The following is a 44609-nucleotide window of genomic DNA, read 5'->3' on the forward strand; positions in this document are numbered from 1 at the left end:
CGCGTGGCCGGCGTGGTCGGCCACCTGAATTCGGGCACCACGGTGCCGGCCTCGAAGATCTACCACGACGCGGGCATTCCGCAAATATCTCCGGCCGCCACCACGCCGCTCTACACCAGCCAGGGCTTCAACACCGCCTTCCGGGTCGTCGCCAGCGACCGGCTGGTCGGGCGCACGATGGCGAATTATGCGATCAACACCCTGAAGGCGAAAAAGATCGCCGTGATCGACGACCGCACCGCCTTCGGCCAGGGTTTGGCCGACGAATTCAACCGCGGCGTGCGCCGCCTCGGCACGGCGAAGATCGTCAGCCGCCAGTTCACCAACGACAAGGCCAGCGATTTCACCGCGATCCTGACCCAGATCCGCAGCCAGGACCCGGACGTGGTCTTCTATGGCGGCATGGACGCCGTGGCCGGTCCCATGCTCAAGCAGATGAAGGCGCTCGGCATGCGCGCGAAACTGGTGTCGGGCGACGGCATCTGTTCCGAGAAGCTGCCGCAGCTGGCCGGCGACGCGCTGGGCGAGGACAAGGTGTTCTGCGTGGTGGCCGGCGGCGTGACCGGCGCCGAGGAAGCGCGCTATGCGGCCTTCGTCGAGCGCTACCGCCAGCGCTACAAGATTCCGCTGCAGACCTACGCGCCGTACGCCTACGACGCGACGATGGTGCTGGCCGGCGCGATGCAGCAGGCCGGTTCCGCGGAACCGGCCAAGGTCCTGCCGCTATTGGCGAAGATCCGCCACCAGGGCGTGACCGGCACCATCGCCTTCGATGCGAAAGGCGACCTGCGCGACGCGGCGCTGACCCTGTACACCTACCGCCAGGGGAAGAAGGTCAAGCTGCAGGTGATGCGCTAGCGGCGGCAAGCGCCGGCCGCGCCGCGCCGGAGACCGTCTTGCGCCACGCAGCAACCCGTACTGCAGGACGCGAATGCGGAAACGCTGACCCGCGCCATCGTCGCCATGGACCAGGCTCCTTTATTCATTTGCCAAGACTGCTTTGGAGTAACATATCCCGCGCGCAAGCTTGGCCGAGGCATTCCCTTGCGCACTCGCATTCCCGGTACGGGCTTCCGAACCGCTGGATTGTTCAACGCAGGCTGACAGGCGGCGCCTGTCCGTGAAGGAAGATAAGGGGAGCAAATGACGCAACAAACCGTGGTCCGGAAACCGGGCGGATTGAACCGTGTCCTGAACGCCATCGAGAAGGTCGGCAACAAGTTGCCCGACCCGGCGATCCTGTTCGCACTGCTGCTGGCGCTGGTCTGGGTCCTGTCCTGGGCCATGTCGGGCATGGTCTTCACCGAAATCGACCCGCGTTCGGGCCAGGCCATCCAGGTCAGGAACCTGCTGGCGCCGACTGCCCTGACCGAGTTCATGGCGAAAATGGTGAACACCTTCGTCAGTTTCCCGCCGCTGGGCGTGGTGCTGGTGGCGATGCTGGGCCTGGGCGTGGCGGAATACACGGGCTTCATCAATGCCGGGCTGCGCAAGATCCTGTCGGTGACGCCGACCTTCCTGCTGACGCCGGTGCTGGTCGCCGTCGGCGTGCTCAGCCACATCGCCGTCGACGCCGGGTATGTGCTGGTGATCCCGCTGGGCGCCGTCATTTTCTATGCCGCCGGGCGCCATCCGCTGGCCGGCATCGCGGCGGCCTTTGCCGGCGTGTCCGGCGGCTTTTCCGCCACCTTCTTCCTGCCGTCGAGCCTGGATCCGCTGCTGTCCGGCCTGACCCAGGTGGCGGCGCGGCTTTCGGCCGATCCGGCGGCGGCCTCGATCGTCATCAACCCGCTGAATAATTTCTACTTTACGACGGCCTCGACCTTCCTGGTCGTGCTCATCGGCTGGTTCCTGACCGACAAGGTCATCGAGCCGCGCCTGAAGAAGACCGCCATCGATGGCGATCCGGCCGGCCTGCCGAAGATGGACGCCTTGCAGCCCAACGAACGCAAAGGGCTGCGCTGGGCGACGATCGCGATGCTGGCCAGCCTGGCGCTGCTGGTGCTGTCGGTGCTGCCGGAGGGCTCCGCCTGGCGCGCACCGGACACGCGCCAGTTGACGCACTCGGCGGCGCCGCTGATGCAGTCGATCGTCGCGCTGATCTTCATCTTTTTCCTGATCCCGGGCGTGGTCTACGGCTACGTCGCCGGCACGGCGAAGAACCACCGCGACATCGTCAAGGGCATGAGCCACGCCATGAGCGGCATGGGCTACTACATCGTCATGGCCTTCTTCTGCGCCCAGTTCATCTTCGCCTTCGGCCAGTCCAACCTCGGCGCGCTGCTCGCGATCAAGGGTGCGTTCTGGCTCAAGGAGATGGCTTTCCCGATGGGCGTGACGCTGGCCGGCATCGTCGTGCTGACCGCCACCGTCAACCTGTTCGTCGGCTCGGCATCCGCCAAGTGGGCGCTGATCGGCTCGGTCATGGTGCCGATGCTGATGGAGCTGGGCGTGTCGCCCGACCTGACCCAGGCCGCCTACCGCGTCGGCGACTCCTCGACCAACATCATCACGCCGCTGCTGCCTTACTTCCCCTTGATCATCGTCTTCTGCCGCAAGTACGTGCAATCGACGGGCATCGGCACGCTGATCGCGCTGATGCTGCCGTACTCGATCGCCATGCTGGTGCTCTGGACGTCCTTCCTGCTGGGATTCTGGGCGCTCGACATTCCACTGGGCGTGGGCGCGACCTACACCTACCCGGCCGCGCCCTGATGCCAGAAGCGGCCCACTCACATCCTGGAACCCGATGAAATCCATCCTTTCCCTTTTGGCCGCCGGCCTGCTTGCCGGCTGTGCCGCCCCGCCGGCGCCGGTCGACACGCGCGACCAGTTCATGGCCACGCTGCAGGGCATGTGCGGCCAGCGCTTCGAAGGCGCGCTGGCCTATGCGATCGATCCGAACAGCGAATTCGCCGGCAAGAAGATTGCGACCCAGGTCGTCTGTAGCGCCGGGGACGTGCGCATGCCGGTGCAGGTGGGGGAGGACCGTTCCCGCACCTGGATCTTCACTCGGCCGGCGGCCGGGCTGGAACTGCGGCACGATCACCGCCACCCGGACGGCAGGCCGCATGCGGTGACCATGTACGGCGGCATGGCGCAGGACGGCGGCACGGCACGCTCCCAGTCCTTCCTTGCCGATGCGCATACCGCGCGCATGGTCCCGGGCGCCGAGACCAATCTCTGGACCGTCAGCCTCAGCGAAGACGGCAAGGTGTTGATTTATCGCCTGGACAGGCACGCCAAACCACGCGCGCAGTTCGTGCTCGAACGCGTGCCCGGTCCAGCTTAGACCACGCCCTGGGCCAGCATGGCGTCGGCTACCTTCACGAAGCCGGCGATGTTCGCCCCGTCCACGTAGCTGACGCTGCCGTCGGCGCGCGCGCCGTACTTCAGGCAGGCCGCGTGGATGCCCTGCATGATCTGCAGCAGGCGGGCATCGACCTCTTCGCCCGGCCAGCTGATGCGCTCGGCGTTCTGGCTCATCTCCAGGCCAGAGGTGGCGACGCCGCCGGCGTTGCTGGCCTTGCCCGGCGCGTACAGCACGCCGGCCGCCTCGAAGGCCTTGGCCGCTTCGATCGTGGACGGCATGTTGGCGCCTTCGGCCACGCACAGCACGCCATTCTTGACCAGGGCGGCCGCATCGTTCGCATCCAGCTCGTTCTGCGTGGCGCAGGGCAGGGCGACGTCCACCGGAACATGCCAGGGCCGCACGCCCGCCTCGAAGCGGCTGCCGGTGCGCTCGGCGTAGTCGCCGACGCGGCCGTACAGGTGGTTCTTCACCTCCATCAGGATCGCCAGCTTCTCGGGCGTGAAGCCGTCCTCGTCGATCACCGTACCGCTCGAATCCGATACCGTGACGACCCGGGCGCCCAGCGCCATGGCCTTTTCCACCGCGTATTGGGCGACGTTGCCCGAGCCCGAGACGCTCACGCGCAAACCGTCGAAGGAGCGGCCGCGCGTCTTCAGCATTTCCTGGGCGAAGTAGACCGTGCCATAGCCGGTAGCCTCGGGACGCATCAACGAACCACCAAAGCTCAGGCCCTTGCCGGTGAACACGCAGTCGGCGCGGTTGCTGAGCTTTTTCATCATGCCGGTCATGTAGCCGACCTCGCGCCCGCCGACGCCGATGTCGCCGGCCGGCACGTCCGTGTCCGATCCGACGTGGCGGAACAGTTCGCTGACAAACGCCTGGCAGAAACGCATGACTTCACCCGGGCTCTTGCCCTTGGGGTCGAAGTCCGAGCCGCCCTTGCCGCCGCCCATCGGCAGCGTGGTCAGGGCGTTCTTGAAGGTCTGCTCGAAGGCCAGGAATTTCAGCACCGACAGGTTGACGGAGGGGTGGAAGCGCAGCCCGCCTTTGTACGGGCCGATCGCCATGCTGTGCTGGATGCGGTAGCCGCGGTTGACCTGCACCTGGCCGTGGTCGTCGACCCAGGAGACACGGAACATGACCACGCGCTCGGGTTCGACCAGGCGCTCCAGCAAGCCATGCTCGCTGTACCGGGGATGCTGTTCGATGAAGGGCCAGAGGCTCTCCATGACTTCGGTCACGGCCTGCAGGAATTCGGGCTGTCCAGGATTGCGGTCGGCTACGTGTTGCAGAAATTGATGCAGGGAAGCGTATTTCATTCGGGTCCTTGAAGCGAAAGACGTCGCGGGAACGCGACGCGATAATGGCGCTGGTCGAGGCAAGGAAGGCACGGCTGGGGTTGGATGTCGTGCGGTTGCCTTGCAGGAGCATCGCAGCAAGGGGTGTCTCGCTGTGATGTCCGTCATGCGGCGAACCCGATATGTTCCACGCACGAGGCGCCGTCCGGAAACGGCGAAGCCAGCGGACGATGGCGTCATGATAGCAGTACAAGGACCGCAGGCCCCGCGAGAAACCGGGGCGGCGCATCCGGCGCGAGTTGAAGCAACCGCCGCCGGTGTAGCGTCGATGGTGGAAGTAGGGCTTGCAGGAGGATGGCCTTGGGGAGGGCCGTCGTCGATGCAGAAGGTGCTGGTCTTGTCGGCGCTGACATAGGAGTGGCCTTAGGTCACTGCTCTAAAAGCAACAGCCCTATTTTCAAATTGACAACGCGAAGGCGCAGTCGTAGAGTCGATGACGAGCGCTACTCATGGCTGCCCGCACTTTCTCACACATTGTCGAGGAATCAAATGGTCAGCGGTGAAGTCCTGCAGGTGGTTGGAAAAGCTGCTGGCATCGGGGGCTTGGCGCTCGGTGTTTTCCTTCTCATTTTTCGCGACATCATCCGCCGGAATATCTTTCCGAAACTGAGTCCAACCCACGCTTACCGTCTCATTACGCTGTGAATCGCCCCGGCTTTCGTGGAGGCCGGTTAGTGTGAGTCAGGCCGGAATGGCTTGACTGCTCAGTTGCTTGTAATAGTTTGCCTCAGCTTCGGCTGGCGGTATATAGCCGAGCGGTGCGAGTAGGCGGTGGTGATTGAACCAGGACACCCATTCGAGCGTGGCCAGTTCGACGGCCTCGCGCGTTTTCCAGGGAGCGCGGCGGTGGATCAGCTCAGCCTTGTAGAGCCCGTTGATCGTCTCAGCCAGGGCATTGTCGTAACTGTCACCCTTGCTGCCCACAGACGGCTCAATGCCGGCTTCCGCCAGACGCTCGCTGTACTTTATCGACACGTATTGCGAGCCCCTGTCGCTATGGTGCACGAGCTCGTTTCGTTCCGGCTGACGCGCATACAGCGCCTGTTCCAGTGCGTCGAGCACGAAGTCGGTCCGCATCGAACTGCTGACTCGCCAGCCGACGATTCGCCGGGCGAAGACGTCGATGACGAAGGCGACGTAGACAAAACCCTGCCAAGTCGAGACGTACGTGAAGTCCGAGACCCACAGCTGGTTCGGTCGCTGCGCCTTGAACTGGCGGTTGACGCGGTCGAGCGGGCATGGCGCCTTCGCATCGGCCACAGTCGTACGCACGACCTTCCCTTGCATGACTCCACGCAGCCCGGCCTTGCGCATCAGGCGCTCCACGGTGCAGCGGGCCACGTCAGTTCCTTCACGCCGCAGTTGGCGCCAAACCTTGTCGGCCCCGTAGACTTGCAGGTTCGCCTGCCAGACACGCTCGATGTCGACGCTCAGCACGTCGTCGCGCTGGACACGGGCACAGCGCAGTGACGGGTTGCGTTGCTGCGCAGCGTGGCGCCAGTAGCCCGACGGCGCGACCTGCATCACCTTGCAGATCGGCTCGACACCGTAGGCATGGCGGTACCGGTCGATGAAAGCCCTCACGGCTTGAAGTGGCGGCCGAGCTCCGCCTGGGCGAAAAACGCACTCGCCAAGCGCAGGATCTCATTTGCCTTGCGTAGCTCGCGCACTTCTCGCTCGAGCGCCTTGACGCGCTCATCTTCGGCGGTAGTGGGTCCGGGACGCTGGCCGGTATCACGCTCCTGCTGGCGTACCCAACGGCGCAGTGTCTCCGGTGTGCAGCCAATCTTGGCAGCGATCGACGTGATTGCGGCCCACTGCGACTCGTACTGGCTGCCGGCTTCGCTGACCATGCGCACGGCGCGCTCGATGACTTCAGGGGAATACTTGGGTTGCTTTTTCATAGCTCCATTCTCTCAAACAATGGAGCCTCTACAAAACCCGGGGCGATTCACTTCAGGTAAAAGCGTTTCCAGCCCCGGCGGAAAAACGAATTGAAGCCGATATCATTGTATTTTTCGGACGCCTGGATGCGGCTCGCTTCATGCAGCGCCAGCGCCTCATCGCGAAATGTGGGCCATTCCTTTCGCAATTCCGCCAGCTCGGGAAAATACGAGGAAGAAATGTAAGGCGTGGTCTGCACTGCAGAAAACAGATAGGAAAAACAGTTCAGGGGCGCGGTGAACGTCGAATGGTCGGAAAGCTGCCTGAAAAACCAATGACGTACCCGGCCGCGCCTGTGCACGTACATCGTACAGGCCACGAAGAGGAGCAGAATCAGCCATCGCATCGATCCCTCCCAGTAACGCACGCAACGGAAACACGGCTGCGAGCCAGTACTCACATTGCAGCAGAAGGCAGCTTGCGGCACTAGGCGCGGTGCCCAGCAGGCCTGATCTTGATCAAACGGATTGCAGAGGTGGAATGAATTTGCTCCAGCGAAATCGAAGCCGGGTAGCGCAGGGACTTCGGGCCGATCGATCCGGCAGCCTGCACGCCGAGGCTGACTCGGAATCGATCTGACGGCCAGCTGAAAATTACATCGTCCACTTCGCCATCAGGGTGGGCGAGTTGCGCGAATAGTCCTGTCCGTCGATCTTGTAGCGATGGATTTCGTAGCGCAGGCCGGCCTGGAAGCTGCCCTTGGCGTCGATAGCCCACAGCAGTTCCGGACGCAGGAATACTTCGGTGCCATTCACACCCGTTCCATTGACCAGCGATAGCAGGTTGAAACGAAGCCGTTCGCCCGCGAACGGTTTCGACATCAGGACCGAGCGCCACAGCGTCTCGCCCTTGTAGAAATTGGTATTGCGGCGCAGGATGCCCGACTCGAAGTAAGCGAAGCCCGGCACATTGAAGTTGAAGGAGATGCCGTGGTTGTAGGAGCGGAAGTCGGCGTAGCTGGCGCGCTCATAGCGCGCGATCAGCGATACGTCGGCAATCGGGCCGAAGGCCAGGTTGCGGCCGCTGATCTTCCCCAGGCTCAGGCGTGGATTGAAGACCAGCAGGCTCTGGTTGGGGCTGTTGCCGCCGAACGAGCCGGCGCCGGCGCCGCCAACGTTCTCGCCGTTGAACAGCTCGGCATCGACGTACACATCGCCGTACTTGAACCCTGCGAAATATTCGAACTGGTACGTTTTCAGCTTCTCGTCGTCGGTCCCGGTGCCGAGCACCGGATCGGTCCTGGAACGGGTTGTATACAGGGCGTTCAGGTTAGCCACCTGGAACTCGGCCGCCAGCACGGTGCCGGTTGCGGCCAGTGCAGCAATCGCTACCGTACTGCGTATCACATATTTATTCAGACGCATTGAATCTCCATTTTCGACAAGTCGCTTCCCGTGCTGCAGCGACACGGAGCCGGGACGCTGTCGGTATTCGCCGGGTAGGGATACGCCCGCAGCAGGACCGCTGCGGGCGCTGGACAAGCACCGGACTGCGGTCAAGCCGGTACGGCTTCCTGCACGCCCCTGTCGAGCACCGGGTTGTCGCTCGCCGGAACATGAATTGCCGCTGCGCGCGGACTGGTGTCCTGCAAGCCTTTGTGGATCACACCGTCCTGCATCACCATCGCAATCCTGGCGGGCTCCGTCATGATGCGCAGGTCCTGCAGCGGGTCGCCGTCGACCAGCACCAGGTCGGCGAGGAAACCGGGGCGAATCTGGCCCAGTTCATCCGGCCGCATCATGATGTCGCCGCCCAGGCGGGTCGCCGAGACCAGCGCTTCCGTCGGGGTCATGCCGATGTAGTCCACGAAATACTGGAGGTCGTTGGCATTGGTCCCATGCGGCATCCACGCAAAGCCGTAGTCGCCGCCCGGCAGGATGCGGATGCCGCGCTTGTGCATCTGGCGCAGCGACGCTGCCGCCGCTTCCAGTTCTTGCGGGTATCCCATTTGCTCGGCGATTTCAGGCGTGATGCCATATTCCGACGCGTTGAAGCTGGTACGCACCAGCCAGCCGATGGCGGGCGCCACGAAGTGCCGCGCCTTGTTCGCCTCCAGCATGTCCAGCGTTTCTTCGTTCGCAAAACTGGCGTGGAAGATGATGTCGATCCCGTGGCGGAGGCACTGCCGCACCGACTCGTCGGAGCGCGCGTGCGCCGCCACCCGCTTGCCGTTGCGCTTCGCCTCGCTCGTCAGCATGGCGACTTCTTCGTCCGAGAACGGCGACAGCTCGGCCGGCAGGCCGGCAATGTATTCGCCCGACAGGTTGATCTTCAGGTGGTCCACGCCGTATTTGATGAACATGCGCGCGGCCTTGCGCACTTCCTCGGGGCCGCTCACGATTTGGCCGAAACTCAGTTCCTGGAACGGCAGGTGGGGCAGGGTGTTGTCGCCGAGACCGCCCAGGGTGGCGATCTCCTGGCTGCCGGCCAGGTAGCGCGGCCCGACGCACTGGCCGGCGGTGATGGCATTGCGCAGGACGATATCGAGACGCGGCTTGGCGGCGGCCGCGCCGATGGCCGAGGTCCAGCCCATGTCGAGGTAGCGCTTGGCGACGTCGACGCACCACAGGATGTGTTCTTCCGGCGGCATGAACTGAATGGCCGACAGCGTCGGCTGGTCGTTCCACGAAAAGTGGGTGTGGGCTTCGGTCATTCCCGGCATCAGGAACTTGCCGCCGCCGTCGATCACCTGGTCCGCGGTGCCCGCCACCTTGTTCGGGAAATGCGCTACGTCGACGATCCGGTTGCCTTCTACGAGGACTTCACCTTTGAATACGTCGTCGCCACTGCCATCGAAAATCGTGACATTGGTGATTGCAATCTTCTTCATGTCTGTCTCCTCTGGCCCCCAGGGCCTGGTTATTTCGAAGAACTCAAGAATTTCGCCAGCTGTTGCATGCATTCCTGCGGACGCTCGAAGGTGGTCCAGTGGCCGCAGCCTTCCAGCACCACCATGTCGCTGCCCTTGATACGTTCCGCCATGGCCGCCACGTTGGCCGCAGGCGCGACGCCGTCCTGGTCCCCCGTGACCAGCAAGGTCGGCACCGCAATGTCTTCGATTGACGCCGCCTGCGCCGTCGCCAGCGCCCTGCAGCTTTGCCCGTAGCCTTCGGGCGTCTGGCGCATCACGCTCTCGCGCACCAGGGCCAGCACGGCCGGCTGCTGTGCCTTGGTTTCCTTCGACGTCGCGGCGCCCACGATGGCATCGGCGATGTCCTGCATCGCGGCGGCGCCGCCCGTGGCTGCCTTGTCGGCGCGCGCCAGGATGCCGGCGCGTCCCGCATCCGGTGGGCACACGAGCGGGCCGAACAGCGCGAGGCCAGCGACCAGCGCCGGGCGCTGCGTCGCGATGTGCTGGCAGACGATCGTGCCCATCGAGTGGCCCAGGAAGGTGGCCCTGGTAATGTCGAGCTCGCGGCACACGGCCTGGACCGCATCGGCCATGCTGGCGATGTTGAGTTCGCCGGGATCGGCTGAGGAGCGGGCCGGCGAGCGGCCGCTGCCCGGCAGGTCGATGCGCACGATGCGGTGGCCTTGCAGCGCGGCCATCACCGGGGTCCAGGTATTGCTCGAGCCGCCCAGGCCGTGGACGCACACGATGGCGGCGCCTTCGCCTTCGACTTCAACGGTCAGTCCTGCAACGATGTGGGTCGTCATGTCATTTTTCCTTTTAAACGAATTGGTTTTCGATGGCACCGATGCCGTCGATCTCGACCCGCACCACGTCGCCAGCGGCCAGGAAGCGCGGCGGCTTCATGCCCAGCCCGACGCCCGCAGGGGTGCCGGTGGCGATGACGTCACCCGGGTACAAGGTGATGCCGCGCGAAATCGTCTCGATCAGGGTCGGGATGTCGAAGATCAGGTTTTCGGTCGGTCCATCCTGGCGCAGCTCGCCGTTGACCCAGCAACGCACGCGGGTCCGGGTGCCGTCGAGCTGGTCGGCAGTGACGATCCACGGCCCCATCGGGCAGAACGTGTCGAACGACTTGCCCATGTCCCACTGCTGGTGGCGCATCTGGACGTCGCGCGCGGTGACGTCGTTGACCACCGTGTAGCCGAACACGTGCCCCATGGCGTCGGCGCGGGCGATGTTCTTGCCGCCTTTGCCGATGACGACCGCCAGTTCGGCCTCGTAATCGATTTGCCCGGAGATCGCGGCGCCCGGCAGCATGACCTTGTCGAACGGGCCGACGACGCATTCGGGCACCTTGGTAAACACGATCGGCCAGGCGTCGGGATTGGCGTCGTTGTCCTTGAATACCGAGGTTTGCAGTTCCTTGGCATGGGCGTGATAGTTGCGGCCCACGCACCAGACGTTGCGGCGTGGTACCGGGATCGGCGCCAGCAGCTGGACCGAGGCGAGCGCCACTGCCGGCCCGGCGGTTGCGGGAAGCGGGCCGCCGTCGGCGAGCAGCTTGATGATCGCCAGGGCGCCTTCGGTCGCCGCGTTCCCGGGAAGCTCGAATGGCGTGACCTGCTCTCGGTCGTCGGAAACAAGTCCGACGAAACGGCGTCCATCGAGTTGATATGTTGCGATTTGCATGTATTCCTCCAGGTATCCGGCCGGGACCGATTGACGTTCGGACCGCTGACCGTGGGAGGAGTCTAGGAACAAAGGGGCACATGCGCTTATCAACCCATGGCTGGGCTTATCGGCGGGTCCAACTGCTTATCAATGCGTCTGATATCTTTTTGAATGACGGATATCGCCTCGCTGCCCGGACTACAATTTACATATAAATATGACCGGCAATGCCGGCAAGGGAGACAAGATGGCAGAGTCGTATGCGTTCTACGAAGGAACGTTTGGACAGGCGATCGTGCTGGAAACGTGTACCGACCTGGTCGCGCACGCGCACTCCGAGTCGCAGATCGTGTTCTGGCTGGGCGGTGCGCGGGCCCAGGCCAACGTTGGCCCCGAGGTGGTCGGGTACGACGAAAACGTGGGCCTCGCGACCAATGCGTATCAGTCGCACGACATGACGCGGCTGGATGGAACGGGACCGGCGGTGTTCCTGGTGTTTATGATTTCGCGAAAGTGGCTGAATGAACTGCGGCAGGCGACCGGCCGTCCCTTCGTTTTTCCGTCATCGCGCATTCCGATCGATGCCGACTTGCGCCAGGCCTGCTGGCGGGTGCTGGACCTGATCCTGTCGGCGCGCGAACCCGGGGACGGGTTGAATGGCCTGGTCGAGCAGTTGATCAGCGCCACCATCGATGCCACCACGCGCGGACCCGTGGTCGATCCCAGGCGCTTGCTCCCGCCCTTGCTCGACCACCGCCTGCGTAGCGCGATCACGCTGATGCGCAAGCATGTCCACGATAAGATCGGACTCGATGCGATCGCGCACCAGGTCGGTCTGTCGCGCGCGCATTTCTTTACGCTGTTCCGCGATCAGCTCAACACGAGTCCGCAGGTTTTCTGGAGCGCCGTTCGGGTGGAAGAGGCAATGCGCCGGCTGATCGTCCAGGGCGGATCGTTGACATCGGTCGCACTCGACCTTGGATTTTCCGCGCCCAGCAATTTCTCCCGTTTCTTCAAGGAGCACACCGGCGTGTCGCCCTCCACCTTCCGGCGTGCCGCGGTGGGGGCGATACCGGCGACAGTGACGGGCCTGGCAGCTTAAAACCCTTACGCCAGCGCCAGATCCCCCGGCGGTAAGCGAAGTATCGAGATCCGTCGAGCTTGGTCGACGGTGACGACTGATTGACGGTTTGCGCCAAGCTGCGAGGCATTGCGCAGGATGCTCGAAGAAAGCCCGGAAATGGGCCGGACATGAGAATTTCCAGTTCCGGAAACAAAAACGCCAACCTGCATGGGTTGGCGTTTCGTGAGGCATGTTCTTGGTAGCCCGGGGCGGAATCGAACCACCGACACAAGGATTTTCAATCTTCTGGCCGCCGGCTGAGCCTCGACTTCAATGATGGGGCCGTCGTATGCCAGTTTCCGTTAGCTGGCGCACTGCGCCAATGAGGTTCGCGCCGCACAGTAGTCCTCCTGGTTTGCGGCGCTTGACCGCAACCGACAACTTTTTGCGAGGAAAGGATTCTCATGAAAGCACTTGTCTATAACGGCCCCTGCGATGTCCAGATCAAGGAGGTTCCGGATGCAAGAATCGAAAAGCCGACCGACGTCCTGGTGCGCATTACCACCACCAATATCTGCGGCTCCGACCTGCACATGTACGAAGGCCGCACCAGTATGGAGAGCGGCCGCATCCTTGGTCACGAGAACATGGGCGAGGTGATCGAAGTAGGCAAGGCGGTCGACCGGGTGAAGGTCGGTGACATGGTATGCCTGCCATTCAATATCGGCTGCGGCTTTTGCGAGAACTGCGAGCGCGGCCTGTCCGGCTTTTGCCTGACGGCCAATCCGGGCACCGCCGGTGCCGCCTATGGCTTTGCCGGCATGGGACCGTACAGCGGTGGCCAGGCGGAATTGCTGCGCGTCCCCTACGGTGACTACAACTGCCTGGTATTGCCGGACGATGCGCGGGAGAAGGAAAATGATTATGTCATGCTGTCCGACATTTTCCCGACCGGTTATCACGCCACCGAGCTGGCCGGCATGCGGCCCGGCGACTCGGTCGTGGTGTATGGCGCCGGCCCGGTCGGCCTGATGGCGGTGATGTCGGCCTACCTGAAGGGCGCGAGCCGCGTGTTCGTGGTCGATACCCACAAGGACCGCCTGAAGCTGGCCGAAAACATGGGCGCGATCGCGATCGACGATACCGAGCAGGGCGGCGTGCAGCAAATTCTCGACCTCACCGATGGCAAGGGCGCCGATTGTGGCTGTGAATGTGTCGGTTACCAGTGCTGCGACAGGCACGGCAAGGAAGTGCCGAACCTCACCATGAACAATCTGGTGCAGTCGGTCAAGGCGACCGGCGGCATCGGTGTGGTAGGCGTCTTCCTGCCCGAGGATCCGGGCGCCAAGGACGAGCTTGCCAAGGAAGGCAAGCTGGCCTTCGACTTCGGCCAGCTCTGGTTCAAGGGGCAACGCATCGCCACTGGCCAAGCCAACGTCAAGGCCTACAATCGCCACCTTGCCAAGCTGATTCAGGCAGGGCGCGCCAAACCGTCGAAGATCATTTCACACGAACTCGCGCTGGATGAAGCGCCCAAGGGCTATGAAGAGTTCGACAAACGGGCGGAAGGATGGACCAAGGTGGTGCTCAAGCCCGGCAAATAAAGCGCTCTCCGGACGCTGAAACGACAACGCCGACCTGCGAAGGTCGGCGTTGTCGTTTGCACTTCTATTCTGAATTCTTGGTGGCCCGGGGCGGAATCGAACCACCGACACAAGGATTTTCAATCCTCTGCTCTACCAACTGAGCTACCAGGCCAAGGCGGCGCATTGTAGCACGAACCGTCGCGCTGTCCATAATTTCTTGCGTTAAATCTTCCTCATGCCGAAACGTGCTCGCGCCGCCAGCGTGCCGGCGAGGTGCCGACCTCGCGCTTGAAGGCGCGCGCAAAGGCGGCTTCCGACTCATAGCCGACCTCCAGCGCCACCGAGGCCACCGGGGCCCGGCTGTCGCGCAGCAGGCCGGCCGCGGCTTCCATGCGCCAGCGCGCCAGGTATTGCATCGGCGGCTGGCCGAGCAGGCGCAGGAAGCGGGCGCAGAACACCGAGCGCGACAGGGCGGCGGCGCGCGCCAGGTCGTCGATGGTCCAGGGCCGCGCCGGCGCGCGGTGGATCAGCGCCAGCGCCCGGCCCAGTTGCGGGTCGCGCAGCCCGGCCAGCCAGCCGGTGCTGCCGGCGGGCAGCTGCTCGAGGTAGCGCCGCAGGGCGTCGATGAACATGGTTTCGCTGGCGCGCTCCAGCAGGGCGGCGGCGCCCGGTTCGCCTCTTTCCATGCGTACGGCCAGCGCGTGCAGGTCGGTGCGCGCACTGGCGCCGCTGGCCGGCAGGTGCAGCAGGCGCGGCAGGGCGTCGAGCAGGGGATTGAATGGGTGGCGGTCGCAGCTGAGGAAGCCGCAGGTGAGCCGGTTCTCGGCGTTGTCCGGTGCTTCGTCCCAGGTGATTTCGTATTGCGAGTGGAACACGATCGGGATCGGCTTGGGGGCGTCGCGCGTGGCCGCGATCCAGGCCGGGTCGATCCGCGCCGGGCGCTGGGCCGGGTCGCTCGAGAGCACGTGGCCGTCGCCGTGCGGCAGGATGATGGTGTCGCCCGGCAGCAGCCGTACCGGCGCCAGGCCGGCGACCGAGGCCCAGCCGGCGCCGTGCGTGAGCACGTGGTATTCCATGACGTGCTCGGCGTCGGGAAACAGCAGCCCGCCCAGGTCGCGCAGGGGCGGCGCCTCCACCGACCAGTCGGCGGGCAGGCTGAGCTGGTAAAACACCGCGCCGCGCAGGCGCACCGAGCGCAGCACATCGGACAGGGTATCGGTCTGCATCGAATTTTAGGACGCGCGGGCAAACGGGGGCGACGATGGGACAAGCCGCAGGCCGCGCTGGCGCGCGATACTGGCCATCTTCAATCTCGAAGATGGGAGGATGCCACCATGGACAAATCAACGCAATCGCAGCCCGCAGCCCAGGTTCCGCCGCCGGTCCAGCCGGACTTTAATGCGATCAAGCAGCGCCAGCAGGCGACCTGGGCCAGCGGCGACTTCGCCGTCGTCGGCGTCACCCTGCAGATCGTCGGCGAGGACCTGGCCGAGGCAGCGGACATCCGCGCCGGCGAAACCGTGCTCGACGTGGCGGCCGGCAACGGCAACGCGACCCTGGCGGCGGCGCGCCGCTTCGCGCGCGTCACCTCGACCGACTACGTGCCGGCGCTGCTCGACAAGGGCCGCGCGCGCGCCGAGGCCGAAGGGTTGGACATCGATTTCCGCGTCGCCGACGCCGAGGACCTGCCGTTTGCCGACGGCGCCTTCGACGTGGCGCTGTCGACCTTCGGCGTGATGTTCGCGCCGGACCATGCCCGCACCGCCGCCGAGCTGCTGCGCGTGGTGCGCCCCGGCGGACGCATCGGCCTGGCGAGCTGGACGCCTGAGAGCATGATCGGCCAGCTGTTCAAGATCATCGGCCGCCTGGTGCCGCCGCCGGCCGGCGTGAAGTCGCCGTCCCTGTGGGGCACGCAGGCCTACCTGGAACAACTGTTCGGAAGCGATGCGGCCGAGCTGCGCCTCCAGCCGCGCCGCTTCATGATGCGCTACGCCTCGCCCGCCCACTGGCTGCAGGTGTTCCGCGACTTCTACGGACCGGTGCAGAAGGCCTTCAATGCCCTCGACGCCCAGGGCCAGGCCACGCTCGAGCAGGACATCCTGGCGTTGCTGGAGCGCCATAACATCGCCGGTAGCGCATCGCTGGTGGCACCGTCGGACTATCTGGAAGCCGTGATTATCAAGCGCAGCGTTTGAGTCTGGCCGACCCTAGCCGGCCTGCACGCCCAAGGCCCCCAGCCAGGGCCGCAGGCCGGCGATCGCTTCTTCCTTCGATTTCGCCTCGATCTCGATCCAGGGCGCCTGCGCGTACGACGAGGGCATGGTGGCGATCAGGTCCGAATGCTGGCGGTCGTTGAAACCCTCGCGTCCGTTCGAAATGTGCACCAGCTGGTGGGCAGGATTCGCCCAGGTGGCGCGCGCCTTGACCAGCATCCCGGCCACGCTCGGGTGCTCGTAGCTGTCGAGCTTGTCGTGGACGATGTGGTGGTGGGCGTCGAACACCATCGGCACGCCGGCGCGCAGGCAGATCGCGTGGATCTCCTCGGCGCCATAGGCATACTCGTCGTTTTCCAGGCCGAGGCGGCAGCGGATCGCGTCCGGCAGGCGGCCGATGCTGGCCACCAGGGCGTCGGCGCGGTTCGCCTTGCCGCCGTGGATTTCCAGCAGCGCCCAGGGCGAGCGCGGCTGCGCCAGCAAGTCCATGATGTCGGCGTGCATCTGCAGAATCTTGACGCTGTTCTCGACCACCGCCGGCGAATCCGAACTGAGCACCACGAACTGGTCGGGATGCATCACCAGGCGGATGCCGGCATGCGTGGCGCGCTGGCCGGAGCGGGCCAGCGCCGGCGCCAGCGTTTCCAGGATCTCGCGCCCGATCGGCTCGTCGGCGAAGGGAAAGATCGAGGAGGGCAGGCGGTACAGGGAAATGCCGGCCTGCTGGCAATAGCGCATGGCCGCGTCGAAAGTCTGGATGTTGTCGCGAAAGATGTCTTCCAGCAGCTTGCGCTGGGTGTCGAGCGACTGCTCCAGCAGGCGCTTGCGCGTGATGGTGCGGTAGCGGATCTCTTTCGAAGCGGTAATACAAACCAGGCCGAGGTGAGGGGGCATCGTGCGCTCGCGAAGTTGGCTCGAGGCCAGTATATGCCGCGCCCCCGAAGGCGGGAGCGCGTTAGCGCCGCGGGCGCCTGCCGCGCGTGCCGTCCTCCTGTCTTATGCGGCGCGGCGTTCGCCTTTGTGCTCGAGAACCGCGAGCACCTCCGCCAGCGGCAGCGGCCGCGCGAACAGGTAGCCCTGCATGTGCGGTGCGCCGTGCTCGGCCAGGAAGCGTGCCTGGATCTCGGTCTCGACGCCTTCGGCCACCACGCGCAGGCGCAGGTGGGCGGCCATCGACAGCATGGTGCGCACGATGGCGACGCCATCCGGATCGTCCGGGATGTCGCGCGTGAAGCTCTTGTCGATCTTGAGTTCGTAGAGCGGCATGCGCTTCAGGTAGGCCAGGTTCGAGTAGCCGGTGCCGAAGTCGTCGATCGAGAAGCGGATGCCGAGCGCGGCCAGCTCCTGCATGCGGGCGATGATGCCGTCGCGGTTGCCGACTTCCAGGCCTTCGGTCAGTTCGACAATCAGCTGTCCGGCCGGCACGCCGGTCTCGGCCAGCACGCGCCGCACGGCGCCGATGAAGTCGGCCTGGCGGAACTGCGAGGGGCTGACGTTGACCGACACCGGCATCGCGTGGCCGGCCGCATCCAGGGCTTGCCAGGCCAGGCAGGCCTGGCGCAGCGCCCAGTCGCCGAGCGGGACGATGAGGCCGGTGGCTTCGGCGACCGGAATGAAGACGTCCGGCGGCACCATGGCGCCATCCGCCCGGCGCCAGCGCATCAGCAGCTCGGCGCCGACCGCGCTGCCGCCGGCATCGAACTGCAGCTGCAGGTGCATCGCCAGTTCGCCGCGCTCGAGCGCCAGGCCGAGATCGCGTTCCAGCGTCAGGCGCTGCTCGACCTCGGCGCGCATGGTGGTCTCGAACAGCGCCACGCCGTTGCGCCCGCCTGACTTGGCGCGGTACATCGCGGTGTCGGCCTCGCGCAGCAGGTCTTCCACGCTTTGGTCCGGGCGCGGCAGCAGGGCCACGCCGATGCTGGCCGAGGAGTTGTAGTGGTGGCCGTCGATCTCGACGTCTTCGTCGAGCGCGGCGCGGATCTGCTGGGCGCGCGCCGTCGCCGCGGCGGCGACCGTGGCCTCGTCCGGTCCCAGGCCGGCCAGGAGCACGACGAATTCGTCGCCGCCGATGCGCGCGACCATGTCCTCGCCGCGCATCAGGCCGGACAGGCGCTGCGCCGCCTGCCGCAGCAGGGCGTCGCCGGTGGCGTGGCCGCGGGCGTCGTTGACGTACTTGAAGTGGTCGAGGTCGATGAACAGGAGGGCGCCGCCCTCGGCGCCGGCCCGGGCCTGCGCCAGTTGCGTCTCGAGGCGGTCCAGCAGCAGGCGGCGGTTCGGCAGGCCGGTGAGCACGTCGTAGAAGGCCAGGCGGTGGATGGCGCTGGCGGCCTTTTTGCGCTCGCCGATGTCGCGCCCGACCACCACCCAGTGCGTGTGCACGCCCTGCTCGTCCAGGAAGGGGCTGATCTCGAGTTCGATCCAGGACGGCTTGCCCGATTTCGCATACACCTGCAGTTCGGCCGACACGCCCTGGCGTCCTTCCATGGCGGCGGCGATGCGCGCGAGTTCCGCCTGGTCGGTGCCGGGACCGGCGAACATGAGCATGCTGCGCCCGATCAGCTGCTCGCGCGGGTAACCGGTATGGCGGACAAAGGCGTCGTTGGCGAAGATGATCGGCTGCGGCTCGGCCGGGCCGGGCGAGGCGCGCGCAATGATCACCTTGTCGTTGAGCTGGGCAACGGCGGCGGCGACCAGGCGCAGTTCCGCGTTCGCAGCCCGCAGCGCATGCTGGCCTTCCTCGAGCGAATCGGCAAAGCGGCGCAGCTCGCTCAGCGATCTGGCGAGCCGCTGCAGCAGGGTGGCGCAGGACATCGTGATGAGCGAGCCGACGAACAGGAAGTTCAGGGCGACCAGCAGGGCCGACAGCGGGTCGTTGGCCGGCAGGCCGGCGACGTCCGCTTTCACGATGCCGGCCAGGCCGAGCCCGGCGACGATGAGGGCGCTGAGGGCCAGCGCCGCCATGGCCGGGCGCATCCCCAGCAGCACCGCGGCGAAGACCGGCGGCGCGATCAGGTAGAGCTGGGCCACCTGGCCGATATTCACCATCATGCCGGTCGCGACGAAGAACACGATCGCCATGAAGTTCAGCACCCGCGTCCTGTACGGCAGGCTGCGCCGGCGCCAGACGGTGGCCAGCCAGGCGATCGCCGTCAGGTCGATGGCGATCAGCGCCCACAGGCCTTCGCGCGCGGCGATGACGATGCTGGGCACGGCCGTGGCGATGCCCAGCACCAGCACGATCGTGAGCAGGCGCGAAAAGATGTGAGTGCGCCAGTGCGCGATGTCGGTCAGGGGAGCCACGGGTTGCCTTCGGTATGCAAGAAGTGCCTCTTGACAAAAGGCAAAAATTTTTTCTATGGCGAAATAGTTTAGCCCGGCTTGCGGTGCCTGTCAGTTATTGTGCATAAGGGTGTTGCGAAACTGACGCGCCGTGTGTCGGGCGTCGTGCGCGATGTAACGGTCGGCGGGGCTGGCGGCGAGGAGAGGGCTGGGGTTTGCTATGCTTATACATTCGATACCGGCCAGGCCGGGAGTTAATGGATGGAGCGCCACACATGGCATCGTTGCAGGAACAATTTTTGAAGGCGGGCTTGGTCAACAAGGGCAAGGCCAAGCAGGTTCAGCAGGAAAAGAGCAAACAGCAGAAGATCGAGCGCCGCACCGGCACCCAGAGTGTCGACGAGGCGAAGCTGGCCGCGGCCGACATGCAGCGCAAGCAGGCCGAACGTGCGCGCGAGCTCAACGCCCAGCGCGACGCCGCCGCCACCCAGAAGGCGATCATGGCCCAGATCAATCAGATGGTGCAGCAGAACCGCCAGGAGAAGGGCAAGGGCAAGGACGAGATCGCCTACAACTTCACCTATAACGGCAAGATCGAGCGCATCCACGTCTCGCCCAAGGTGCAGGAACACCTGATGGCCGGCCGCCTGGTGATCGTGCGCCTGGGCGAAGCCACCGAACTGGTGCCGCGCGTGATCGCCGACAAGATCGCCGAGCGCGACGCCTCGCTGGTGGTGCAGGTCAGGAAGGCGGCCGAGGAGGATCCGGACGACCCTTACGCGGCCTACAAGATTCCCGACGACCTGATGTGGTAAGCCGGCGCCGGGCGCGGCGGCGAAGGATGCTCGCTCGTCCGGATTGACCGGTGGTAAGCTACCGTTATTCCTATACCAAACCTGAGGGATCGTCATGAAACCGCTGTTCTCCGCCGAAGAGGAAGCCAAGGCAACGTCGACGCCGCCGGCCCCTGCGTTTCCGCCCCTGCTCGATCCCGCCGCCGCACCGGGCGCGCTGCCCGCCTTGCAGCCGCAAGCGAGCGCGCCGGCGCCGGTGCGCGTCGATATCTCCGGCATCGACGACAAGGCGATCGAGGCCCTGGGCGGCTCCACCGGCGCGGGCGTGGCCAAGGTGTCGGCCAAGCTGCTGGGCACGGTGCGCGCCTCGGATGCCGACGTGTTCGGCGCCCAGCTGAACGAACTGATCGCCACCGCCAAGGGCCTCGATCCGGCCAAGCTGCGTTCCGGCGGCCTGGTCTCGCGCATCACCGGCATGTTCGGCTCGGTCAAGGAAAAGATGCTGTCGCAGTACCAGGTGGTCGAATCGCGCATGGACACCCTGGTGGCGGAGATGACGCGCCATGCGAACGTGCACCGCGGGCGCATCCAGGATTTCAACGCGATGTACAAGGGCCTGGAAGCGTATTACCAGGGCCTGGACGCCGACGTGAAGAAGGGCGAGGCCTGGGCCGAGCGGCTGCGGCTGGCGCTGGCGCAGCAGGCCGCGCCGACCAACGCCTTCGAGGCCCAGCAGGCGACCGAGCTGAAGCGTCGTCTGGAGCGCCTGGAAAAGCGCATCGACGACCTGAAGCGCGCGATGCTGATGGCCACGCAAATGGTGCCGCAGATCCGCCTGTCGCAGGACAATGCGCGCGCGCTGACCGATACCTTCACCGACATCGTGAACGTCTCGATCCCGGCCTGGCGCAACGTGTTCTCGCTCTACCTGCTGCAGCTGGAAGCCAAGCAGAGCGCGGCGGTCGCCAACGCCGCCTACGATGCGACCGACGCCGCCTTCCGCACCCAAGCCGACATGCTGCTGGAAAATACCGAGACCGTGGCGCGCGCCAAGCAGCGTTCCCTGGTCAGCCTGGAAACCGCGCAGCACGTGCAAACGCAGCTGATGACCGCCTTCGACAAGCTCGAGCAGATCTCGAACGAAGGCCAGCAGCGCCGCAAGGACGAGCTGCCGAAGCTGCAGGAACTGGAGCGCGAACTGATCGCGCGCTTCTCGGTGACCGGGGCGCCGGGGCCGATCTGAGCGGGTCATCGATCCGCGGATGGGCAATTCAGCCTTTCCATGACAACAACATTTTCACGATAGAAGGAAGATCCATGTCGACGATGCTCGAAACCGGCCACCGTATCAACCTCGAAAAATCGGCGCCCGGCCTGAAGCGCGTGCGTATCGGCCTCGGCTGGAAGGTGAATGCGGCCGATGGCCATGCCTTCGACCTCGACTCCTCGGTGTTCCTGTGCCGCAAGGACGCGGAAGACAATCCGGTCATGATCAGCAACGCCCACTTCGTCTACTACCACCACACCACCTCGCCGGACGGCGCGGTGGTGCACTCCGGCGACAACCGCACCGGCGACAGGGATGGCGACGACGAAGTCATCACCGTCGACCTGGCAAAAGTCGACCCGGCGGTGATGGAGATGCCGATCGTGGTCACCATCCACGACGCCGAGACGCGCAAGCAGAACTTCGGCCGCGTCAGCGGCGCCTACGTCAAGGTCTACAACGACGAGACCGGCGACGTGATCGCGCAATACGACCTGACCGAAGACTACTCGGACAAGACCGCGCTGCAGTTCGGCTCGCTGTACCGCAGGGATGGCGAATGGCGCTTCCATGCCGTCGGCGCCGGCTTCAAGCTGAACCTGGCGACCTTCATCCGCAAGCTCGGCGGCACCGTCTGAGCGGCCGTTTCCGCCTCCGACCGACGAGCGGTCATCCGGCGCCGGGCGCCGGATGACCGCACCTTATAACCGATGACACCGCAGACGCCCAAGGCATTCGATTTCGGCGAGGAACCTGACGCTCCCGCCGTTCCGGCCGAGCCGCCTGCCGTGCCGCGCGCGCTCGACTTCGGCGAAGAAGAGGGCGCATCCGCCGCGCCCGCCGCCGGTCCGCCCAGGGCGCTGGCCTTCGACGACCTGCCCGCGGCGGCGCCTGCCGTCCCCAGGGCCGCGGCCCGTGCGCTGTTCGACAGCGAGGACCATCCGGCGGTGCGCGATGCCTTGGTCACCGCCCAGGCTGATCATCCTGCATTGTTCGCCCAAGCGGAACAGCGCCTGGCCGTGCTGTTTCGCCGCATCCTGCCGGTGAAGCTGGCGCCCGTCACGCAGTGGGGAGAAGGCCCCTTGATGGAGCAGGCCGCACTGCTCCAGCCCGCGACCGAGCTGGTGCTGAAGTTGACCCAACTGGCGGTCCCCGCGCTGCTCGACGCCGCGCTCGAGAGCACGCGCGCGCCGGCGGGCGTGTTCGACAGGCTGTTCCGCCGCCAGGTGTCGCCCGCCCAGTACAAGCCGGCGTTGAGCGCCGCGCGCGAACAATTGCTGCAACTGATGGCGGACAGCGAGCTGGCCCTGCGCCAGCTGGAAGCGTCCGCGCAGGAGCTGAGCCTGCACGGCGCCGTGCTCGCGGTCGTGACGAAGCTGGCGGGCAGCACGCCGGACGCGGCCTTGCTGGACGCGCTCATCCAGCGCCGCACGCTGATCGGGCAGGCGGTGCGCCAGGCGGAATTGTCGATACTGCAGATGGGCCAGATGCGCCAGCAGGCTGCCGACCTGATCGGTCAGGTGTCGTCCTTCCTGACGGTGACCTTGCCGGCGCTGGAGATGGCGCAGGCGCAGGGCGGCCGTTGAAGCGTGCAGGCGGATGCGTTTCCTGCTCACCCGATGAGGGCAGCCGGGCATCGAGCCAGGCCGGGGCGCGGCGTTCAGCCGGCCGCTGCAGCCGGTCCAGCCCGGGCTGCCGGCGCGGCGCTGCGGCGGCAGCGTTCGGAACAATACTTGACCTGCTCCCAGTCGCGCTCCCATTTCTTGCGCCAGGTGAAAGGGCGCGCGCAGTGGGCGCAGATTTTCGAGGGCAGCTCGGACTTCTTGCGCTGGCGCATAGGGGGCAGCCGCGGGCAATGCGGACTTCTTATTGCCCCTGCGCGGTCAGCGTCAGCTTGGACAGGTCGAAGCCCTGGTAGGCCAGCCGTTCGAGCAGGGCGGCATAGGCTGCGGGCGGCACGGTCGCGGTACGCGACAGGATCCACAGGTATTCCCGCTTCGGCTCGCTGACCGCGGCCAGCTGGTAGTCCGGGGCGAGATCGACAACCCAGTAATTCCCCCAAACAAAAGGTAGGAAGGAAAGCCAGCGTGGCGCGAAGCGTACCTGGAGCCGGGGCGATGTGTCGTCCCCTAGCTGGCGTGCGCTGCCGACCGCTTCGTCGAGGCTGCCGTCGGCGCGGCGGCAACGGTTGATCACCTGCACGCCGCCACCGGGCTGCAAACTGTATTGCGCGCGCGTGTCGCCGGCGCAGTGCTTCTGGAAGCGGTTCGGGTACTTCGCGATTTCATACCAGGTGCCCATGTAGCGCGGCAGGTCGAGCGTGGCGATGGTGGCCAGCGGCGGCGCATCTTCGCGCCGGCCGGCCGGCGTGGCGGCGCAGGCGCCAAGGAGCGTGCCGCACAGCAGGGCCAGCAGGCTGGTGCGCAGGATGGTCGGGTTCGGCATGGGCTCGGGTGTCTTCTGTTGAACGAAATGAGGCGTTGATAAACGGAGCGCGGACGAATAAGCGCCGGGTCCGTGCGGACCCGGCGGGCGGGGAGGGCTCCCGCCTGATGCCTTACTTCGGCATCATGACCTTGTCGATCACGTGGATCACGCCATTGTCGGCCGCGACGTCGGTCTTGACGACGTTGGCGCCATCGACCATGACCTTGCCACCCTTGGTGTTGATATTGAGCATACCACCCTCGACCGTCTTGACCTCGCCCGGTTTCACGTCCGACGCCATGACCTTGCCGGGCACCACGTGGTAGGTCAGGACCTTGGCCAGCGCCGCCTTGTCCTTCAGTAGGGCATCGAGCTTGGCCTTCGGTACCTTGGCGAAGGCTGCGTCGCTTGGGGCGAACACCGTGAACGGGCCCGGGCCCTTGAGCGTCTCGGCCAGGCCGGCCGCCTCGACGGCCTTGACCAGGGTGTTGAACGAGCCCGCCGATTTGGCGGTGTCGACGATATCGGCGGCCTGGGCGGCGCCGAAGGCGAACAGGAATGCAGTTCCGAGCAAAAGTTTTTTCATCGCAAGTTCCTTGTCAAAGAATCCGAAAGGGGTGGGCATCGCCTCGCTCTCTGTTGCCGCTGGACGAGCGCCGATCCGCGGCAGCAGCCTTGCGGGACGATGCCCATGTGATGTGCGTTGCACTTCTGTCTTCAAATGTAGTGCGCTACACCTGGTTTGTCTATGATTTGAACAGGTATAATCAAAGACATTCGGTTCAATAGCGGGTCATATCATGAGCGATAAACTGGTTTCCGCATCACCCGAGGGCACTGCCCTGCTGTCCGACATCACCTACCGCAGCGGTGCGGCAGCCCGGCTCGCGGGCCTGCCGGTCGAGACGCTGCGCGTCTGGGAGCGCCGCTACGGCCTGTCCGACCCGCAGCGCTCCTCGCATGGGCAGCGCCTGTACTCGGCCGAGCAGGTGCAGCGCCTGCGCCTGCTGAAGCAACTGGTCGATTGGGGGCACCCGATCGGCCAGCTGGCCGGACATTCCATCGACCGGCTGCGTGAACTGGCAGGCATCGGCGCGGGCGGCCGTGCAGGCGCGGGAGGTCCGATCAGCGTGGTGGCCGTCGGCATCGGCCTGGCGCAGCGGCTGGCCGCGGGTGGGCGCGCGGCATTGCAGCTCGGCGTCCTGGCCAGCCATGCACGGCTGGAGCAGGTCGCGCCGCTGCCGGACGGCGCCGGGGCCGACGTGCTGCTGGTCGAGTTGTCCGAGCTGGACGAAAGCGCGCTGCCCCGGATCGCCGCGGCGCGCGACACGGTGCGCGCCAGGGCGGTGACGGTGCTGTACCGGTTTTGTGCGAGCGCGACCATTCGCACCCTGCGCGGGCAGGGATGGCTGGTGGCGCGCGTGCCGGCCGAAGCGGGCGAGCTGCTGTCGCTGTGCCGCACCGCACTGGACGGACAACGCCTGCCGCTGCCGGCGCAACGCAGCGAACCGGCGCCGCCGCGTTTCGACGAGGAGGCGCTGGCCCGCCTGAGCGTGAACATTGGCAAGTTGGCCTGCGAATGCCCGCGCCACCTGACCGAACTGCTATTGATGGTCGGCAGCTTCGAGCGCTACAGCGCCCAGTGCGCCTCCCGCGACAGCGCGGACGCCGAGCTGCACCACGCGCTCCAGGACGCGGCGGCCCAGGCCCGCGTCGTCCTCGAAGATGCGATGGAACGGCTGGCGCGCGCCGAGGGACTGGCGCTGCCGCGCGCAGGTGAAGCGCGGTGACGGGGACAGCGGTGCTTGTGCGCTGCTGCTAGAATGGGCATCCGCTTTTCGTTACCCATTTGCCGGAGTATTCAAATCCTGCGTTTTCTCATCCTCGCGGCGATGCGCAAGCCAAGGCTGGCGATCGCCGTTGCACTGCTCCTGCTGGCAGCCCTTGCCGGCACCTTGACCTATACCGGTTTCCTGGTCGTCGGCGTGCTGGCCGACTATCTCGGCACGGGGCGCTTCGTGGCGGGGCTGCTGCTGGGCCTTCTGTTTGCGCGATTCCCCTCGATCAGCAAGGGCCGGCTGCGCATCGTCGGCCTGTTGCCGAAAGCCGTGCGCCGCCCGCTGATCGCCGGCCTGCTCGCACTGTGCATGCTGCATTTCCTGTCGGGAGCCGACTACGTGCCCGCGGCATTCACCGGTTTCGCCCTGGCTTTCCTCCTGGCGTATCCCTGGGCGCGACGGGCCGTTTTCGACCGCATGCTGTCGTCCGTCTTCAAATTCACCGGCCGCACCCCCGCCAGGAATAGCGACGACATGGTGATCGAGGGTGAATTCAGGGAAAAGAAGGATTGAGGGCAGGGCGCCCGCCAGGCCCGCGATGGAGAAGCGAAAACGAAAAAGCCACCTCGATGGGTGGCTTTCGCTTGTATCGCCGTGTTGTCGACGATGCTGAATTCTTGGTGGCCCGGGGCGGAATCGAACCACCGACACAAGGATTTTCAATCCTCTGCTCTACCAACTGAGCTACCAGGCCAAGAGAGGCATGATTATAGCCAGCGCTTTCCGGCTCTGCAAGTCCTACTTGCAACTTTCTTTCGGCGCCGGATGCCGGCACCGTACGCGGCATGCCGGGTATGAGGGTGACATGCCGCTATAATGGTTGACATGACGACACCTCATTTCTCCTCCGCACAGTCCCGCAGCCATGGCGCCCGCGGCGACGATTGCCGCAGCGATGTCTGCATCGTCGGCAACGGCGCCATCGCCAAGACCGCGGCCCTCGGCTTCGCCCAGGCCGGCCACAGCGTCACCCTGCTGGTGCCGGCGGCGCGCTCCGGGGGAGAGGAGCTGCAGGCCGCCATTTCGACGGCCGAGCGCCCCTGGGACGTGCGTGTCTACGCGCTGAACCACACCGCGCACAAGCTGCTGTCCTCGCTGAAGGTCTGGGGCGCGCTCGACATGGCGCGCGTGGCGCCGGTCGATGCGATGGCGGTCAATGGCGACGGCGAGAACGGCGGCGCGCTCGGCTTCGACGCCTTCGGCGCCCATGCCGGCACGCTGGCCTGGATCGTCGAGGACAGCAACCTGAACAACGCGCTCGACGCCGCCCTGAAATTCGCGCACAACGTGAACATCGTCAGCGGCTGCGCCTGCCGCCTGACCTGCGGCCCGGAGGGCGCGCAAGTGGAGCTGGAAGACGGCCGCAAACTCGACGCCAAACTGGTGGTCGGCGCCGACGGGCGCGATTCCTGGGTGCGCGGGCAGTGCGACATCGGCGTCGACTACCGCTCCTACCACCAGCGCGCGGTCGTCACCAATTTTGCCTGCGAAAAGCCGCACCACGGCGTGGCCCACCAGTGGTTCACCTGCGCCGACGGCATCATCGCGCTGCTGCCGCTGCCGGGCAACCGCGTCTCGCTGGTCTGGTCGGCGCCGGAAACCCTGGCCGCGACCCTGATGGACGAGTCGCTCGGCGAGCTGGCGATCCGCCTCGGCGAATACGCCGACGAGCCGCTCGGCGCGCTGAAACCGCTGCAGCCGGAATCCGTGAAAGCCGTGCCGCTGGCGCTGGTGCGTCCGCACGCGCTGGTCGCGCCGCACGTGGCCCTGGTCGGCGACGCCGCCCACGCCGTCCATCCGCTGGCCGGCCACGGCATGAACCTGGGCTTCGGCGACGTGGTCGACCTGCTGCGCGTGGTGGCCGAGCGCGAGGAACACCGGGCCATCGGCGACGAGCGCGTCCTGGCGCGCTACGCCCGTGCGCGCAAGGAGGAAGTGCTCCTGATGCAACTGGCCACCGACGGCCTGGAGCGTTTGTTCGGCGCCAACCTCGAACCCGTGCGCGTGGTGCGCAATTTGGGATTAAACTTGCTCGACAAGTTGCCCTTCGTAAAGCGGCGCCTGATGGCGCATGCCATCGGTAAGTAAATCTTCTTAAGGAAAACCAGAGTGTTGTTAAAAACCAAGGTCGCCGTGTTGATGGCGACGGGCCTGATCGCGGGTTGTGTCGACGCCCAGAACACGGTCGAGACCAACATCCGCAAGAACATCGAGCCGCGCCTGGGCGGCGCCAAGATCGAATCCATCAAGGAAACGCCGTACGGCGGCATGTACGAGCTGCGCGTCGGCAGCGACATCCTGTACACCGACAAGAAAGGCGAATACCTGTTCATCGGCCAGGTGTACGAGGCCAAGACCACGCGCAACCTGACGCGCGAGCGCATGGACGAGCTGAACAAGATCAAGTTCGCCGACCTGCCGCTGAACATGGCATTGAAGCAGGTGAAGGGCGACGGCAAGCGCGTGATCGCCGTGTTCGAAGATCCGAACTGCGGCTACTGCAAGCGCCTGCGCCAGACCACGCTGCATGAGCTGGACAACGTCACGATCTACACCTTCATGTACAACATCCTGTCGCCGGATTCCTTCGAGAAGTCGAAGAACATCTGGTGCGCGCCGAACCGCGTAAAGGCCTGGGATGACTGGATGATCAACGGCAAGGTGCCGCCGGCCGCCCCGGCCAGTTGCGAGACCCCGAACGACAAGGTCGTGGAGCTCGGCCACAAGCTCAACATCCAGGGCACGCCCGCCATCTTCTTCACCGACGGCACCCGCATCCCGGGCGCGGTCGACCTGAAGACGCTGGAAGCGAAGCTGCAGTCGATCAAATAAACAATTGTTTTATCGTTCAAACATAAGTTTGAAGGTTTGTAAAGCGCATGGTTCAACTTAACATCAACGGGCGCGATACCGAGGTCGATGCCGATCCGGCCACACCCATCCTCTGGGCCCTGCGCGACAACCTGGACATGACCGGCACCAAGTTCGGTTGCGGGGCCGCCCTGTGCGGCGCCTGCACCGTGCACCTGAACGGCGAGCCGATCCGCTCCTGCGTCACGCCGATCGCTGCCGCCGTCGGGCAAAAGATCACCACCATCGAGGCGATGTCCCAGGACCCGGTCGGCAAGGCCGTGCAAACCGCCTGGATCGCCCACGACGTGCCGCAGTGCGGCTACTGCCAGAGCGGACAGGTGATGAGCGCCACCGCGCTGCTGCGCACCAACAAGGCGCCGAGCGACGCCGACATCGACAACGCCATGAGCGGCAACATCTGCCGCTGCGGCACCTACCAGCGGATCCGCGCGGCCATCAAGGACGCCGCGAAGTCGCTGGCCTGACGCCTGATCGCATGCACCCTGTCGGCATCCTGCTGGCCGCGGGCAGGGGCAGGCGCTTCGATCCCTCCGGCGAGCGCAACAAGCTGCTGCAAACGCTGCCCGGCGGCGAACCGGTGGTGGCCGCCAGCGCGCGTTCGCTGCTGGCCGTCCTTCCGCGCGTGATCGCGGTGGTGCCGCCGCACGATGGCGGCGTGGCCGACGCCTTGCGCGCGCTCGGCGCCGAGGTCACCACCTGTCCCGACGCCGACAGCGGCATGGCTGCCTCCCTGGTTCACGCGATCCGCCATTCGCTGTCTGGCGGCGAGGCCGACGCCTGGCTGGTGGCGCTGGGCGACATGCCCTTCGTGGCGCCGCCAACGCTGCGCGCACTGTGCGATGCGCTGGCTGCCGGCGCCGGCATTGCCGCGCCGGTGCACGGCGGGCGGCGCGGCAATCCGGTGGCCTTCGGCGCCGTCCACCTGCCGGCGCTGCTGGCGCTGGAAGGGGAGCACGGCGCGCGCGGGCTGCTGAAGTCGGCGCAGGTCACGCAGGTCGAGGTCGAGGACCCCGGCATCCTGCGCGACATCGACACCCCGGCCGACCTCTAGGGCAGCAGCACCCGCATTTCGCAGGAATCCCACGGCCTGCCTGTCCGGCTGCGCCGGGCGGCCGCCATCCCGATTTGGCGGTGGCCGATGCGAATCGTTTACACTACGGCGATCGGCAAGACTTCCTTTCGTCCTCATGAAAAAACCAGCCCAGAGAAAGCAGCACGTCAAGCAGCCCGCCATCGCCTACACCATCGTTCCCAAGGACCTGGCGGGCCACATCTTCAACGTCACCGTCACGGTGCCGGCGCCCGCCGCCGAAGGCCAGGTGTTCGCACTGCCGGCCTGGATCCCGGGCAGCTACATGATCCGCGAGTTTGCGCGCAACATCGTGCGCATCCGCGCCGAATCGAACGGCGCCGCGGTCGCCCTGGCCAAGCTCGACAAGCACTCCTGGCAGGCGGCGCCCGTCGACGGCCCGCTGACCCTGCACTACGAGGTCTATGCCTGGGACCTGTCGGTGCGCGCCGCCCACCTGGACCAGACCCACGGCTTCTTCAACGGCACCAGCGTGTTCCTGCGCGTGGCCGGCCAGGAAGCGGCGACGCACCAGGTCGACATCCAGCGCCCAGGCGACCCGGCTGCCGGGACCTGGCGCGTCGCCACGTCGATGAAGGAACTGGGCGCCAAGCGCTACGGCTTCGGCACCTACGTGGCGGGCGACTACGACGAGCTGATCGACCACCCGGTCGAGATGGGCGACTTCGCGCTGGCGACCTTCAAGGCCCACGGCGTCCCGCACGACATCGTGATCACCGGCCGCGTGCCGAACCTGGACATGGCGCGCCTGCAGGCGGACCTGAAGGCCATCTGCGAAACCCAGATCGCCTTCTTCGAACCGGAGACGAAGAAAGCGCCGGTCGACCGCTATGTCTTCATGACGATGGCGGTGGGCGACGGTTACGGCGGCCTCGAGCACCGCGCATCGACCGCGCTGATCTGCGCGCGCGCCGACCTGCCGAGCATCGGCGGACCGAAAGTCGGGGAGCCGAACGAGGGCTACCTGAAATTCCTGGGCCTGTGCAGCCACGAGTACTTCCACACCTGGAACGTCAAGCGCATCAAGCCGGCGGTGTTCGCACCCTATGACCTGCAGGTCGAGAACTACACGCCGCTCCTGTGGCTGTTCGAAGGCTTCACCAGCTACTACGACGACCTGATGCTGGTGCGCGCCGGCATCATCGGCGAGCCGACCTACTTCAAGCTGCTCGGTAAAACCATCGCCAGCGTGCTGCGCGGCAGCGGCCGCACCAAGCAGAGCGTGGCCGATTCCAGCTTCGACGCCTGGAGCAAGTACTACCGCCAGGACGAGAACTCGCCGAACGCGATCATCAGCTACTACACCAAGGGTTCACTGATCGCGCTGGCCTTTGACCTGACGATCCGCGCCAAGACCGGCGGCGCCAAATCGCTGGACGACGTCATGCTGGCACTGTGGGAGCGCTATGGGCGCGACTTCTACGCGGGCGTCGGCCGCGGCGTCACCGAGGCGGAAGTCGAGTCGCTGTTCGACGAGGTCAGCGGTGTCAGGCTGCGCAATCTGTTCGACAAATATGTGCGCGGCACCGAGGACATCCCGCTGGCCAAGCTGTACGCGCCGCTGGGCGTCAAACTGGCCGACGAGCGCAAGAGCGGCAAGCCCTCGCTGGACGCCGGCATCGGCCGCGACCCGCTGGGCGCCAAGCTGACCCAGGTGCACGAGGGGGGCGCGGCGCACCAGGCCGGCCTGTCGGCGCTGGACGTCGTCATCGCCATCGACGGCCTGCGCGTGAACGGCAATCCGTCCAACGTCGAGGCGCTGCTGTCGCGCTACCGCGTCGGCGACAAGGTGACGATCCACGCCTTCCGCCGCGACGAGCTGATGCGCTTCGAGGTGACGCTGCAGGGGGATCGGGTGCCGGGCATCACGCTGTCGGCGGTGGCCGGCGTGCGCAAGGCCGGGACGATCGCGCGGCCGAGCGCGGTGTAATCACCGCGAACGGTAGGGTGGGCACTCCGTGCCCACGCGGAAGCGGGCACTGTGTTGACATCATTCTTCAGGAATTGTCCGCTCCACTGCGCTATCAGCAAAGATGTACCTGAATCGCATCCGCAGTCGTCATGCCATTTCGCGCGGCCGGTGGCAGATCCAGTCTTCGCAGATGAAGTAAAGCAGTCGTCACGCATGCGCTGCACCGCGTGGGCACGGGGTGCCTACGCCGGCCGCGCCCACCCTACAAAACCCTACTGCGGCCCAGCCAGGCTGCGCAACTGAAACCGATACTGGTGATCGAACAGGAAGGTCTCGGAAAACGTCAGCCGGCGCGTACTCCCCGCCAGCAGGTTCGCCGGCTTCGGCAGCTTTCCGCTGCGCCGCATCGAGGCCACGGCTACGCGCGACGCGTTGTCGTTGCGCGAGCGTTGGACTTCCACATCTTCGACTTCCCCATCGTCGCGCACGGTGATGTTCAGCACCACGATCGCCGGCAGCATCGGCGGCAGGCGGCCGCTGAAGGTCTGGTCGAGGTTCTGGCGCATGACGTGGTGCGCCACTTCCACCTTGTAGGCGTCGAGGGTGCGCGATGGCGGCGGCACCGGGGCTTCGGTGGAGGCAGGCGGGCTGGCGGAGATGATCGGGACGATGCGTTCGTCCGTGGAAGCGACGGGCGGGGCCGTGCCGCATCCGCCCAGGGCTGCCAGTAGTAGAAGAAGGAGAGCGGCCCTGATGCGGATGGAAGGTTTCATGTTAGTCGAATAATCGTCGCAGTTCGTCACCCGGGCTGGAAGCACGCATGAAGGCTTCGCCCACCAGGAAGGCATGCACGTTTGCCGCGCGCATGCGCTCCACGTCCTCGCGCACCGCGATGCCCGACTCGGTGACCACCAGGCGCTCCGCCGGGATGCGCGGCAAAAGGCCGATGGTCGTGTCGAGCGAGGTCGCAAAGGTGCGCAGGTTGCGGTTGTTGATGCCCACCAGGCGCGACTTCAAGCGCAGCGCCGCGGTCAACTCATCACCGTCATGTACTTCGACCAGCACGTCCATGCCGAGTTCCTGCGCACAGGCTTCCAGTTCGGCCATCAGGCCATGGTCGAGCGCCGAGACGATCAGGAGGATCGCGTCGGCGCCCATCGCGCGCGCTTCGTAGACCTGGTACATGTCGACGATGAAGTCCTTGCGGATCACCGGCAGCTCGCAGGCGGCGCGCGCCTGGCGCAGGTAGTCGGCATGGCCCTGGAAGAACTGCACGTCGGTCAGTACCGACAGGCAGGAGGCGCCGGCAGCGGCATAGCTTTCGGCGATGTCCGCGGGACGGAAGTCGGGCCGCAGCACGCCCTTCGAGGGCGAAGCCTTTTTCACTTCGGCGATCACGCCGGCGCGGCCCGCCGCGATGTTCTTGCGCAGGCTCGCTTCGAAGCCGCGGATATCCGCGCGCAGTGCGGCGTCGCTCTCGACGTCGCGGCGCAGGCTTGCCAGGTCGCGGTGTTTCCGTGCGGCGGCCACTTCGTCGGCCTTCACGGCCAGGATTTTATTCAGGATGTCGGACATGTCAGCGGGCGCCCAGCTGGCGCGTGATGGTGACGAACTGCTCGAGCTTGGCCAGGGCCGCGCCCGTGGCGATGGTGGCGCGCGCCTTGGCCAGGCCTTCCTCGATCGAGGCGACGACGCCGGCCGCGTACAGCGCGGTGCCGGCGTTCAGGGCCACGATGTCGTGCGCCGGACCCGGCTCGCCGCGCAGCGCTTCCATCACGCGAGTCTTGGACTCGGCGGTGTTCGCCACCTTCAGGTTGCGGCTCGAGATCATGGCCAGGCCGAAGTCCTCGGGATGGATCTCGTACTCGCGGATCTCGCCGTTGACCAGCTCGCCGACCAGGGTGCCGGCGCCGAGCGAGACCTCGTCCATGTTGTCGCGGCCCCAGACCACCAGCGCATGCTGGGCGCCCAGGCGCTGCAGCACGCGTACCTGGATGCCGACCAGGTCGGGGTGGAACACGCCCATCAGGATGTTCGGCGCGCCGGCCGGATTGGTCAGCGGCCCGAGGATGTTGAAGATGCTGCGCACGCCGAGTTCGCGGCGCACCGGCGCCACGTGCTTCATGGCGGCGTGGTGGTTCGGTGCGAACATGAAGCCGATGCCGGTCTGGGCGATCGACTGGGCGATCTGCTCGGGTTTGAGGTCGATCTCGGCGCCGAGCGATTCGATCAGGTCGGCGCTGCCCGAAGACGAGGAGACGCTGCGCCCGCCGTGCTTGGCCACGCGCGCGCCGGCCGCTGCCGCCACGAACATCGAGGCGCTCGAGATGTTGAAGGTGTTGGCGCCGTCGCCGCCGGTGCCGACGATGTCGAGCAAATTCGTGGTGTCGGCCATCGGCACCTTGGTCGAGAACTCGCGCATGACTTGCGCCGCGGCGGTGATCTCGCCGATGGTTTCCTTCTTCACGCGCAGGCCCATGGTCAGCGCCGCGACCATGGTCGGCGACATCTCGCCCGACATGATCTGGCGGAACAAATGCAGCATCTCGTCGTGGAAGATCTCGCGGTGTTCGATACAGCGCAGCAGCGCCTCTTGTGGTGTGATCGGCATGGGCGTTCCTAAGATGTGTGGGCGCCGCGCCGGGAGGCGCGGCACGGGAAGAAGCGAATCAGCGCTCGAGGAAGTTCTTCAGCAGCGCGTGGCCGTGCTCGGACAGGATCGACTCGGGGTGGAACTGCACGCCCTCGATGTCGTATTCCTTGTGGCGCACGCCCATGATCTCGCCGTCGTCGGTCCAGGCCGTCACTTCCAGGCAGTCGGGCAAGGAGGCGCGCTCGATCGCCAGCGAGTGGTAGCGGATCACGGTGAAGGGACTCGGAATACCCTTGAACACGCCGACGCCGGTGTGGGCGACGAGCGAGGTCTTGCCGTGCATGACCTGCTTGGCGCGCACGATCTTGCCGCCGAACGCTTCGCCGATGGCCTGGTGGCCCAGGCAGATGCCGAGGATCGGCAGCTTGCCCTTGAACTGCTTGATCACGTCGACCGAGACGCCGGCGTCAACCGGGGCCTTCGGGCCCGGCGAGATGCAGATGCGGTCGGGCCGCATCGCGGCGATCTCGTCGATCGTGACTTCGTCGTTGCGCACGGTGCGCACTTCTTCACCCAGCTCGCCGAAATACTGGACGATGTTGTAGGTGAAGGAATCGTAGTTATCGATCATCAAGAGCATGTCAGAACTCCCCATCCAGTCCGTCCTGGACCTGTTCGGCCGCGCGCAGCACGGCGCGCGCCTTGTTTTCGGTTTCCTGCCATTCCATCTCGGGGATCGAATCGGCCACGATGCCGGCCGCGGCCTGCACGTACAGGTTGCCGTCCTTGATCACGCCGGTGCGGATGGCGATCGCCACGTCCATCTCGCCGCCGAAGGAGAGGTAACCGCAGGCGCCGCCGTAGATGCCGCGCTTGACCGGCTCCAGTTCGTCGATGATCTCCATCGCACGCACTTTCGGCGCACCGGTGAGGGTGCCGGCCGGGAAGGTGGCGCGCAGCACGTCGAGGTTCGACATGCCTTCCTTGAGCCTGCCTTCGACGTTCGAGACGATGTGCTGCACGTGCGAGTATTTTTCGATGACCATGCGGTCCGTCACCTTCACGCTGCCGGTCTCGGCGATGCGGCCGATGTCGTTGCGCGCCAGGTCGATCAGCATCACGTGTTCGGCGATCTCCTTCGGGTCGCCAAGCAGTTCGACCGCCAGTTCGGCGTCGCGTTCCGGCGTCGCGCCGCGCGGGCGGGTGCCGGCGATCGGGCGCAGCGTGACCTTGCGTTCGCCTGCCGGAGACGTCTCGTTCCTGACCAGGATCTCCGGCGAGGCGCCCACGATCTGCATGTCGCCGAAGTTGTAGTAGTACATGTAGGGCGACGGGTTCAGCGAGCGCAGCGAACGGTACAACGACAGCGGCGAATCGACGTAGGGTTTGCGGATGCGCTGGCCGATCTGGACCTGCATCAGGTCGCCGGCCATCACGTATTCGTGGGCCTTGGCCACCGCCGCCAGGTAGTCTTCCTTGGAGAAGTCGCGCACGGCCTCGGTACGCACCGAGCCGGTGGTGACCGGCACGTCGACGCTCCGGCGCAGCATGACGCGCAATTCTTTCAGGCGCTGGCGCGCCTTGGCGAAGGCTTCCGGCTGCGACGGGTCGGCGTAGACGATCAGGTAGAGCTTGCCCGAGAGGTTGTCGATGACGGCCAGTTCCTCGGTCACCAGCAGCTGGATGTCGGGCAGGCCGAGGTCGTCCTTCGGCGCCTGGCCGGCGAGCTTGCGCTCGATGTGGCGCACCGTGTCGTAGCCGAAGTAGCCGGCCAGGCCGCCGCAGAAGCGCGGCATGCCGGGACGCAGCGCGACCTTGAAGCGCGCCTGGAACTGTTCGATGAATTCGAGGGGATTGCCATCAAAGGTTTCGACCACGCTGCCGTTGGTCACGACCTCGGTGCGATTGCCGCTGTTGCGCAGCAGGGTCTTCGCCGGCAGGCCGATGAAGGAATAGCGGCCGAAGCGCTCGCCGCCGACGACCGATTCGAGGAGAAACGTGTTCTTGCCGGTGTCCTGCGACTGGGCCAGCTTCAGGTAGAGCGACAGCGGCGTCTCGAGATCGGCGAATGCCTCGGCGATCAGCGGAATGCGGTTGTAGCCCTGGTTGGCCAGCGATTTGAATTCGAGTTCGGTCATGTTCTTCTCCTGGCCGCCAGCTATCGAGGTAGGGGAGGGCGGCGTTGGTGTTCCAAAAAACCTGCCGGATGCGCGAATGCCGCCGGCAGCAATCAATACGGGTTAGTTAGCCCAGGATTGCCAGCGTCGCCACAGCCAGGCCTCAAGGGCGCCGGTCTGGTTGACAGTGTGTTTTTTGGTGAAGAACATGTATAGATAAGTAAATTTAGACGCCGTTATGCGCACGAATCAGGGTCGCCGCATCGAGTAGCGAATTAACTATACCATCGGAATCGATCTCTTGCACAGGCCTTCCGTGGTTATATCCATATGGCACTGTGAGCACATAGCAACGCGCGGCGCGCGCCGCTTCGGCGTCGTTCGAGGAGTCGCCGATCGCCACCACCTGCTGCGGCGGCAGGTCGAAGTCGCTGCACACCTGCAGCAGCGGCAGCGGATCGGGCTTCTTTTTCGGCAGCGAATCGCCGCCGTAGACCAGCTCGAAGAAAGGCGCCAGTCCCTTCTGCGCCAGCAGCGGCGTGGTGAAGGAGATCGGCTTGTTGGTGACGCAGGCAAGGCGTAGGCCCTGTTCGCGCAACGCCGTCAAACCTTCGATGACGCCGTCGAACAGCCTGCTACGCTCGCCGTTGATGGCGAGGTAGTGGCGCTGGTAGGCGGCCATGGCCTCGTCATACACGGACTCGACGCGGTCCGGGTCGAAGTCGAGCGACAGCACGTCGCGGATCAGTTTTTCCGAACCCTTGCCGACCATCGGCTTGATCACATCCTGCGTGATCGGCGCCAGGCGGAACTCGGCGCGCATGGCGTTCAGGGCCAGTTCGAAATCCGGCACCGTGTCGAGCATGGTGCCGTCCAGGTCGATGATGGCAGCCTTGATGACTGCGGCGCCGGGCTGCACGCTTACTTCCCGACCGTGGCCAGTTCGGCGCGCATGGCGTCGATCACGGCCTTGTAGTCGGGCTTGCCGAAGATGGCCGAGCCGGCAACGAAGGTGTCGGCGCCGGCAGCCGCGGCGGCGGCGATGTTCTCGGCCTTGATGCCGCCATCGACTTCGAGCATGATGTCGCGGCCCGATTCGTCGATCATGCGGCGCGCGATCGCGATCTTCTTGAGCGCTTCCGGAATGAAGGACTGGCCGCCGAAGCCCGGGTTCACCGACATGATGAGGATCATGTCGATCTTGTCCATGACGTGCTCGAGGTAGTGCATCGGCGTGGCCGGGTTGAACACCAGGCCGGCCTTGCAGCCGTGGTCGCGGATCAGCTGCAGGGTGCGGTCGATGTGTTCCGACGCTTCCGGGTGGAAGGTGATGATGTTGGCGCCGGCTTTCGCGAAGTCGGGGATGATGCGGTCGACCGGTTTCACCATCAGGTGGACGTCGATCGGCACCTGCACGTGCGGACGGATCGCCTGGCAGACCAGCGGGCCGATCGTCAGGTTCGGCACGTAATGGTTGTCCATCACGTCGAAGTGGATGATGTCGGCGCCGGCGTCGACGACGTTGCGGACTTCCTCGCCCAGGCGGGCGAAGTCGGCGGACAGGATGCTGGGAGCGATGCGGTAGGTGGTCATTGCGGTGACGGTGAGGTGGTCAAGAATCCGGCTATTTTACGCCGAGCTTGATGCGGCTTGCGCGAACGGGCTTTTTACGGGCGCTGTATGATTGTCGTTTTGCGCACATTCGGCCGCCGTCCGGGCCGCATCATTCGCGCAGGCAACTAAGCCGCAGCCAGGCAGAATAACCAGAAGAGGAAGCCCATGTCCGCCTACGATTTCACCGTTACCATCCGGACCCAGCACCTGCCGGAGCAATCCAATCCGGAGCGCGACAACTATGTGTTTTCCTATACGATCACGATACGCAATACCGGCAGCGTGCCGGCCCAGCTGATTTCGCGCCACTGGGTGATCACCGACGCCAACAACCGCGTGCAGGAAGTGAAGGGCCTGGGCGTGGTCGGGCACCAGCCGCTGCTGAAACCCGGCGAGCAGTTCGAATACACCAGCGGCACCCAGCTCGCCACGCCCCAGGGTTCGATGCGCGGCGAGTATTTCTGCGTGGCCGAGGACGGTCACCGCTTCGAAGTGGCGATTCCGGAATTCGTGCTGTCGCTGCCGCGCAGCCTGCACTGACCGGCGTGGCGGCTAAGCGTCGGGATCGTGGCGGGCCGGCTCCTTGCGCTCTTCGCGTAGCGGACGCTTGCGCTCTTCCGGGCGGCCCGAGAACATGGTCCACCAGACGATAAACACGAGCAGGAACAAGGCCACGCCCGCTTCCAGCATCAAGATCCACATAGACTGTCCTTATGCAATCGATACGCCGCAGTGTACCCGCTTCCTTCGCCCTCGTCGCCCTCCTGCTGGCCGCCTGCGGCACGCCGCCCCAGGCGCCGCAGCCGCAGCCGCAGCCGAAGCCGCAGCCATCCACGCAGCCTGACGTCGTGATGCCGCCGCCGGTCGGCCCGGTGGCCATTCCCGCCCCGACGCCCGCGCCACCAGTACCGCCGATGACCCCGGTCAGCTTCGACGCGCTGCCCGGCTGGCAGCAGGACGACCTGCGCCAGGCCTGGCCTGCCTTCCTGGCCTCCTGCCGCGTGCTGGCGAAGAAGGCCGAGTGGAAAACGCCCTGCGGCGCCGCCGGCGGTGTCGATGCGCAGGACGGCAACGCGATCCGCCGCTATTTCGAGGCGTATTTCGTGCCGAACCAGATGCGCGCGCCCGATGGCGCCGACACCGGCCTGATTACCGGCTACTACGAACCGATGCTGAGCGGCTCGCGCAAGCGCGGCGGCACTTTCCAGACCCCGCTCTACCGCGTGCCGGACGACCTGGTCACGGTCGACCTGGCGGGCGTCTATCCCAGCCTGAAGAACATGCGCCTGCGCGGCCGCCTGGTCGGCAAGACCGTGGTGCCGTATTCCACCCGCGCCGAGATCGAACGTGCGCCGCTGAGCGGCAAGGAGCTGGTCTGGGTCGACGATCCGGTCGAGGCCTTCTTCCTCGAGGTGCAGGGTTCGGGCCGCGTGCGCATCGCCGAGACCGGCGAGACCGTGCGCATTGCGTTCGCCGACCAGAACGGCCACCCGTACAAGGTGATCGGGCGCTGGCTGGTGGAGCAGGGCGAGTTGCCGGCCGGCGGCGTCTCGGCGCAGAGCATCAAGGCGTGGATCGCGGCGAATCCGGCGCGGCGCCAGGAATTATTGAATGTGAACCCGAGCTACATCTTCTTCCGCGAAGAGCGGCTGCCCGATCCCTCGGTCGGTCCGAAAGGCGCGCTCGGCGTGCCCCTGACGCCGGCGCGCTCGGTGGCGGTCGATCCTTCGTTCGTGCCGCTGGGCGCGCCGCTGTTCCTGTCGACGACCCATCCGGCCGACGGCGCACCGGTGCAGCGCCTGATGCTGGCGCAGGACACCGGCGGCGCGATCCGCGGGCCGGTGCGGGCGGATTTCTTCTTCGGCTTCGGCGGCGATGCGGCGGGCTATGCGGGGCGCATGAAGCAGAGCGGGTCGGTGTGGGTGTTGCTGCCGAAGTAAGCAGATCGCATTGCACGGCTGTTCAATTTCGGCTAAGTTGGCGGTGCTTTTCAGCCCCGTTCTCGGTCGGGCCATCCTGGCCACGCAGGCGCTTCAGCCGGCACACCTGATTGGACACATCATGCGCGCAGCATCGTTCGTCACCCTCGTATTTGCCGCCACCCTTGCCGGCACCCTGACGGCGCCGGCATCGGCCGAGATGAATCTCACGGCATCCGAAGCCAGCGCCCTGAGCGCCGTCATCGTCGTTGCCTCGCCGTTCATCCTGTCCCACCAGGGCGGGAAAAAGCTGTCCCAGGCGGCGTCCGGCGGCCTCGAGGGCCAGAAGCGCTGGCGCGTCGCCGCGCTGCGCCCGCAAGGCGACAAGACCGCCGTCGCACTGCGCAGCGAAGACCAGACCATGCAGATCGACACCATGGTGGCGACGAAAACCGCGCGTTCGCAGGGGCTCAAGGTCGATGACGAGCTCGGCATCGAGCCGATCGGCAGGAGCGGTTACACGCTCAAGAAGGGCGCCACGACGATCGGCGTGATGACCCCACCGGACAGCGGCCTGCTGCACTCGAAAGCGCGCGGCTGAGCGTGCGCCGGACCCTGCTCGCGGTGGCGCTGGCCCTGGCGGCCGGCGCCGCCGCTGCCGGCAGGCCTTGCGACGCGCCGGAACCCGCGCCCGACATGGCGCGCCTGGGCTTGCAGATGGCCGACGCCACCCGCGCCGCACTCGAGCAGATCGACGACGAGGTCGTCCTGATCGCCCGCGCCGGGCAAGACCTGTCGAGATACGGGCTGACCTATTCGCACCTGGCATTCGCGCTGCGCGAGCATCCGGCGGGCGCCTGGTCGGTCGTCCACAAGCTCAATGCCTGCGGCACCGCCTCGTCGGCCCTGTACGACGAAGGCCTGCTCAACTTCTTTGCCGATTCTCCGTTCCGCTACCAGGCCGGCATCTGGCGCCTGGCGCCCGATGCGCAGGCGCGCCTGAAGAAAGCCTTGCTGGGCAAGAAGGCCAGCGATTACCACGAGCCTCGTTACAGCTTGGTGGCCTATCCGTTCAGCACCCAGTACCAGAATTCGAACGGCTGGGTGCTGGAGTTGCTGGCCTTCGCCGTCGCGCCCGAGGACGAGGCGAATACCCGCGTCAGCGCGCAAGCCTGGCTGAAGGCACACGGCTATGTGCCGACCCAGCTGGAACTTGGCACGCTGACCCGGCTCGGCGCGCGTGTCACCAAGGCGAATGTCGCCTTCGACGACCATCCCTCCGAGCTGCGCTGGCGCGGGCATATCCAGACCGTCACGGTCGATTCGGTCGTGACCTGGCTGCGGACCCTGCCGAATGGCTGCCAGGCCATGGGTTGTCCGGAGACGCGGCTAACGCTGCCGCCCTGATCCTCGCCCTAAGCTTTTACATCGCGCAGGCGGGTGCCGGCGACAGCGCCCAAGGCCAGCACGACCGCCCCCGTCGCCACGCACACCAGCCCGATGCGCACGCCGAAGCGCTCGGCCAGCGCACCGGCCAGCAGCGCACCCAGCGGCGCCATGGCCACCGTCAGCGAGCGCATGGTCGCCACCATCCTTCCCAGCACGGCGTCGGGCGTGACCCGCTGGCGCATGGCGATGTAAGGCACGAAGAACAGGGTCGCGCCGCAGTCGAGCAGGAACACCACCAGGCCGTAGGCGATGGCACTGAGATTCGCGCTATCCAGCAGCCGCACCGGAACCGCCGGCATCAGGGCGAAGCCGAGCGCCGAGACGCACAGGCCGGCCAGGATCGCGCGGCCGGTGCCGTGCCGGGGCGACAGCGGCTTCACCAGCAGCGAGCCGGCCAGGATGCCGACGCCGCCCAGCATCTGCGCCGTGCCCATCACGCCCGGCGTCATGCCGAGCACACGGGTGGCGAACAGCACGTGCAGGGCCATGTAGTCATAAAAGAGCAGGTGCCAGAAGGCGGAAGTCCAGGCCAGGGTGCGCAGCAGGCGGTGGTTCCACACGAAAGCCAGGCCTTCGCGGATCTCGTGCAGCGGATGCGTGGTCGAGCGCGGCGGCTGGGGTTCGCGCGCGCGGATGCGGCGCAGGTTCGACAGCGAGAGCGCGAAGCCGCCGACCGTGCACAGGATGGCGAACGGCGCCCCCAGCAATTGCACCAGGCCGCCCGCCATGCCGGGGCCGACCAGGCGCGCCGCCGATTCGGTCGAGGCGAACTTCGCCTGGGCGTCGACCAGCCCTTCGCGTCCGACGACAAAGGTCAGGAACACCTGCTCGGCGCTGCCGCCGACCGTGTAGCCGGTGCCGAGCACGAAGCCGACCGCGTACAGCCAGTGGATCGAGAGGGCATCGAGCCACCAGGCCAGCGGCACGCTCGCCAGTGCGGTGGCTACCATGGCGTCGCTGCACATCATGATGGGCAGGCGGCGGCAGCGGTCGAGCAGCACGCCCGACGGTAGCCCGAACAGCAGGAAGGGCAGGGATTCGAGCGCGGCCAGGATGCCCATCTGGCTTGGGGTCGCATGCATCAGGAGGACGGCGCAGATCGGCAGCGCGAGCAGGGTGATCTGCGCGCCGAAATGGGTCAGCGCGCTGCTGAGCCAGAGGCGGCGGAAGTCGGGCTTGGCCAGCAGCCCGTCGCCGCGCAGGCTGTGCAGGACGTTGCGTACTCTGTTGATGATGAACTCGCGCAAGATATTGCTGAACGAGCAATGATACCGTCCTTTTTGGACTGCAGAGGCGCTACAATCGCGGCCATACCGTCAACTTGAGAGGGGTGTCCCATGGAATACGCAGACCTGCTGATCGAAAACCACGGCAAGGTGGTTGTCATCCGCTTGAACCGTCCAAAGGCGATGAATGCGCTGAACGACAACATGATGAACGAGCTGGGCCACGCCCTGTACCAGTTCGACGCCGATCCAGCGGTCAACGTCATCGTCCTGACCGGCAGCGAGAAGGTATTCGCGGCCGGCGCCGACATCGCCGCCATGGCGAATTACACCTATGCCGACACCTACCCGGGCAACTACATCGGCCGCAACTGGGAGCACATCCTGAACGTGCGCAAGCCCGTGGTCGGCGTCGTCGCCGGCTACGCCCTGGGCGGCGGCTGCGAACTGGCGATGATGTGCGACCTCCTGATCGCCGCCGACAGCGCCAAGTTCGGCCAGCCGGAGATCAAGGTTGGCGTCACCCCGGGCGCCGGCGGCACCCAGCGCCTGCCGCGCGCGATCGGCAAGTCGAAGGCAATGGACATGCTGCTCACGGCCCGCATGATCGATGCGGCCGAAGCGGAGCGCACCGGCCTGGTGTCGCGCGTGTTCCCGGCCGAGAAATTGATGGAAGAGGCGCTGGCGGTGGCCAACACCATCGCCGAGATGCCGGTGTCGGTCGCGATGGCGATCAAGGACTCGGTCAACCGCGCCTACGAGACCACGCTGACCGAAGGCGTGCGTTACGAGCGCCGCTTCTTCCACGCCGCCTTCGGCACGCCTGCCCAGAAAGAAGGCATGTCGGCCTTCCTCGAGAAGCGCAAGGCGAACTTCGAAGGCATGTAAGATGCGCGCGCCGGCGGTCCGGATAGGAGCGGCAGCGCTGGTCGTCGCCGCGACGGCGACCTATGGCTGCACCTCGCTGCCGCCGTTGGGCCAGCGTACCGCTACCGTGGCGCTGGCCGACACCGCCGATACGCCGCTGGGACAGGCGATCGCGCCGCTGGCGGCCGAACATCCCGGCCTGGCCGGGGTCTATCCGCTGTCCGACGGCCGCGATGCGTTCGCGGCGCGCGTCTTGCTGGCCCGCGCCGCCGAGCGCAGTCTCGACGTTCAATACTATATATGGCGCAACGATCTCACCGGCACGCTGATGCTGGACGCCTTGCGCAGCGCCGCGGCGCGTGGCGTGCGGGTGCGTCTCCTGCTCGACGATAACAACACCGCCGGGCTCGACCCGGTGCTGGCCGCCTTTGCCCGCGAGCCGAATGTCGAGGTGCGACTGTTCAATCCTTTCGGTAACCGGCGCTGGCGCAGCATCGGCTACCTGACCGACTTCAGCCGCCTGAACCGGCGCATGCACAACAAGTCCTTCACGGCGGATAACCAGGCCAGCATCGTCGGCGGACGCAATATCGGCGACGAATACTTCGGCGTGGCCGGCGACATGCTGTTCGTCGACCTCGACGTGATGGCGGTCGGGCCGGTGGTGCAGCAGGTGTCGCAGGACTTCGATCGCTACTGGAACAGCGCCTCGGCCTACCCGGTCGCCACCCTGGTCGATCCTGCCGATGCGGAGCCGGCTGGCGCGCTGGCGCAGCGTGCCGCCGCCTTGAGCCGCCGGCCCGAGGCGCAGCGCTACCTGGAGGCGATCCGCACCTCGCCTTTTTTCGAACAGCTGGCGCAGCGTCGCCTGCCGCTGGAGTGGAGCACGACGCGCCTGGTCAGCGACGATCCGGCCAAGGTGCTGGGCAAGGCCGGGCGGGAGACGCGCATGGCCGTCCATCTCGCCAAGCTGCTGGGCGAGCCGACGCGCCAGCTCGATCTCGTGTCGCCGTATTTCGTTCCCAGCAAGGAGGTCGCCCAGGTGCTGGAAGATATCGCCCGCCGCGGAGCGCGGGTGCGCATCCTGACCAACTCGCTGGAGGCCACCGACGTCGCGGCGGTGCATGCCGGTTACGCCAAGTGGCGGCACGACCTGCTCAAGGCGGGCGTCTCCCTGTTCGAGCTGCGCCGCAGCTGGGGCGCGGAACTGCCCGAGACCGGGCGTGCCAGCTTCGGCAGCTCGGCATCGAGCCTGCATGCGAAGACCATCGGCGTCGATGGACGCAGCGTTTTCGTCGGGTCCTTCAATATGGACCGGCGGTCGATCGACCTGAATACCGA

At 66.0% G+C, this 44609-nt stretch carries 45 protein-coding genes, 2 tRNA genes, 1 pseudogene and 1 other annotated feature (2 of these 49 running past the window's edge); of the genes and pseudogenes, 24 read left to right on the plus strand and 24 right to left on the minus strand.

Annotated elements, in window-relative coordinates:
* From ACFOPH_RS21710 to ACFOPH_RS21720, 3 genes are all read left to right on the plus strand, one after another.
* A protein-coding gene (locus ACFOPH_RS21710) for a branched-chain amino acid ABC transporter substrate-binding protein (RefSeq protein ID WP_312547952.1) crosses the window boundary here: on the plus strand, positions 1-858 show its 3' portion. It extends 279 nt beyond the left edge of the window; 858 of the gene's 1137 nt are visible here — the last part of the coding sequence; its start codon lies off the left edge, out of view; it ends in the stop codon at positions 856-858.
* A 285-nt stretch (positions 859-1143) separates the two neighbouring features.
* Entirely contained in the window at positions 1144-2715 is a 1572-nt protein-coding gene (locus ACFOPH_RS21715) for an AbgT family transporter (RefSeq protein WP_312547950.1), read from the plus strand.
* A gap of 34 nt (positions 2716-2749) precedes the next feature.
* A complete protein-coding gene (locus tag ACFOPH_RS21720; protein ID WP_312547949.1) occupies positions 2750-3292 on the plus strand; it encodes a hypothetical protein in 543 nt (180 codons plus the stop codon).
* On the opposite strand, the gene gdhA is transcribed toward ACFOPH_RS21720, so the two are convergent.
* The gene (gdhA, locus tag ACFOPH_RS21725) at positions 3289-4632 is read right to left on the minus strand and encodes an NADP-specific glutamate dehydrogenase (RefSeq protein ID WP_312547947.1); all 1344 of its coding nucleotides are present in this window, start codon (positions 4630-4632) and stop codon (positions 3289-3291) included. The genes ACFOPH_RS21720 and gdhA overlap by 4 nt on opposite strands.
* Positions 4633-5160: 528 nt before the next feature.
* Here gdhA and ACFOPH_RS21730 point away from each other — a divergent pair.
* A complete protein-coding gene (locus ACFOPH_RS21730; protein WP_379737205.1) occupies positions 5161-5316 on the plus strand; it encodes a hypothetical protein in 156 nt (51 codons plus the stop codon).
* A gap of 36 nt (positions 5317-5352) precedes the next feature.
* Here ACFOPH_RS21730 and ACFOPH_RS21735 read toward each other — a convergent pair.
* The 6 genes and pseudogenes from ACFOPH_RS21735 to ACFOPH_RS21760 all read right to left on the minus strand — a co-directional run bounded on the left by ACFOPH_RS21735 (position 5353) and on the right by ACFOPH_RS21760 (position 11158).
* A protein-coding gene (locus tag ACFOPH_RS21735) for an IS3 family transposase (RefSeq protein WP_379733096.1) occupies positions 5353-6575 on the minus strand; the annotation gives its coding sequence in 2 pieces (ribosomal slippage) (positions 5353-6287 and positions 6287-6575; 1224 coding nt in all).
* Positions 6181-6297 (minus strand) — a sequence feature (AL1L pseudoknot). It overlaps the preceding gene by 117 nt.
* 50 nt (positions 6576-6625) lie before the next feature.
* Positions 6626-6961, minus strand: a pseudogene (locus ACFOPH_RS21740) (lipid A hydroxylase LpxO); the annotation flags it as partial.
* 247 nt (positions 6962-7208) lie between these two features.
* Positions 7209-7979, minus strand: coding sequence for a hypothetical protein (locus tag ACFOPH_RS21745; RefSeq protein WP_379737206.1), 771 nt, complete (start codon positions 7977-7979; stop codon positions 7209-7211).
* A 131-nt stretch (positions 7980-8110) separates the two neighbouring features.
* A complete protein-coding gene (locus ACFOPH_RS21750) occupies positions 8111-9445 on the minus strand; it encodes a metal-dependent hydrolase family protein (RefSeq protein WP_379737207.1) in 1335 nt (444 codons plus the stop codon).
* Positions 9446-9474: 29 nt separating this feature from the next.
* On the minus strand, positions 9475-10272 hold the full coding sequence (locus ACFOPH_RS21755) for an alpha/beta fold hydrolase (RefSeq protein ID WP_379737208.1): 798 nt from the start codon (positions 10270-10272) through the stop codon (positions 9475-9477).
* A 13-nt stretch (positions 10273-10285) separates the two neighbouring features.
* The gene (locus ACFOPH_RS21760; protein WP_379737209.1) at positions 10286-11158 is read right to left on the minus strand and encodes a fumarylacetoacetate hydrolase family protein; all 873 of its coding nucleotides are present in this window, start codon (positions 11156-11158) and stop codon (positions 10286-10288) included.
* 199 nt (positions 11159-11357) lie between these two features.
* On the opposite strand from ACFOPH_RS21760, the gene ACFOPH_RS21765 reads away from it, so the two are divergent.
* Both ACFOPH_RS21765 and ACFOPH_RS21770 read left to right on the plus strand, forming a co-directional pair.
* On the plus strand, positions 11358-12242 hold the full coding sequence (locus ACFOPH_RS21765; protein WP_379737210.1) for a helix-turn-helix domain-containing protein: 885 nt from the start codon (positions 11358-11360) through the stop codon (positions 12240-12242).
* A gap of 425 nt (positions 12243-12667) precedes the next feature.
* The gene (locus ACFOPH_RS21770) at positions 12668-13807 is read left to right on the plus strand and encodes a glutathione-independent formaldehyde dehydrogenase (protein WP_379737211.1); all 1140 of its coding nucleotides are present in this window, start codon (positions 12668-12670) and stop codon (positions 13805-13807) included.
* A 78-nt stretch (positions 13808-13885) separates the two neighbouring features.
* Here ACFOPH_RS21770 and ACFOPH_RS21775 read toward each other — a convergent pair.
* Positions 13886-13961, minus strand: a tRNA-Phe gene (locus ACFOPH_RS21775).
* Between the two features lie 61 nt (positions 13962-14022).
* Positions 14023-15015 carry an AraC family transcriptional regulator gene (locus ACFOPH_RS21780; protein WP_379737212.1) on the minus strand — a complete coding sequence of 331 codons (993 nt, stop codon included), beginning with the start codon at positions 15013-15015 and terminating at the stop codon, positions 14023-14025.
* A 108-nt stretch (positions 15016-15123) separates the two neighbouring features.
* Between ACFOPH_RS21780 and ACFOPH_RS21785 the strand changes: the two genes are divergently transcribed.
* A complete protein-coding gene (locus tag ACFOPH_RS21785; RefSeq protein WP_379737214.1) occupies positions 15124-15984 on the plus strand; it encodes a class I SAM-dependent methyltransferase in 861 nt (286 codons plus the stop codon).
* 12 nt (positions 15985-15996) lie between these two features.
* Here the strand turns inward: ACFOPH_RS21785 and uvsE are convergent, their stop codons facing one another.
* Both uvsE and ACFOPH_RS21795 read right to left on the minus strand, forming a co-directional pair.
* Complete coding sequence (gene uvsE, locus ACFOPH_RS21790; RefSeq protein ID WP_379737215.1) at positions 15997-16896, minus strand: UV DNA damage repair endonuclease UvsE; 900 nt, start codon at positions 16894-16896, stop codon at positions 15997-15999.
* A 102-nt stretch (positions 16897-16998) separates the two neighbouring features.
* Positions 16999-19302 carry a putative bifunctional diguanylate cyclase/phosphodiesterase gene (locus ACFOPH_RS21795; RefSeq protein ID WP_379737216.1) on the minus strand — a complete coding sequence of 768 codons (2304 nt, stop codon included), beginning with the start codon at positions 19300-19302 and terminating at the stop codon, positions 16999-17001.
* Positions 19303-19556: 254 nt separating this feature from the next.
* Between ACFOPH_RS21795 and ACFOPH_RS21800 the strand changes: the two genes are divergently transcribed.
* The 4 genes from ACFOPH_RS21800 (at position 19557) to ACFOPH_RS21815 (ending at position 22928) form a co-directional block, all read left to right on the plus strand.
* Positions 19557-20096: a DUF2058 domain-containing protein gene (locus ACFOPH_RS21800; RefSeq protein WP_312549893.1), complete on the plus strand. Its 540-nt coding sequence runs from the start codon at positions 19557-19559 to the stop codon at positions 20094-20096.
* 94 nt (positions 20097-20190) lie between these two features.
* On the plus strand, positions 20191-21318 hold the full coding sequence (locus ACFOPH_RS21805) for a toxic anion resistance protein (RefSeq protein ID WP_379737217.1): 1128 nt from the start codon (positions 20191-20193) through the stop codon (positions 21316-21318).
* A gap of 74 nt (positions 21319-21392) precedes the next feature.
* Entirely contained in the window at positions 21393-21980 is a 588-nt protein-coding gene (locus ACFOPH_RS21810) for a TerD family protein (protein WP_379737218.1), read from the plus strand.
* A 72-nt stretch (positions 21981-22052) separates the two neighbouring features.
* Entirely contained in the window at positions 22053-22928 is an 876-nt protein-coding gene (locus tag ACFOPH_RS21815; RefSeq protein WP_312549896.1) for a hypothetical protein, read from the plus strand.
* A 74-nt stretch (positions 22929-23002) separates the two neighbouring features.
* Here the strand turns inward: ACFOPH_RS21815 and ACFOPH_RS21820 are convergent, their stop codons facing one another.
* From ACFOPH_RS21820 to ACFOPH_RS21830, 3 genes are all read right to left on the minus strand, one after another.
* The gene (locus ACFOPH_RS21820) at positions 23003-23179 is read right to left on the minus strand and encodes a DUF2256 domain-containing protein (RefSeq protein ID WP_312549897.1); all 177 of its coding nucleotides are present in this window, start codon (positions 23177-23179) and stop codon (positions 23003-23005) included.
* A 29-nt stretch (positions 23180-23208) separates the two neighbouring features.
* Entirely contained in the window at positions 23209-23787 is a 579-nt protein-coding gene (locus tag ACFOPH_RS21825; RefSeq protein ID WP_379737219.1) for a lipocalin family protein, read from the minus strand.
* Positions 23788-23899: 112 nt separating this feature from the next.
* Positions 23900-24355 (minus strand): fasciclin domain-containing protein, encoded by a 456-nt coding sequence (locus tag ACFOPH_RS21830; RefSeq protein WP_312549899.1) that lies wholly within the window; start codon positions 24353-24355, stop codon positions 23900-23902.
* Between the two features lie 214 nt (positions 24356-24569).
* Here ACFOPH_RS21830 and ACFOPH_RS21835 point away from each other — a divergent pair, with 214 nt between their 5' ends.
* Both ACFOPH_RS21835 and ACFOPH_RS21840 read left to right on the plus strand, forming a co-directional pair.
* Positions 24570-25559, plus strand: coding sequence for a MerR family transcriptional regulator (locus tag ACFOPH_RS21835; protein WP_379737220.1), 990 nt, complete (start codon positions 24570-24572; stop codon positions 25557-25559).
* Positions 25560-25592: 33 nt separating this feature from the next.
* Complete coding sequence (locus ACFOPH_RS21840; RefSeq protein ID WP_379737221.1) at positions 25593-26120, plus strand: hypothetical protein; 528 nt, start codon at positions 25593-25595, stop codon at positions 26118-26120.
* Between the two features lie 105 nt (positions 26121-26225).
* Here ACFOPH_RS21840 and ACFOPH_RS21845 read toward each other — a convergent pair.
* Positions 26226-26301, minus strand: a tRNA-Phe gene (locus tag ACFOPH_RS21845).
* 131 nt (positions 26302-26432) lie between these two features.
* On the opposite strand from ACFOPH_RS21845, the gene ACFOPH_RS21850 reads away from it, so the two are divergent.
* From ACFOPH_RS21850 to ACFOPH_RS21870, 5 genes are all read left to right on the plus strand, one after another.
* On the plus strand, positions 26433-27695 hold the full coding sequence (locus ACFOPH_RS21850) for an FAD-dependent monooxygenase (RefSeq protein ID WP_379737222.1): 1263 nt from the start codon (positions 26433-26435) through the stop codon (positions 27693-27695).
* Between the two features lie 24 nt (positions 27696-27719).
* Positions 27720-28439, plus strand: a complete 720-nt coding sequence (locus ACFOPH_RS21855; RefSeq protein WP_379737982.1) for a DsbC family protein — start codon at positions 27720-27722, stop codon at positions 28437-28439.
* Between the two features lie 47 nt (positions 28440-28486).
* Positions 28487-28945: a (2Fe-2S)-binding protein gene (locus ACFOPH_RS21860; protein WP_379737223.1), complete on the plus strand. Its 459-nt coding sequence runs from the start codon at positions 28487-28489 to the stop codon at positions 28943-28945.
* Positions 28946-28956: 11 nt separating this feature from the next.
* Positions 28957-29532, plus strand: a complete 576-nt coding sequence (locus ACFOPH_RS21865) for a nucleotidyltransferase family protein (protein WP_379737224.1) — start codon at positions 28957-28959, stop codon at positions 29530-29532.
* 136 nt (positions 29533-29668) lie between these two features.
* Positions 29669-31501 (plus strand): M61 family metallopeptidase, encoded by a 1833-nt coding sequence (locus tag ACFOPH_RS21870; protein ID WP_379737225.1) that lies wholly within the window; start codon positions 29669-29671, stop codon positions 31499-31501.
* 254 nt (positions 31502-31755) lie between these two features.
* Here ACFOPH_RS21870 and ACFOPH_RS21875 read toward each other — a convergent pair whose 3' ends face one another.
* The 7 genes from ACFOPH_RS21875 to rpe form a co-directional block, all read right to left on the minus strand.
* A complete protein-coding gene (locus ACFOPH_RS21875) occupies positions 31756-32256 on the minus strand; it encodes a hypothetical protein (protein WP_379737226.1) in 501 nt (166 codons plus the stop codon).
* Between the two features lies 1 nt (position 32257).
* Positions 32258-33058, minus strand: a complete 801-nt coding sequence (gene trpC, locus ACFOPH_RS21880; RefSeq protein WP_312549908.1) for an indole-3-glycerol phosphate synthase TrpC — start codon at positions 33056-33058, stop codon at positions 32258-32260.
* A 1-nt stretch (position 33059) separates the two neighbouring features.
* Positions 33060-34094: an anthranilate phosphoribosyltransferase gene (gene trpD, locus ACFOPH_RS21885; RefSeq protein ID WP_379737228.1), complete on the minus strand. Its 1035-nt coding sequence runs from the start codon at positions 34092-34094 to the stop codon at positions 33060-33062.
* A gap of 58 nt (positions 34095-34152) precedes the next feature.
* Entirely contained in the window at positions 34153-34716 is a 564-nt protein-coding gene (locus ACFOPH_RS21890) for an anthranilate synthase component II (RefSeq protein WP_379737230.1), read from the minus strand.
* Between the two features lies 1 nt (position 34717).
* Positions 34718-36214, minus strand: a complete 1497-nt coding sequence (gene trpE / locus ACFOPH_RS21895; RefSeq protein WP_312549912.1) for an anthranilate synthase component I — start codon at positions 36212-36214, stop codon at positions 34718-34720.
* 205 nt (positions 36215-36419) lie between these two features.
* Positions 36420-37112: a phosphoglycolate phosphatase gene (locus ACFOPH_RS21900; RefSeq protein WP_379737232.1), complete on the minus strand. Its 693-nt coding sequence runs from the start codon at positions 37110-37112 to the stop codon at positions 36420-36422.
* 2 nt (positions 37113-37114) lie between these two features.
* Positions 37115-37786 carry a ribulose-phosphate 3-epimerase gene (rpe, locus tag ACFOPH_RS21905; protein ID WP_312549914.1) on the minus strand — a complete coding sequence of 224 codons (672 nt, stop codon included), beginning with the start codon at positions 37784-37786 and terminating at the stop codon, positions 37115-37117.
* A gap of 186 nt (positions 37787-37972) precedes the next feature.
* Between rpe and apaG the strand changes: the two genes are divergently transcribed.
* Complete coding sequence (gene apaG / locus ACFOPH_RS21910) at positions 37973-38347, plus strand: Co2+/Mg2+ efflux protein ApaG (RefSeq protein ID WP_312549916.1); 375 nt, start codon at positions 37973-37975, stop codon at positions 38345-38347.
* 12 nt (positions 38348-38359) lie between these two features.
* Here apaG and ACFOPH_RS21915 read toward each other — a convergent pair whose 3' ends face one another.
* Positions 38360-38509 (minus strand): hypothetical protein, encoded by a 150-nt coding sequence (locus tag ACFOPH_RS21915; RefSeq protein WP_312549917.1) that lies wholly within the window; start codon positions 38507-38509, stop codon positions 38360-38362.
* Between the two features lie 11 nt (positions 38510-38520).
* On the opposite strand from ACFOPH_RS21915, the gene mltA reads away from it, so the two are divergent.
* From mltA to ACFOPH_RS21930, 3 genes are all read left to right on the plus strand, one after another.
* A complete protein-coding gene (gene mltA / locus ACFOPH_RS21920; RefSeq protein WP_379737235.1) occupies positions 38521-39747 on the plus strand; it encodes a murein transglycosylase A in 1227 nt (408 codons plus the stop codon).
* A 121-nt stretch (positions 39748-39868) separates the two neighbouring features.
* The gene (locus ACFOPH_RS21925) at positions 39869-40327 is read left to right on the plus strand and encodes a hypothetical protein (RefSeq protein WP_312549919.1); all 459 of its coding nucleotides are present in this window, start codon (positions 39869-39871) and stop codon (positions 40325-40327) included.
* A 2-nt stretch (positions 40328-40329) separates the two neighbouring features.
* The gene (locus ACFOPH_RS21930; RefSeq protein ID WP_379737237.1) at positions 40330-41133 is read left to right on the plus strand and encodes a DUF2145 domain-containing protein; all 804 of its coding nucleotides are present in this window, start codon (positions 40330-40332) and stop codon (positions 41131-41133) included.
* A gap of 8 nt (positions 41134-41141) precedes the next feature.
* On the opposite strand, the gene ACFOPH_RS21935 is transcribed toward ACFOPH_RS21930, so the two are convergent.
* Positions 41142-42422 (minus strand): MFS transporter, encoded by a 1281-nt coding sequence (locus ACFOPH_RS21935; protein WP_379737239.1) that lies wholly within the window; start codon positions 42420-42422, stop codon positions 41142-41144.
* 90 nt (positions 42423-42512) lie between these two features.
* Here ACFOPH_RS21935 and ACFOPH_RS21940 point away from each other — a divergent pair, with 90 nt between their 5' ends.
* Both ACFOPH_RS21940 and ACFOPH_RS21945 read left to right on the plus strand, forming a co-directional pair.
* Positions 42513-43289 carry an enoyl-CoA hydratase gene (locus tag ACFOPH_RS21940; RefSeq protein ID WP_312553693.1) on the plus strand — a complete coding sequence of 259 codons (777 nt, stop codon included), beginning with the start codon at positions 42513-42515 and terminating at the stop codon, positions 43287-43289.
* Between the two features lies 1 nt (position 43290).
* Positions 43291-44609, plus strand: the 5' portion of a protein-coding gene (locus tag ACFOPH_RS21945) for a phospholipase D family protein (RefSeq protein ID WP_379737241.1). It continues 232 nt past the right edge of the window; only the first 1319 of its 1551 coding nucleotides appear in the window; it begins with the start codon at positions 43291-43293; its stop codon lies off the right edge, out of view.

It is taken from the genome of Massilia haematophila (assembly GCF_042647645.1).
Taxonomy (GTDB): domain Bacteria; phylum Pseudomonadota; class Gammaproteobacteria; order Burkholderiales; family Burkholderiaceae_D; genus Telluria; species Telluria haematophila.

Coding starts and splice junctions, on each gene's coding strand:
- ACFOPH_RS21715 (WP_312547950.1), top strand. CDS start 1,144: ATGACGCAACAAACCGTGGTCCGGAAACCGGGCGGATTGAACCGTGTC.
- ACFOPH_RS21720 (WP_312547949.1), top strand. CDS start 2,750: ATGAAATCCATCCTTTCCCTTTTGGCCGCCGGCCTGCTTGCCGGCTGT.
- gdhA (WP_312547947.1), bottom strand. CDS start 4,632: ATGAAATACGCTTCCCTGCATCAATTTCTGCAACACGTAGCCGACCGC.
- ACFOPH_RS21730 (WP_379737205.1), top strand. CDS start 5,161: ATGGTCAGCGGTGAAGTCCTGCAGGTGGTTGGAAAAGCTGCTGGCATC.
- ACFOPH_RS21745 (WP_379737206.1), bottom strand. CDS start 7,979: ATGCGTCTGAATAAATATGTGATACGCAGTACGGTAGCGATTGCTGCA.
- ACFOPH_RS21750 (WP_379737207.1), bottom strand. CDS start 9,445: ATGAAGAAGATTGCAATCACCAATGTCACGATTTTCGATGGCAGTGGC.
- ACFOPH_RS21755 (WP_379737208.1), bottom strand. CDS start 10,272: ATGACGACCCACATCGTTGCAGGACTGACCGTTGAAGTCGAAGGCGAA.
- ACFOPH_RS21760 (WP_379737209.1), bottom strand. CDS start 11,158: ATGCAAATCGCAACATATCAACTCGATGGACGCCGTTTCGTCGGACTT.
- ACFOPH_RS21765 (WP_379737210.1), top strand. CDS start 11,358: ATGACCGGCAATGCCGGCAAGGGAGACAAGATGGCAGAGTCGTATGCG.
- ACFOPH_RS21770 (WP_379737211.1), top strand. CDS start 12,668: ATGAAAGCACTTGTCTATAACGGCCCCTGCGATGTCCAGATCAAGGAG.
- ACFOPH_RS21780 (WP_379737212.1), bottom strand. CDS start 15,015: ATGCAGACCGATACCCTGTCCGATGTGCTGCGCTCGGTGCGCCTGCGC.
- ACFOPH_RS21785 (WP_379737214.1), top strand. CDS start 15,124: ATGGACAAATCAACGCAATCGCAGCCCGCAGCCCAGGTTCCGCCGCCG.
- uvsE (WP_379737215.1), bottom strand. CDS start 16,896: ATGCCCCCTCACCTCGGCCTGGTTTGTATTACCGCTTCGAAAGAGATC.
- ACFOPH_RS21800 (WP_312549893.1), top strand. CDS start 19,557: ATGGCATCGTTGCAGGAACAATTTTTGAAGGCGGGCTTGGTCAACAAG.
- ACFOPH_RS21805 (WP_379737217.1), top strand. CDS start 20,191: ATGAAACCGCTGTTCTCCGCCGAAGAGGAAGCCAAGGCAACGTCGACG.
- ACFOPH_RS21810 (WP_379737218.1), top strand. CDS start 21,393: ATGTCGACGATGCTCGAAACCGGCCACCGTATCAACCTCGAAAAATCG.
- ACFOPH_RS21815 (WP_312549896.1), top strand. CDS start 22,053: ATGACACCGCAGACGCCCAAGGCATTCGATTTCGGCGAGGAACCTGAC.
- ACFOPH_RS21820 (WP_312549897.1), bottom strand. CDS start 23,179: ATGCGCCAGCGCAAGAAGTCCGAGCTGCCCTCGAAAATCTGCGCCCAC.
- ACFOPH_RS21825 (WP_379737219.1), bottom strand. CDS start 23,787: ATGCCGAACCCGACCATCCTGCGCACCAGCCTGCTGGCCCTGCTGTGC.
- ACFOPH_RS21830 (WP_312549899.1), bottom strand. CDS start 24,355: ATGAAAAAACTTTTGCTCGGAACTGCATTCCTGTTCGCCTTCGGCGCC.
- ACFOPH_RS21835 (WP_379737220.1), top strand. CDS start 24,570: ATGAGCGATAAACTGGTTTCCGCATCACCCGAGGGCACTGCCCTGCTG.
- ACFOPH_RS21840 (WP_379737221.1), top strand. CDS start 25,593: ATGGGCATCCGCTTTTCGTTACCCATTTGCCGGAGTATTCAAATCCTG.
- ACFOPH_RS21850 (WP_379737222.1), top strand. CDS start 26,433: ATGACGACACCTCATTTCTCCTCCGCACAGTCCCGCAGCCATGGCGCC.
- ACFOPH_RS21860 (WP_379737223.1), top strand. CDS start 28,487: ATGGTTCAACTTAACATCAACGGGCGCGATACCGAGGTCGATGCCGAT.
- ACFOPH_RS21865 (WP_379737224.1), top strand. CDS start 28,957: ATGCACCCTGTCGGCATCCTGCTGGCCGCGGGCAGGGGCAGGCGCTTC.
- ACFOPH_RS21870 (WP_379737225.1), top strand. CDS start 29,669: ATGAAAAAACCAGCCCAGAGAAAGCAGCACGTCAAGCAGCCCGCCATC.
- ACFOPH_RS21875 (WP_379737226.1), bottom strand. CDS start 32,256: ATGAAACCTTCCATCCGCATCAGGGCCGCTCTCCTTCTTCTACTACTG.
- trpC (WP_312549908.1), bottom strand. CDS start 33,058: ATGTCCGACATCCTGAATAAAATCCTGGCCGTGAAGGCCGACGAAGTG.
- trpD (WP_379737228.1), bottom strand. CDS start 34,094: ATGCCGATCACACCACAAGAGGCGCTGCTGCGCTGTATCGAACACCGC.
- ACFOPH_RS21890 (WP_379737230.1), bottom strand. CDS start 34,716: ATGCTCTTGATGATCGATAACTACGATTCCTTCACCTACAACATCGTC.
- trpE (WP_312549912.1), bottom strand. CDS start 36,214: ATGACCGAACTCGAATTCAAATCGCTGGCCAACCAGGGCTACAACCGC.
- rpe (WP_312549914.1), bottom strand. CDS start 37,786: ATGACCACCTACCGCATCGCTCCCAGCATCCTGTCCGCCGACTTCGCC.
- apaG (WP_312549916.1), top strand. CDS start 37,973: ATGTCCGCCTACGATTTCACCGTTACCATCCGGACCCAGCACCTGCCG.
- ACFOPH_RS21915 (WP_312549917.1), bottom strand. CDS start 38,509: ATGTGGATCTTGATGCTGGAAGCGGGCGTGGCCTTGTTCCTGCTCGTG.
- mltA (WP_379737235.1), top strand. CDS start 38,521: ATGCAATCGATACGCCGCAGTGTACCCGCTTCCTTCGCCCTCGTCGCC.
- ACFOPH_RS21925 (WP_312549919.1), top strand. CDS start 39,869: ATGCGCGCAGCATCGTTCGTCACCCTCGTATTTGCCGCCACCCTTGCC.
- ACFOPH_RS21940 (WP_312553693.1), top strand. CDS start 42,513: ATGGAATACGCAGACCTGCTGATCGAAAACCACGGCAAGGTGGTTGTC.